Source organism: Pseudomonas sp. MT3, from assembly GCF_054720805.1.
This window is the reverse complement of sequence record NZ_JBTVPY010000014.1, coordinates 1-55633: the sequence shown is the minus strand read 5'-3', so window position 1 is coordinate 55633 and position 55633 is coordinate 1. Positions and strand designations below refer to the sequence as shown.

General features: G+C 61.3%; 54 protein-coding genes and 1 pseudogene (1 of these 55 cut by a window edge). 39 read left to right on the top strand and 16 right to left on the bottom strand.

Features of this window, described 5'->3' with window-relative positions; genetic code table 11:
* The 4 genes from ACYCAX_RS15950 to ACYCAX_RS15935 all read left to right on the top strand — a co-directional run.
* On the top strand, position 1 holds a 1-nt sliver of the coding sequence (locus ACYCAX_RS15950; protein ID WP_033970177.1) for an enoyl-CoA hydratase/isomerase family protein. The gene continues 818 nt to the left of window position 1, outside the view; only 1 of the gene's 819 nt is visible here; its start codon lies off the left edge, out of view; the stop codon is cut by the window's left edge — 1 of its three bases falls inside, at position 1.
* Positions 2-37: 36 nt separating this feature from the next.
* Positions 38-859 (top strand): SDR family NAD(P)-dependent oxidoreductase, encoded by an 822-nt coding sequence (locus ACYCAX_RS15945; RefSeq protein ID WP_033970178.1) that lies wholly within the window; start codon positions 38-40, stop codon positions 857-859.
* Positions 860-906: 47 nt separating this feature from the next.
* The gene (locus ACYCAX_RS15940) at positions 907-1110 is read left to right on the top strand and encodes a hypothetical protein (protein ID WP_152904803.1); all 204 of its coding nucleotides are present in this window, start codon (positions 907-909) and stop codon (positions 1108-1110) included.
* A gap of 129 nt (positions 1111-1239) precedes the next feature.
* Entirely contained in the window at positions 1240-2853 is a 1614-nt protein-coding gene (locus tag ACYCAX_RS15935; RefSeq protein WP_049311166.1) for a phytoene desaturase family protein, read from the top strand.
* Positions 2854-2886: 33 nt separating this feature from the next.
* Here the strand turns inward: ACYCAX_RS15935 and ACYCAX_RS15930 are convergent, their stop codons facing one another.
* Positions 2887-3540, bottom strand: a complete 654-nt coding sequence (locus tag ACYCAX_RS15930; protein ID WP_033970184.1) for a TetR/AcrR family transcriptional regulator — start codon at positions 3538-3540, stop codon at positions 2887-2889.
* Positions 3541-3805: 265 nt separating this feature from the next.
* Between ACYCAX_RS15930 and ACYCAX_RS15925 the strand changes: the two genes are divergently transcribed.
* The 5 genes from ACYCAX_RS15925 to ACYCAX_RS15905 all read left to right on the top strand — a co-directional run bounded on the left by ACYCAX_RS15925 (position 3806) and on the right by ACYCAX_RS15905 (position 8811).
* A complete protein-coding gene (locus ACYCAX_RS15925; protein WP_033970185.1) occupies positions 3806-5086 on the top strand; it encodes a cytochrome P450 in 1281 nt (426 codons plus the stop codon).
* Between the two features lie 52 nt (positions 5087-5138).
* Positions 5139-6170, top strand: coding sequence for a hypothetical protein (locus ACYCAX_RS15920; protein ID WP_049311165.1), 1032 nt, complete (start codon positions 5139-5141; stop codon positions 6168-6170).
* Positions 6171-6279: 109 nt separating this feature from the next.
* Positions 6280-7068 (top strand): SDR family NAD(P)-dependent oxidoreductase, encoded by a 789-nt coding sequence (locus tag ACYCAX_RS15915; protein WP_043158254.1) that lies wholly within the window; start codon positions 6280-6282, stop codon positions 7066-7068.
* Between the two features lie 52 nt (positions 7069-7120).
* Positions 7121-8395, top strand: coding sequence for an MFS transporter (locus tag ACYCAX_RS15910; protein WP_049311164.1), 1275 nt, complete (start codon positions 7121-7123; stop codon positions 8393-8395).
* A gap of 65 nt (positions 8396-8460) precedes the next feature.
* Positions 8461-8811: a nuclear transport factor 2-like protein gene (locus tag ACYCAX_RS15905; protein ID WP_033970191.1), complete on the top strand. Its 351-nt coding sequence runs from the start codon at positions 8461-8463 to the stop codon at positions 8809-8811.
* Positions 8812-8864: 53 nt separating this feature from the next.
* Here ACYCAX_RS15905 and ACYCAX_RS15900 read toward each other — a convergent pair whose 3' ends face one another.
* From ACYCAX_RS15900 to ACYCAX_RS15855, 10 genes are all read right to left on the bottom strand, one after another.
* The gene (locus ACYCAX_RS15900) at positions 8865-9104 is read right to left on the bottom strand and encodes a hypothetical protein (protein WP_049311163.1); all 240 of its coding nucleotides are present in this window, start codon (positions 9102-9104) and stop codon (positions 8865-8867) included.
* 26 nt (positions 9105-9130) lie between these two features.
* Positions 9131-10714 carry a phytoene desaturase family protein gene (locus tag ACYCAX_RS15895; protein ID WP_049311162.1) on the bottom strand — a complete coding sequence of 528 codons (1584 nt, stop codon included), beginning with the start codon at positions 10712-10714 and terminating at the stop codon, positions 9131-9133.
* 44 nt (positions 10715-10758) lie between these two features.
* Complete coding sequence (locus tag ACYCAX_RS15890; RefSeq protein ID WP_043158259.1) at positions 10759-11679, bottom strand: VOC family protein; 921 nt, start codon at positions 11677-11679, stop codon at positions 10759-10761.
* 69 nt (positions 11680-11748) lie between these two features.
* Positions 11749-13056 carry an amidohydrolase family protein gene (locus ACYCAX_RS15885; protein ID WP_033970199.1) on the bottom strand — a complete coding sequence of 436 codons (1308 nt, stop codon included), beginning with the start codon at positions 13054-13056 and terminating at the stop codon, positions 11749-11751.
* A gap of 52 nt (positions 13057-13108) precedes the next feature.
* Complete coding sequence (locus ACYCAX_RS15880) at positions 13109-13684, bottom strand: 3-phenylpropionate/cinnamic acid dioxygenase subunit beta (RefSeq protein WP_004350362.1); 576 nt, start codon at positions 13682-13684, stop codon at positions 13109-13111.
* 74 nt (positions 13685-13758) lie between these two features.
* Complete coding sequence (locus tag ACYCAX_RS15875) at positions 13759-15156, bottom strand: aromatic ring-hydroxylating dioxygenase subunit alpha (protein WP_049311545.1); 1398 nt, start codon at positions 15154-15156, stop codon at positions 13759-13761.
* 310 nt (positions 15157-15466) lie between these two features.
* On the bottom strand, positions 15467-16642 hold the full coding sequence (locus ACYCAX_RS15870; RefSeq protein ID WP_049311546.1) for an MFS transporter: 1176 nt from the start codon (positions 16640-16642) through the stop codon (positions 15467-15469).
* Positions 16643-16752: 110 nt separating this feature from the next.
* Positions 16753-17988: an NAD(P)/FAD-dependent oxidoreductase gene (locus ACYCAX_RS15865; RefSeq protein ID WP_033970203.1), complete on the bottom strand. Its 1236-nt coding sequence runs from the start codon at positions 17986-17988 to the stop codon at positions 16753-16755.
* 13 nt (positions 17989-18001) lie between these two features.
* Entirely contained in the window at positions 18002-18322 is a 321-nt protein-coding gene (locus ACYCAX_RS15860; protein ID WP_033970204.1) for a 2Fe-2S iron-sulfur cluster-binding protein, read from the bottom strand.
* 23 nt (positions 18323-18345) lie between these two features.
* Entirely contained in the window at positions 18346-19614 is a 1269-nt protein-coding gene (locus tag ACYCAX_RS15855) for an MFS transporter (RefSeq protein ID WP_033970205.1), read from the bottom strand.
* 66 nt (positions 19615-19680) lie between these two features.
* On the opposite strand from ACYCAX_RS15855, the pseudogene ACYCAX_RS15850 reads away from it, so the two are divergent.
* From ACYCAX_RS15850 to ACYCAX_RS15815, 8 genes and pseudogenes are all read left to right on the top strand, one after another.
* A pseudogene (locus ACYCAX_RS15850) lies at positions 19681-20511 on the top strand (hypothetical protein); the annotation flags it as partial.
* The gene (locus tag ACYCAX_RS15845) at positions 20509-21453 is read left to right on the top strand and encodes a methyl-accepting chemotaxis protein (protein WP_405045855.1); all 945 of its coding nucleotides are present in this window, start codon (positions 20509-20511) and stop codon (positions 21451-21453) included. The pseudogene ACYCAX_RS15850 and the gene ACYCAX_RS15845, both read left to right, overlap by 3 nt.
* 207 nt (positions 21454-21660) lie before the next feature.
* Complete coding sequence (locus tag ACYCAX_RS15840) at positions 21661-21891, top strand: ferredoxin (RefSeq protein ID WP_033970208.1); 231 nt, start codon at positions 21661-21663, stop codon at positions 21889-21891.
* A gap of 44 nt (positions 21892-21935) precedes the next feature.
* A complete protein-coding gene (locus ACYCAX_RS15835; protein WP_033970209.1) occupies positions 21936-22697 on the top strand; it encodes an SDR family NAD(P)-dependent oxidoreductase in 762 nt (253 codons plus the stop codon).
* A 48-nt stretch (positions 22698-22745) separates the two neighbouring features.
* Positions 22746-23690 (top strand): VOC family protein, encoded by a 945-nt coding sequence (locus tag ACYCAX_RS15830; protein WP_033970210.1) that lies wholly within the window; start codon positions 22746-22748, stop codon positions 23688-23690.
* A gap of 2 nt (positions 23691-23692) precedes the next feature.
* The gene (locus ACYCAX_RS15825) at positions 23693-24577 is read left to right on the top strand and encodes a fumarylacetoacetate hydrolase family protein (RefSeq protein ID WP_049311101.1); all 885 of its coding nucleotides are present in this window, start codon (positions 23693-23695) and stop codon (positions 24575-24577) included.
* Entirely contained in the window at positions 24574-26196 is a 1623-nt protein-coding gene (locus ACYCAX_RS15820; RefSeq protein ID WP_049311102.1) for an MFS transporter, read from the top strand. The genes ACYCAX_RS15825 and ACYCAX_RS15820 overlap by 4 nt, the downstream gene beginning before the upstream one ends.
* 79 nt (positions 26197-26275) lie before the next feature.
* Positions 26276-27067, top strand: a complete 792-nt coding sequence (locus ACYCAX_RS15815) for an IclR family transcriptional regulator (RefSeq protein WP_033970213.1) — start codon at positions 26276-26278, stop codon at positions 27065-27067.
* 19 nt (positions 27068-27086) lie between these two features.
* Here ACYCAX_RS15815 and ACYCAX_RS15810 read toward each other — a convergent pair whose 3' ends face one another.
* Together ACYCAX_RS15810 and ACYCAX_RS15805 are read right to left on the bottom strand one after the other, a co-directional pair.
* Positions 27087-28277, bottom strand: coding sequence for a thiolase family protein (locus ACYCAX_RS15810; protein ID WP_049311103.1), 1191 nt, complete (start codon positions 28275-28277; stop codon positions 27087-27089).
* Positions 28277-28675, bottom strand: coding sequence for a Zn-ribbon domain-containing OB-fold protein (locus ACYCAX_RS15805; RefSeq protein ID WP_049311104.1), 399 nt, complete (start codon positions 28673-28675; stop codon positions 28277-28279). Before ACYCAX_RS15805 ends, ACYCAX_RS15810 begins: the two co-directional genes overlap by 1 nt.
* A gap of 137 nt (positions 28676-28812) precedes the next feature.
* Between ACYCAX_RS15805 and ACYCAX_RS15800 the strand changes: the two genes are divergently transcribed.
* The 4 genes from ACYCAX_RS15800 to ACYCAX_RS15785 all read left to right on the top strand — a co-directional run bounded on the left by ACYCAX_RS15800 (position 28813) and on the right by ACYCAX_RS15785 (position 32719).
* On the top strand, positions 28813-29514 hold the full coding sequence (locus tag ACYCAX_RS15800) for an SDR family NAD(P)-dependent oxidoreductase (protein WP_033970216.1): 702 nt from the start codon (positions 28813-28815) through the stop codon (positions 29512-29514).
* A gap of 43 nt (positions 29515-29557) precedes the next feature.
* Positions 29558-30559 (top strand): fumarylacetoacetate hydrolase family protein, encoded by a 1002-nt coding sequence (locus tag ACYCAX_RS15795; RefSeq protein ID WP_033970217.1) that lies wholly within the window; start codon positions 29558-29560, stop codon positions 30557-30559.
* Between the two features lie 138 nt (positions 30560-30697).
* Positions 30698-32098, top strand: coding sequence for an aromatic ring-hydroxylating dioxygenase subunit alpha (locus ACYCAX_RS15790; protein ID WP_033970218.1), 1401 nt, complete (start codon positions 30698-30700; stop codon positions 32096-32098).
* A 45-nt stretch (positions 32099-32143) separates the two neighbouring features.
* Positions 32144-32719, top strand: a complete 576-nt coding sequence (locus ACYCAX_RS15785) for an aromatic-ring-hydroxylating dioxygenase subunit beta (protein WP_033970220.1) — start codon at positions 32144-32146, stop codon at positions 32717-32719.
* Between the two features lie 240 nt (positions 32720-32959).
* Here ACYCAX_RS15785 and ACYCAX_RS15780 read toward each other — a convergent pair whose 3' ends face one another.
* Positions 32960-33700, bottom strand: a complete 741-nt coding sequence (locus tag ACYCAX_RS15780) for a DUF2889 domain-containing protein (protein WP_049311105.1) — start codon at positions 33698-33700, stop codon at positions 32960-32962.
* Positions 33701-33806: 106 nt separating this feature from the next.
* Here ACYCAX_RS15780 and ACYCAX_RS15775 point away from each other — a divergent pair, with 106 nt between their 5' ends.
* Positions 33807-34607, top strand: a complete 801-nt coding sequence (locus ACYCAX_RS15775) for an SDR family NAD(P)-dependent oxidoreductase (protein ID WP_049311106.1) — start codon at positions 33807-33809, stop codon at positions 34605-34607.
* 149 nt (positions 34608-34756) lie between these two features.
* On the opposite strand, the gene ACYCAX_RS15770 is transcribed toward ACYCAX_RS15775, so the two are convergent.
* Positions 34757-36388, bottom strand: coding sequence for an ATP-dependent acyl-CoA ligase (locus ACYCAX_RS15770; protein ID WP_033970230.1), 1632 nt, complete (start codon positions 36386-36388; stop codon positions 34757-34759).
* 178 nt (positions 36389-36566) lie between these two features.
* Between ACYCAX_RS15770 and ACYCAX_RS15765 the strand changes: the two genes are divergently transcribed.
* From ACYCAX_RS15765 to ACYCAX_RS15700, 14 genes are all read left to right on the top strand, one after another.
* Positions 36567-37298, top strand: coding sequence for a TetR/AcrR family transcriptional regulator (locus ACYCAX_RS15765; protein WP_043158290.1), 732 nt, complete (start codon positions 36567-36569; stop codon positions 37296-37298).
* 378 nt (positions 37299-37676) lie between these two features.
* Positions 37677-38753: an amidohydrolase family protein gene (locus ACYCAX_RS15760; protein ID WP_033970234.1), complete on the top strand. Its 1077-nt coding sequence runs from the start codon at positions 37677-37679 to the stop codon at positions 38751-38753.
* On the top strand, positions 38753-39607 hold the full coding sequence (locus tag ACYCAX_RS15755) for a fumarylacetoacetate hydrolase family protein (protein WP_033970236.1): 855 nt from the start codon (positions 38753-38755) through the stop codon (positions 39605-39607). Before ACYCAX_RS15760 ends, ACYCAX_RS15755 begins: the two co-directional genes overlap by 1 nt.
* Before the next feature lie 14 nt (positions 39608-39621).
* Positions 39622-40527: a 3-hydroxyacyl-CoA dehydrogenase gene (locus ACYCAX_RS15750; RefSeq protein ID WP_033970238.1), complete on the top strand. Its 906-nt coding sequence runs from the start codon at positions 39622-39624 to the stop codon at positions 40525-40527.
* Positions 40524-41699 (top strand): thiolase family protein, encoded by a 1176-nt coding sequence (locus ACYCAX_RS15745; protein ID WP_033970239.1) that lies wholly within the window; start codon positions 40524-40526, stop codon positions 41697-41699. Before ACYCAX_RS15750 ends, ACYCAX_RS15745 begins: the two co-directional genes overlap by 4 nt.
* 22 nt (positions 41700-41721) lie before the next feature.
* Positions 41722-42225 carry a carboxymuconolactone decarboxylase family protein gene (locus tag ACYCAX_RS15740; protein WP_049311107.1) on the top strand — a complete coding sequence of 168 codons (504 nt, stop codon included), beginning with the start codon at positions 41722-41724 and terminating at the stop codon, positions 42223-42225.
* A gap of 162 nt (positions 42226-42387) precedes the next feature.
* Positions 42388-43662 (top strand): cytochrome P450, encoded by a 1275-nt coding sequence (locus ACYCAX_RS15735; protein WP_049311108.1) that lies wholly within the window; start codon positions 42388-42390, stop codon positions 43660-43662.
* A gap of 149 nt (positions 43663-43811) precedes the next feature.
* Positions 43812-45119: an amidohydrolase family protein gene (locus tag ACYCAX_RS15730; RefSeq protein ID WP_058187947.1), complete on the top strand. Its 1308-nt coding sequence runs from the start codon at positions 43812-43814 to the stop codon at positions 45117-45119.
* Between the two features lie 99 nt (positions 45120-45218).
* On the top strand, positions 45219-46367 hold the full coding sequence (locus tag ACYCAX_RS15725; protein ID WP_033970243.1) for an acyl-CoA dehydrogenase family protein: 1149 nt from the start codon (positions 45219-45221) through the stop codon (positions 46365-46367).
* A 2-nt stretch (positions 46368-46369) separates the two neighbouring features.
* Entirely contained in the window at positions 46370-47428 is a 1059-nt protein-coding gene (locus ACYCAX_RS15720) for an acyl-CoA dehydrogenase family protein (protein ID WP_460248373.1), read from the top strand.
* Between the two features lie 7 nt (positions 47429-47435).
* Positions 47436-48236, top strand: coding sequence for a crotonase/enoyl-CoA hydratase family protein (locus tag ACYCAX_RS15715; protein ID WP_033970248.1), 801 nt, complete (start codon positions 47436-47438; stop codon positions 48234-48236).
* Positions 48237-48264: 28 nt separating this feature from the next.
* Entirely contained in the window at positions 48265-49389 is a 1125-nt protein-coding gene (locus tag ACYCAX_RS15710) for an acyl-CoA dehydrogenase family protein (RefSeq protein ID WP_033970251.1), read from the top strand.
* A gap of 18 nt (positions 49390-49407) precedes the next feature.
* Entirely contained in the window at positions 49408-50283 is an 876-nt protein-coding gene (locus ACYCAX_RS15705; protein ID WP_231278067.1) for a cache domain-containing protein, read from the top strand.
* 86 nt (positions 50284-50369) lie between these two features.
* The gene (locus ACYCAX_RS15700; RefSeq protein ID WP_049311139.1) at positions 50370-51290 is read left to right on the top strand and encodes a DMT family transporter; all 921 of its coding nucleotides are present in this window, start codon (positions 50370-50372) and stop codon (positions 51288-51290) included.
* A gap of 28 nt (positions 51291-51318) precedes the next feature.
* Here ACYCAX_RS15700 and ACYCAX_RS15695 read toward each other — a convergent pair whose 3' ends face one another.
* Positions 51319-52326 carry an amidohydrolase family protein gene (locus ACYCAX_RS15695; protein ID WP_033970253.1) on the bottom strand — a complete coding sequence of 336 codons (1008 nt, stop codon included), beginning with the start codon at positions 52324-52326 and terminating at the stop codon, positions 51319-51321.
* 157 nt (positions 52327-52483) lie between these two features.
* Between ACYCAX_RS15695 and ACYCAX_RS15690 the strand changes: the two genes are divergently transcribed.
* The 3 genes from ACYCAX_RS15690 (at position 52484) to ACYCAX_RS15680 (ending at position 55148) form a co-directional block, all read left to right on the top strand.
* Positions 52484-53323, top strand: a complete 840-nt coding sequence (locus ACYCAX_RS15690) for an oxidoreductase (protein WP_049311138.1) — start codon at positions 52484-52486, stop codon at positions 53321-53323.
* 96 nt (positions 53324-53419) lie between these two features.
* A complete protein-coding gene (locus tag ACYCAX_RS15685; RefSeq protein WP_049311137.1) occupies positions 53420-54211 on the top strand; it encodes a hypothetical protein in 792 nt (263 codons plus the stop codon).
* A 385-nt stretch (positions 54212-54596) separates the two neighbouring features.
* Positions 54597-55148, top strand: coding sequence for a hypothetical protein (locus ACYCAX_RS15680; RefSeq protein WP_049311136.1), 552 nt, complete (start codon positions 54597-54599; stop codon positions 55146-55148).
* Positions 55149-55633: the final 485 nt, after the last annotated feature.

The following is a 55633-nucleotide window of genomic DNA, read 5'->3' as shown; positions in this document are numbered from 1 at the left end:
ACGGGAACGAGTTGAAAGTGGGGTGGAGAACAAGGTCATGACCACTATGGGAAAACTGTCTGGACGTGTTGCGATTGTCACCGGCGCCGGTGGCGGACTGGGGGCCGAATGCGCGCGGGTATTAGCCTCCCATGGTGCCTCTGTCGCCTTAGTCGACATCAATGGAGAGGCTGCTGTGGAAGTGGCGGCTTCCTTGCGATCTTCTGGTCACGAGGCGTTGGGCATCCGTACCGATGTTTCGTCGGAAGAGGATGTCCACGCCATGGTTGGCCAGGTCAAAGACCATTTCGGTCGCATTGACGTGCTGCATAACAATGCTGCGGTGCTCAATGCCGAGCAGCGGCAGCGCGATTGCGACCTGGCGAATCTCGACATGGGCGCTTTCGACCGGGCCATCGCTGTCAACCTGCGTGGAGCGGTGCTATGTACCAAACACGTCGTCCCGGTGATGTTGGAGCAAGCTGGCGGCTCGATTATTTTCGCCACCTCTGGTCTGGGGGTGCAGGGAGATATGTCGCTGACTGGTTACGCCACCTCCAAGGCGGCGTTGCTGATGCTGCCCAAACTGGTTGCCGCGCAGTACGGCAAGCAAGGGATTCGCGGCAACGCTGTGCAGATTGGTCTTGCGCCGCAGCACCCATTGCCTGAGGCCCTGCTGGAAATCATGCGTGACAACCACTGCACGCCCGAGTTGGGTACCCCACGGCAAATCGCGGACGTGGTGGCTTTCCTCGCCTCCGACGAATCGTCGTTCATCACTGGCAGTACCCTGGTGGCCGATGGCGGCTTCAGTAGCCACACTCCGTCACTAGTCGCGATGCGTAAACTGTTCGCCCAGATGGGCCGCAATAGCATGTAGGCGAAGCCGGGCCGGTAGAGCCGGCTAGGTCCTGCACCCAGGAGCTGATGCTCACTCCGCAGCGATCCGAATGGACCTGGGTGAGCATGTCAGTGTCTGGAGAGACCAAGCGTATCTCTTCGGTCGTTGCGATTTCATCGGCCATTCCCTTTAAAACTTTATTCGTGGTCACCGAGGGTGATGCCGGCGAGAGCTGTGTCGTGCGTCGCAGGGAACGCTGGGGAGTTGTTTTACTGCCGGTAAAACGATGAACAACCGCTGCCAAGAGGTTGTTGCTAGCGTTGCCTTCCTGCTGAAGGGCAGGGCCCTAGCTTTCTGGCAAGCGGTAAAGCGTCCCAGCGAGAGATTGTCAGGCCGCCTGGCGCTTACTCACAACAGCAATGAACAAGAACAATCAAACCATGAAAAATGACAACACGGATTTCGATGTAATTATCGTGGGTGGTGGCACCAACGGTCTGTCGGCTGGTTGCTATCTAGGGATGGATGGCAAGAAGGTGCTGGTGCTCGAAGCGCTGGACAAGGTCGGCGGCATGGCTTCATCGGGCTACCTGATCCCCGAGGCGCCACAGCACCTGGTGCACCCCTGCGCCATGGACATGATGTCCATGCGCGTGCATGCCCACGTACCCCGTGAGCTGGAACTCGAACGGCACGGTTTCAAGTCGATCGAGCTGTCGCCGGGCTACGTTTACCTGCACCCGGATGGCACCTCGCTGGTGTTCTGGCGTGATCGCCAGCAGACCGCTGCGGAAATTCGCCGTTACAGTCCCAGAGATGCCGAGGCGTTCCTCGAATTCATGAAGGTCATCGACCTGTTTCTCGACATCGCCCTGCCGATGATGCGAGTCGATCCGGCACGCACCAACCTGATGGCCAAGCTGAAGATGGTGGGAACCGCACTCAAGCGGCGCAAGCACAAGCCCGAGCTGATGGCGCTGATGACCGGTTCCGCGCACCAGGCCGCGCGCGAGCGCTTCGAGCATCCGGTGACCATCTCCGCGATGTGCGCGCTGACCGGCCTGGCGGGTGACATCAGTGCCGACGGCGGCGGCATCTACTATGCCTTGCTGGGGTTCCTCCATCGCTTCGGCGTCGGCCGGGTCATCGGTGGCATGCAGCAGCTCAGCAATGCCATGCGTGCGCGCCTGGAAGAACTGGGCGGCCAGGTCATGACCTCGGCCCGCGTCGAAGAAATCCTTGCCAGTCAGGGCAAGGTTCGCGGCGTCCGGCTGGCCGACGGGCGTGAATTCACGGCGCGCGCGGTCATTGCCGGTTGTCACCCCAAAGTGGCGCTGGAGATGGTCAGCGCCGGTGAAATGCCGAGAAACCTGCTGACCCGTATCGCCCTGGCGCCGGCCAACGCCAGGGGCTCGGGGCCGCTCAAGGTCGACCTAGCGCTCGACGGGCAGATCTCCGTGCCGCGCTTCGAGGCGGCCAGGGGTGACGGCGTCGATTTGCGCAAAGCCTGCCTGATGATCGGCACGGAAGAGGCGGTGCTGGAGAACTTCGCCGCCAGCGCCCGTGGCGAAGTACCGCGCCTACCGTACATCACCATGGTTGCGCCCAACTCGGTGGATCCCTCGCAGTCGCCGCCGGGCCAGGACGTGCTCTACATCTATCCGCCGGTGATGCCGGTCGCCCCGCGCGAAGGCTGGGACGCGCTCAGGGAGCGGGTGGCCGATCAGGTGGTCGAGCAGTTGTCCGAATACGTGGAGGGCATCCAGGGGCATGTGATCGGTCGCTGGATCGAGGCGGCGCCGGATTTCACCGCTCGCCTGAACACGGTGAACGGTTGCGTGGTGCATATCGATACCACGTCCATGCGTTCCAGCGCCATGCGCCCGGCCTACGGGCTGGGTGGCGACACGCTGCCGATCGAAGGGCTGTACCTGGGCAGTGCCGGCATTCACCCGGGCGGCGGCGTCAACGGCATGGCTGGGCGGCTGGCGGCCGGCCGGGTGAAGCGCTACCTGGCGAAAGCAGGTAAGTAACAGCTGGCATCGAATGGAGCGACCGCTGCGGCCTCAGTCGCTGTGGTCGTTCTGGTTCTGCCCAATGCTCGCCAGGATGAAATCCACCGAGTACTGGCGCCAGGTGCTCATCCCTTCTTCCGAGACAGTGTCCAGGCCGGCCAATGCCGACATCGAATAGCGGTTGGTGAACCAGCCGGTGGTCACCAGCGCGGCGGTGGCGAGAAACAGCCGGGGGTTGATGTCGGTCTTGAAGTCACCGGCCACGGCGCCGCGGCGCAGGATGCCGTCGAGCTTGTCGATCAGCGTCGGCGTCAGTTCGAGGAAGCGGTTGCGCGGCGTCTGGTGGGTATCGTGGTAGTGGATGCCTTCCAGGGCCAGGGCGCCGAGCAGCGGGTCATGACGGTACTGGTCGAAGAAGTGGTTGAGCATCGCGCGCATGGCTTGCCTGGGAGGCAGCGAGTCGACATCCAGTGCCACCAGCTCGGACATGACCCGTTCGGAGCATTCGTCCAGCACGGCGACGAACAGTCCCTCCTTGGAACCGTAGTAGTGATAGATCAGTTGCTTGGTGATCCCCGCTTCGCGGGCAAGCTCCTCCATACGTACGCCGGCGAGGCCCTTGTCAGCGAACTCCAGGCGTGCGGCCTCGATCAGGCGGCGGAGTGTGTTGCGTTTTCCTGGTTCGTTCTGCTCGGCAGGGTTCACCCTTTTCTCCTTATCACGACAATGGTCGATGCACTTCGTTTGACCCTGGGTAAAACGAATCGGGCCGCAGAAAAAAGGCAGCCCGTTAGTATCCCAGATCGGTGTCTCCGAAAGGATACCTTTACTTGCGGTTGGGCGAGCGAACCGGCGTGTTTCCAAATGAAAACCGCAACGGGGCACGCGCTTCCGCCAGCCTGATGGCCGGTCTGCGTACCGGCGTCACTCGACTTCCGACAACAACAATTCCACAGAGTGGTTGAATCCGATGAGTACCAGCACCGCCTCCGCCCTAGACCTCAAGAATAACTACACCGCCGTTTCCGAGACCTACCGTGGCACCGATCTGGACATCCATGAGGTGTGCCGCGAGCAGCTCCTGAAGTCACCGATCTACGAGGGCGACTTCATCACCCAGTTCGGCGTACCGACCAACGCCGGTATCCAGCAGGGAACTCGGCCGACCTTCGCCCTGTTCAAGTACCAGGACGTGATGGCCGTGCTGCGCGACGGCAACACCTACACCAGCGGGTTCATTGCCGAAGGCCTCGGCGCCTTCTTCGACGGCCTGGTGATCCTGGCCATGGACGGCGAGGCGCACCGTAAGGTGCGCGCGCTGCTGCAACCGGCCTTCATGCCCGAGAGCGTGAACAAGTGGCGCGGGCAGATCGACGAGGCGATCCGCGAGGAATACCTAAAGCCGCTGGTGCCGCAGAAGAAAGCCGACCTGATGGAGTTCGGCCTGGAACTGCCGATTCGCATCATGTACGCGCTGATGGGCTTCCCCACCGATGACCCCTCCAAGTACAAGCAATACGCCGCCTGGGCGCTGGCCATGGTCGGGGGCAACCAGATCGACCCGGCGAAGATGGCCGAGGCGCGCAAGCAGGCCGGTATCGCGGTCAAGGGCCTGTACGACGCCATCCAGGGCGTGGTGGTGCAACGCCGCGCCGAGGGCAGCCATGGCGATGACGTGGTTGGCCGCCTGCTGCGTGCCGAATACGAAGGGCGGACCCTGGACGACCATGAAGTCATCACCTTCACCCGTTCGCTGCTGCCCGCCGCCGGTGAAACCACCACACGCATGTTCGGCTCGGTGATGGCCATGCTACTCACCACCCCGGGCCTGTTGGAGCGGGTCAAGGCTGATCGCTCGCTGATTCCCAAGCTGATGGACGAAACCACCCGCTACGAGCCGGTGGCCACCTTCAAGGTGCGCGAGACAGCCAAGGACGTCGAGTTCCATGGCGTGAAGATTCCCAAGGGCTCCTTCGTGCAGTGCATGGTGGTATCTGCCAACCGTGATCCGGATGCCTTCGAGAACCCCGATGTGTTTGACATCGACCGCAAGCTCAAGCCGTCCTTCGGCTTCGGTTTCGGCCCGCATATGTGCATCGGCCAGTTTATCGCCAAGGTCGAGATCAATTGCTCGATCAACGCCATCCTCGACCTGTTCCCCAATATCCGCCTGGATCCGTCGCAGCCCGCGCCCGTCATCGAGGGCGCGCAGCTGCGCGGCGTTTCCACGCTCCCGGTGATCTGGGACTGAACCCGGTCACGCCTCGCGAACCTTTCGACAACAACGACAAGAGACGAATGCCATGAGAACGTTCAAGACGATTCCCGAGCGCGGCGACTTCGGTTTCCAGCAACTGGTCGGCCCACACAAGGTGACCGGCGCGGCGATGGCCGGCAGCCGTGGCTTTTTCGGTCTGCGCCTGAGCAAAAGCTCGCCATTCGGTTCGGTGCGCGACGAGGACGGCAACATCTATTCCTTCGTGCGCTCGCTGATGGCCCCGGGCGGTACGCCCAACCCGACCAAGTTCTACTACCTGAACAACCATGTGGATGGCGTCAACCTGCGCATGGACCACGAGAAGATGGCCCGCCAGGCGCTGACGCCACTACCGGTACAGACCCTGGAAGGCGACACGGTGCGCTGGACCAACCTGCCCGGCGAAGCGGGTAACGGCTGGGAAATCACCGCCAACAGCGAGCGCCTGACCTGGCGCGAAGATGGCCTGTTCCAGCTGGAAGGCCGCCTGCTTGGCCCGGGCCTGCAGTGGTATTTGCCCGGCGTGGAGTGGGGCACCTTCTACGTCTCGCAGCTGTGGGAGCTGTCCGGTGTCTGCGAGGGACGGCCGGTGAGGGGCGCGATGGCGCTCGACCAGTTCTACATGGCCGAGGGGGGCGCGATCCACTTCCAGAAGGATCTGGTGGTCAACAACAACAAGCACGTGATCTGGTGGTCGTTCGCCAACCTGTACGAGGACGGTAGCTGGGAGGCAGGCTCCTTCATGGTCGGCCATGATCACCTGGGTTATGCGATCTTCAGCAACGACAAGGGCGAAGTGCGCGTGACCACCGATATCGAGGGGCAGACCAGACACAAGGACGGCAGCTACTTCCTGGAGTCGGCGCGGATCGTCATCGAGGGAGAGGAAGAGTGGGAATTCCTGCCCGACCCCAGGGGCGAGATGATCGACTTCGTTGGCGGCTTCCCCGTCACCGCGCAACAGGAAGGGCGCTGGCAACGGGTCGGCGACACCCGCAAGCCTTCGCACTGGCTGGCCTGGGGCGAGTCGGATCGGCGCAACGGCTCGGCGCGCAACGTGCCGGGCGCCGATATCTGATCCGGCTTGAGCCGACGCCCGCGGTTCGTTGACCGCGGGCGCGAACCATTCCGGACAGGGGCGACCCGAGCAAGAACAATCCTGAACAAGAACAATAAGGAACCAGGTGATGAGATTCGACAAAAAGGTGGTATTGGTCACCGGCGCCGGACGTGGCATGGGCCGCGCAATCGCCCTGGCCTACGCCCGCGAAGGTGCCAGGGTCGTGGTGTCGGCACGTACGCCACGGCATGGCGAGGAAACCATTGCGCAGATCACCGCGCTGGGCGGTGAGGCCCATCTGGTCGGCGGCGATATCGCCGATCGTGCGGCAGTCGGGGCGATGGTCGACGGTGCCATCGAGGCTTTTGGGGCACTGGATATCCTGGTGCACTGCGCCGCCGATACGGCCTCTGGGCTGATCGCCGAGATGGCGGACGAGACCTTCGATCATCTGGTGCGCAGCAATATCCAGTCGCTGTTCTGGCTGGCCAAGGATGCCGCGCCCCACCTGTCCAGGGCCCAGGACAAGGGCCGGATGATCTTCATCTCCTCCGGCGAGGCCAATCGCAAATACACGCCGACGCTGATCCCCTACAGTTCCAGCAAGGCGTTCATGAATGCCTTCGCCCGTGGGTTGGCGGTGGAGTTCGGTGCGCTGAACATCCTGGTCAATGTGATCGAGCCGGGGCTGATCGGCACCGACCATATGCTCGAAACCCTGGGGGAGGAACTGCCGCATCGACTGGCCGAGCGCTTCCCCGTGCCACGCCTGGGACAGTCGGCCGATATTGCCGCCGCCTCACTATTCCTGACTTCCAGCGAGGCTTCCTATATCACCGGCACTTCGTTGCTGGTCGACGGTGGCGCCACCATGGTGGCGATGCCCAAGGTCGAAGAAATCCTCAAGGGGCATTGAGCCCGATCCGTACGGCCCGACTGACACGGCGGTCCGAGATAGGAGTCCTCATATGTCCGATACATCCAGTTCGCCCCAGCGGGCGGCCATCGACCTCACCGAGTTCAAGCGCGGCTGGCGCATCCTGCTGCTTGGCCTCGTCGGTATCTGCACCAGTATCAGCGCGGGTCTGCTCTACGGCTTCGGCACCCTGGTGATTCCCCTCGAACAGGCTTTTGGCTGGAGCCGGGGTGAACTGCAGGCGTCGATTACCTTCCTGTTCGCCGGCGTGGCGATCTCTACCCAACTGGTCGGCCCGCTGTACCGCCGTTTCGGCCTGCGCCGGGTGGCGATCATGTCGATCGTGATGCAGGTGATCGGCTATGCGGCGATCACCTGCATCGAGCATTCCATCGGCTGGTTGTACTTGGCGTTCTTCGCCATGCCGCTGGTTTGCGCGGGAACCATCGCCATTACCTGGACGCAACTGGTCAACCTGTGGTTCGAGCGCAACCGTGGCCTGGCCCTGGCGGTCATTCTTTGCGGTACCGGGCTGATGGCGGTGCTGCTGCCGCCACTGCTGGCCAGGCTGATCGCCCAGTTCGGCTGGCAGGCGGGTTTCTTCACCCTGGCCGCGCTGCCGCTGCTGTTCACCTTGCCGATGGCATTGCTGTGGATGCGCCTGCCGGGCGAACTGGAGCCGGCGTTGCCGGGGGGAAGCGAGACGGTAGCCCAGTTGGACGGTCTCAGCTTCAGCCAGGCGCTGCGCTCGCCGGTCTACTGGAGTTTCAACGTTGCCCTGATCCTCTCGGTGTGTCTGACCGTCGGCATGGTCACCAATATGGTGCCGATGTTGCAGGGCAAGGGGCTTTCCGCCCAAGTGGCGAGCCAGGTGTTCAGCAGTTTCGGCATTTCCATCATCGCCGGGCGCTTGCTGGTGGGGTATCTGCTGGATCGCTACTCGCCGATCCTGGTCGCGGTGATCAGTCTGGCACTGCCGGCCATAGGTTGTGCGATTTTCCTGTTCGGCGGCGTGCAAAGCATAGCGCTGCTGGTGCTCGCCACCCTGTGCATCGGCGTCAGCGCTGGAGCGGAGTTCGACCTGGCGGCGCTTCTCATGGCGCGTTATTTCGGCCTGCGCGAGTACGCGCGGATCTTCGGCCTGCACCTGGGGTTGATCACCATCGTCTCGGGGTTGATGCCGGTGTTCTTCGGCTACCTCTATGAGGCTTACGACGGTTATTTGGCAGTGCTGCTGTGCTGCCTGGCCTGTTCCATCATCGGCCCGTCGATCCTGCTCTGGCTACGGCCGGCAGCGGTGGTCACGGTCCAACAGCAGCACGCCTGAACACTGAACAGGTGTGTGAAAAGTCCGGCGGGCCAGATCCGCCCATGGCAACCGAGGAGAAATCAATGAGTGCGCAAGAAGCCATCGAGCATTTCCTGCATGGCCAGATCGAATGCTGGAACAACGGTGACAAGGAGGGGTTCTTCGAGCATTACCGGCGGATGTCGCCCGCCAGCCTGAGCATCGAGTACGTCGGCCGTGCCTTGCCGACCGATCCATGGCAGATCCTGGAAGGCATGTGGGAAAACCAGCAGCCGCGTTTTCGCATTGAGGTCAAGCAAACCATCATCAACGGCGAGGAAGCTGCCTGCCATCATCGCAACGCGTTGCGCGACGGCAGCGGCGGTATCGAGACCATCGAGCTGTACCGTTTCCAGGACGGCAGGCTGTGGGTGCGTTACTTCATCAAGACGTGAGGAGGCAATATGGGGCGCGACCTCGGTCGCGCCCCATTCGCACTGGATGAGCGTCAGCGTTTCACCCGGGTTGTCCTGCGCGTGGCCAGCCAACCCTGGAACAGGATCAGAGGCAAGCGCAGGATCCCGCCGATACCGAGCAGGCGGGCGGCCTGCCAGCAGTCTTGTGGGTGGACCAGGATGGTAGTGGTCATGGCGCCCATCACCTTGCCCTTGATGACCAGTCGTTGCTCATCGCGGGTGATGGACTTGATGTCCACCATCTCCACACCTTCCTTGCTGAACATCTTCATGCTGCGCTCGCTCCTGCAAGGGGTGGTCAGGCACCGACCAGTTCGTCGAAATCCAGGCCGGACTCTTCCAGCAGCACCCGTGCCACGTTGCGCCCGGAGGCGGCGGTGACACCGCCGCCGGGGTGGGTGCTGGCGCCAGCCAGGTACAGGCCGTCCACTGGCGACTTGTACTGGGCGTAGCCGGGGGCTGGGCGGTTACCGGCGATCTGCCAGGAGTAGGAGCCGAAGTGCAGAATATCGGCGCCGATCATGGCGTTGTTGTGGCGTTCGATGTCCAGCGGGGTCATCCACGAGAAGCCGAGGATGTTGTCGTCGTCCATGTTGGTGGTGAGCTTACGCAAGTCGTCGAGAAAAGCGTGGGCTACCTCTTCGCCGATCTCGTCCCAGCGCTGGGCGCCGCCCTTGAGGTGGTAGGGGCAGAAGGCATACATGTTGAGCACGTGCTTGCCTTCCGGGGCGCGGGTCTTGTCGTAGGTGTCCTGGGTCACGTAGGCGATGAAGTCGCGGCGCGGGATGCCGTATTCCAGGTCGCGGAAGGCGCGGGAGAATTCCTCGGGGTCGGAATGCGAGCGCTCCACCCAGAAGAAGTCGTCCACCGCTGGGCCGACCTTGTAGCGCGGTGCCTCGCGCAGCGCAACATGCATGTTGAACGGCTGGAAGCTGCTGTGCTTGAGGGTGCGGATGCGCTGCTCAAAGCCTTCGGGCAATTCGCAGCCGGGGACCATGGCGGGGAACACCTGTTTGGCGTGCAGGGTGGAGATCACGCCCTGGCGAGCGAGGATTTCCTCGCCGCTGTCGAGGATCACGCCGCTCGCCTTGCCGCCGTCGATCTTGAACTGTTTGATCGGCGCCTGGGTGCGTACCTCGCCGCCGTGGTGTTCCAGGCAGGCATGCAGGGCGTCGGCGAAGGCCCCGGAACCGCCGACCGGGATGCCCACGCCGTACCGGTGCATCAGCGGCAGGATGATGTAGAAGCCGAAACCGGTGCCGTTGTCGAACGGGTTCATCATCGCCTCGGAGGCGTAGCGGGCCAGGGCGATCTTGACCTTGTCGTTCTCGAACCATTCGCTGATGTAGTCCCAGGCGCTCATCGCCTGGGTGCGCATCAGTTCCTGGCCGACCTGGCTCTGTTCCATCATCAGCGCCTGGTGCGACGCGCTCGGCGGCGTGTTGAACATGCCCATGACCAGCATGTCGAGGTTCTGGAACACCTGGTGGTTGAAGCGGCGGTAGGCATCGGCGTCGCGCTCGGAAAACTTGGCGATGGCTTGGCAGGTGCGCTCCAGGTCGGTGTAGAACTCCAGGGTGCTGCCGTCGTCGTAGAAGATCGCGGTCATCTTGTCGGGGTTGATGTACTTCAGGCCGAACTTCGCCTTCAGCTCCAGTTCGTCGTTGCGCAGCAGCGGGTTAGCCTGCAGCAGGGTATGCGCCACCGAGCAGACGTCGTGCTTGAAGCCGGGAATGGTCAGCTCGCGGGTCATGACCCCGCCGCCGACCTTGTCGTTCTTCTCCACCACGCACACACTGCGCCCGGCCTTGGCCAGGTAGCAGGCGGCGACCAGGCCATTGTGGCCGCCGCCGGCGATGACGATGTCATAGATCTTGCTCATCTTTTTGTCCTTTTTCTGTCGATGTTGGTGCTGGATTCGCGTGTTCAGTCGTCGGGGTAGCGTTCCACGGGCATGACGCTCGGGCCAAGGATCGGGCCGACCCGTTCATGGCCCCAGACGCTCAGGTGCTCGGGGTTTAGCTCGAAGCCGTCGTGGTGCCAGGGCTGCAGTTCGTGGATGCACTCCACGGCGAACCCGGACGGGCTGAAGTGGTAGAAGGAAACGTGCGGGTCCTGGCTGTGCTGGCCGAGGGTCATCTGCATCGGCAGCGCGCGCTGGCGCACGATGTCGTAGGTTTCGCCGAGGTCGCGCAGGCTTTTGACGAACAGGCCGATATGCTGCACGCCCTTCATGCCGGGCGCATGGCCGAAGGCGATGTCATGGCTGGTCTTGTCGTTCAGCTTGGCGCGGAAGAAGCCGGTGCGGCCCTTGCCGGCGCCGGCGCCGTACCAGTGGAAGCCCATCAGCTCGATGAAGAAGGCTTCCAGGTCCGGGCCGTAGTCCGGCGTCATCAGGACGATATGGCCGACGCCGCGCTCGTCGGCGACGAAACCGCCGTGCGGGCGGCCGGGAACGAACGAGCGTGGCGTCCATTTCTGTCCGTAGAAGAGTTCGTGCTGGTAGCCCGCCGGGCAGCGGAAGCGCACCAGTTCGCGCACCCCGCGGATCTCGCGCAGAGCCGCGTCGCTGACTTCCAGGGCCACGCCGGCTGCGCGAAAGCGCGCCACGGCGGCGTCGAAGGCCTGCCGCCCGCGGGCCTCCCAGCCGATGTAGGCGATGCGGTCGGTGGGGCCGGGGTGAAAGGCGATGCGGTGCCGACGGTCGTCGCTGCGCAGGTACAGGGAGTCGGGGTCGCCCGCCGCGGCGTTGCCCAGGCCCAGGCCGAGCACCTGCGGTGCGTACTCGCGCCAGGCGTCCAGGTTCGGGCTTTCGAAGCCCAGGTAGCCAATGCCGATGATGTCCATGCTGGCCTCTTGTGATTGTCTTGAGCCGCCCCCTCCCGGCCTTTGCCCGGGAGGGGGCCATGGCCTTGCCTACAGCGCGGTTTGGGCGTCCGCCTGGGCGAACATCGCGTTGATGTCGCCGGAGGTCACCGGCTTGCCTTTCTCACGCTTGGGCGCCGCACCGCCCATGCCCAGTGCGGGCTCGATATTGACGTGCGTGGCCTGGGCGCGCAGGGCGCCGACCGTGCAGTTGTCGCGGCCGAGCAGGGCGAACGGGTCGTAGGAGAACTCGCGCATGGCGTTGAGGTGGGTGACCTTGTGGATGGTCTCCTTGGGCAGCTTGCGCAGGCTTTCCCAGGCCACCTCCGGCGAATTCGGCCAGGTGCAGTCGGAGTGCGGGTAGTCGCATTCCCAGGTGACCATGTCCTCGCCCACGTCCGGCAGGTTGCGCAGGCCGAAATCGTCCTCGATGAAGCAGGTGATGATGTGCTTGCGGAAGATGTCGCTGGGCTTCTTGCCGCCGAAGTCGGCGTTGGTCCAGGCGTGGTGGTGGCGATGAGTGAAATCAGCGCGCTCCAGCAGGTAGGGGATCCAGCCGATGCCGCCTTCGGAGAGGGCCATGCGCAGGTCGGGGAACTTCTTCCACATCGGCGCCCAGATCCAATCGGCCGCCGAGTTGGCGATGGAGATCGGCATGGAGGTGATCCAGGCATCGATCGGCGACAGCTCGGAGGCGTGCTCGGCCTTGATGCCGGTGCCGATGTGGCAGCAGATCACCACCTTGTTGTCGGCGCAGGCTTTCCACAGCGGGTCCCAGTAGTCGCTGTGGATCGACGGGAAGCCGTGCAGCGCCGGGTTGTCGGACAGCGACAGGGCATGCACGCCTTGCTTAGCCAGACGTGCAACCTCTGCAGCAGCGGCCTGCATGTCCCACCAAGGTACTAGCATCAGTGGAATGAAGCGTCCCGGGGCGGCGTTGCACCAGTCATGCAGGTGCCAGTCGTTGTAGGCCTGGATCGCCGCCAGGGACACGGCGCGATCCGCATGTACCTGGAAGCGCTGGCCGGCGAAGCCGGGGAAGGTCGGGAAGCAGATCGAGCCAAGGATGCCGTTGGCGCTCATGTCGTCGACGCGGGCCTTTATGTCCCAGGTGCCGCGGCGCATGTGCTCGTAGCCCAGCGGCTCCATGCCGTACTCTTCCTTGGGCCGGCCGACTACGGAATTGAGACCCATGTAGCCGGTGGCCTGGCCTTCGAATACCCAGACGTCGCGACCGCCGTGCTGCTCGACGCGCGGCTGGCGGCCCTTGAAGCGTGCCGGCATGTGGCGGTCGAAGGCGCCGGCCGGTTCGATGGCGTGGTCATCCACGCTGACGAGGATCATGTCTTCGAGTTGCATTGTCGTTCTCCGTGGTTGGCCGCAGCAGTGGCCTTTACCCCTGTCGGGTCGATCAAAGGAAAATGCCGAGGTTCGGGGTGCCGATCACCGCCTGGTCCAGCAGGATTTCGCGCCGCGCCAGTTTCAGCTGGCCGTTCTCGCGGCGCAGGATGTCGTGGCGTTCGCAGGGGATCAGGTCGAAGTCGTCGAAGTCGAAGCGGCTGCGGGTCACCAGCAGGTAGCTCAGCACCTTGTATTCGTCGGCCTTGTCGGTGCCGAACACGCGGACGTTGCTGACCAGGCGCCGGGTGCGCGAGGGCGGGTCCTCACCCCAGGCGCTGCGGGTGTCGGTGATGCGCATGATGCGCACCATCAGCGAGCCATGGCTCTCGTGCAGGTGCTGGACGTTGCGCACCACGGTCTGCTGTTGCTGGCGATTGGGACGGGTGAGGCGCAGTGGGGCGTTGTACTCGATATCCAGGGTCAGGGTTTCGCTCCACTGCTTGAGTTGCAGGGTGTCCAGCAGCTCCGCCTCGTCGTAGAGGAAGTCGACGATTTCGCTGTGCAGCGGGCTGCCGCTGGCGATGCGCTTGCTGCGGTCGGTCGGCGGAAGGGGCGTGGGCGCGAGCAGGGTCTGTAAGTCGTTCATGGCGATCTCCGTGAGGCTGTGCGTGCCGTCGGCCGCGCTACGCAGCCGGGCAGGGTGTACGAGGGGCAGGGTGGTCAGGCCGTCATCAGCGCGTGCCAGTATTTCCACCATTGCCACTGGGTATCGTCCTTGGTGAAGCCCTCGCCGACATGACCGGGGCCGGGCCAGTCGGCAGGCTTGGCGTCGTCCTCGTACAAGGCCTGATACTTGAGGGTGATGGCCTCGCTCATCGCTCCCTTGGCCGCTAGGGTCATGTGTGGCCAGGTATCGGAGTCATCCTGCTCGACCATGCCGGAGGTGCCGAGCAACTGGATCGACTGGCGCAGCATGCGCGCCTTGATTTCCGGCGGGGTGTCCTTCTCGGCGAGGATCCAGTTGACGAATTCCAGCTTGTCCGGCCCCTTGGGGATATAGGCGTGCAGGGCCATGGCGCCGAGCACGGTGCCGTCCGGCTGCGGCAGGTAGATGAATTCGAACAGGCCATTGGGGAAGAAGTTGCCCACCTGTGGCGGCCGCCAGCTCATGACGTGCAACTGCTCCGGGCTGAAGCGCTTGAGCAGCTCGGGGACCATTTCCCGGGTGATGCCCGGTGGCGGCAGCAGGGTGAGTTTTTCCTCGGCACTCATGGTGGACGGGTCGCGCCCGGTGAGGCGCTGGATCTTGCGGTCCAGTTCGATGCAGCGCATGGTGTGGCCGTGTTCGGTCCAGACTTCAACGCCGTACATTTCCGGGCTGAGGTCGCCGCCCTTGCCTTCGGCATCCGGCTTCTTTGCATAGGGACCGACCTCGCCCAGCCAGCGGTGCAGGGTCAGGGTGTGGAAGCCGTCCGAGGCGGATTGCTCGCATGCAGTCTTCCAGTTGGCACGGATGATGAAGCGCTGCGGCGGGCCGAGCACTTCCATACCGGCGGTGGTGCGGCACCATAGGGTGTCGAAATACCACTTGGCATCGCCGAGGAAGTCCTCGAAGGACGGGCCGTTGACGTTCCAGGTGGCGAAGATCAGGCCGCCATAGACGGACACGCGGGCCTTGTGCAGGCCGAGTTCGGCCTTCGTGCGCATCTTGCCGTGCATGCATTCCTTCTCCACCGGCGCGGCGATGAAGTCGCCGTTGGGGCGGAATGTCCAGCCATGGTAGATGCACACATGGGCGGCGGCATTGCCGCCGTCGACGGTGGAGATCTTCATGCCACGGTGCGGGCAGACGTTAAGCGAGACGTGGATCTGCTCGTCGCTGGAGCGGGCGACGATCACCGAGTCGGAGCCCATGTCGCGGACGATGAAGTCGCCCTTGTTCGGAATCTCTGTCTCGTGGCCGAGGAAGACCCAGGTCCTGGCGAAGATTTTCTTCATCTCCAGGGCATAAAGCTCGGGGTCGGACAGCGTCCGCATCTTCACTTCATGTTTTTCCAGATCAATCAGGTCCGAAATCCTCGTGCCGTCGCTCAGTGCCGGGTTGGTAGTACTGGTCATAGTCGGTCTTCGCTCTTGTTGTTTTATATGAACAAAAAATAGATTTATGTTCATTTGCGAGCCGATTATCTGCCCCGTGGAGGGCTTCTGAATTGATCTGGGTCAACGGCTGCTCAGGGCTGAAAACCACCGGTCAGGCACGTTGCTACTCCGCTGGATAGCCTTGCAGGTCTTTGGAGTCGGGCTTATGGAGGCGTGTGCGGCAGATTCGCCGACGGCCGGGGCGCTGGCTGCAGAATGCAGGTTTCGATTTTTATGGGCAGTATTATTTAAATTGTTCAGTTAGTTTTCGGCCGCCAGCGTCCACGCTTCACCGGCCGGAGCGCTGGCGCAGGCACAGCACCAGGGTAAGGCCGAGGGTCGAGAGCAGGGCCGAGCAGAAGAAAATCCATGACAGGCCGAAATGCGCGGCCACCAGGCCCATCAGTGGGCCGGCCAGCCCTACGGCCAGGTCGAAGAACAGCGACAGCGTGCTCAGGGCCGAATTGCGGTTGTTCTCCGGCGTGCGCGCTAGGGTTTCCACCCCCAGCCCCGGATAGACCCAGGACACGCCCAGACCGGTCAGCGCCGAGCCGAGGATCGCCACCAGGGGCGTAGGCGCCAGCCACACGAGTAGCAGCCCCAGGGTTTGTACCATCAGGCAGAACGTGACCACCCGGTAGCCGCCGAAGCGCGGTAGTGCATTGGGCGACGCCAGCCGGGCACAGATGAAGGCGATGCCGAAGGCGCTCAGGCAATAGGCCGCGTTGTTCCAGTCCTGACTGTCGAAGTACAGGGCGACGAAGGCGGTCAGGCTTCCGAAGCCCACCGAACTGCAGGCGACGGCCAGGCCGTTGGGCAGCACCGCGAGGAACACGCTGTGGAACGGCAGGCGTATGCCCGGCAGCAACGGTGCCGGCGGTCGGCTCCGGGCGAACAGCAGGGGCAGCAAGCCGAGCAGGGTGATGCCGAAGCCGATGCCGGCGAGCCCCAACTGGTCCCGTACCAGAACGCCGAGCGGCGCGCCGAGGGCGGTTCCGCCGTAGGCGGCGATGCCATTCCAGGACATCACCTGTGCGGTGCGCGACGTACCATGCAGGCCGATGGCCCAAGTGCAGCAGGGCGTGGAGATCAGCGCCGAAGAGATGCCCTGGAGGATGCGCCCGGTGATCAGCAGCGCCAGGCCGACACCCAGGGGCAGCGGCAGGATGATCGCCAGGGCCGTCAGCAGGCCGCTGCCGGTCAGCACGGCCAGTCCGGTCATGACCGTGCGCTTGGCGCCATGGGTGTCGGCAAGCAGGCCGGCCAGTGGGCGCGACAGCAGGGTCGTCAGGTATTGCGTGCCGATCACCAGGCCAACCATGGCGCTGCTGAATCCCAGGGTATTCAGGACATGGCCGGGCAACACGGCCAGGGGGAGTCCGTTGGCGATGTAGGAGGCGAAATTGAAGCAGACGATCGAAACGATCGACAGGCCGGTGGGAAGCGATTGGCTGCGGGCGTTCATCAGGTGTCGCCTTGAGCGGACGGGAGTGCGGACAGGCCCGGTCGCAGGAAGCGGGATTGGCCGTGGCGCTGGTTGACGCCGCGCCCGGCGGTGGGCGCGGCGGTGGTCGTTCAGTCGCGGTTGGCGGCTTCCCAGGCCTTGAGCTCGAAGCCTTCGGCGGCGGCCTCGGCGGCGCTCAGCTGCGGCGGGCGGGAGAGAATCTTGCGCGCGGCCATGTGGTCGCCCGGTCGGTTGCAAGACTCCACCGCGACCAACTGGTCGTCACGGAAGCACAGTACCGAGAGCTGCTGGGTTTCCGGCGAGCCGAGGATGACGGTGCTGTCGTAGCCGGTGGAGAGCCCGGCGATCTGCAGCTTGAGGTTGCCCTGGTCGGTCCAGAACCAGGGCAACGCACTGTACGGGGCCGGCTTGCCGAGCAGCCGAGCGGCCACATTGCGTGCCTGGTCGGCGGCGTTCTGCACGGATTCCAGGCGAGTCGGTTGCTCGCCGTTCTGCAGGCAGGGGAAGCAGGCGACGTCGCCGAGAGCGGAGATGTGCGGATCGGAGGTCAGCAGATTGGCGTCCACGCGGATGCCGTTCTCGATGGCCAGACCCGCCTCGCTGGCCAATTGGGTGTTGGGAATCACGCCGATGCCGAAAACTACCAGGTCGGCTGGCAGTCTGCGTCCGTCTGAGGTCTCGACGCCGCTGACCTTGCCATCCTTGCCGTCGATGCGGGTCAGGCCCTGGCGGAAGTCGAACTTTACGCCCCAGGACTCATGCGCCTGGCGGAACAGTTGGGACATCTCCGTCGAAACAGCGCGCGCCATCGGCCGATCGCCAAGCTCCAGCACGTGCACGCTGGCGCCGAGTTCGGCGGCTACCGCAGCGAATTCCAGGCCGATGAAGCCGGCGCCGACTACGACCACACTGCTGGCTGCCTTGGCCAGGGGGGCGAGGGCGTCGGCATCCTGTTTGGTCTTGACGCCGTAAACGCCCTGCAGCTCGGCGCCGGGCACCGGCAGTGGGCGGTTGTGCGCACCGGTTGCCAGCACCAGGTGATCGTAGGCGACCGCCTCGCCGGATGCGAACAGCACGCGACGGTTCTGTCGGTCGATGGCAGTGGCCTGGTCGTGGCGCAGGTCTATGCGTTGCTTGACGAAGAAATCGGCGGGGCGGAACAGCAGGGCATTCTCGGTGATCTTGCCGAGCAGGTAGGCCTTGGACAGCGGCGGGCGCTGGTACGGCAGGCCCGGCTCATCGCCGATCAGGGTGATGGTGCCGTCATACCCTTCTTGTCGCAGCGAGGCGGCAACCTGGAAACCGGCCTGTCCGGCGCCGACGATGACTACTGAGGCGAGTGACATGGAAACCTCTTCTTCAGAATTGCGACGCGGGCAGGCGCAGCACCATGCCGTCGAGCTCTTCGCTGATGAATACCTGGCAGGTCAGGCGGCTGTTGTCGCGGCGCTCGACGGCGCAATCGAGCATGTCGTTCTCGGTGCTGTCCATCGGTGGCAGACGTTCCAGCCAGGTTTCGTCTACGTAGGCATGGCAGGTGGCGCAGGCGCAGGCGCCGCCACAATCGGCGGGGATGCCGGGCACGGAGGCAAAGGTGGCGGCCTGCATGGCCGATTGGCCAACGTCTGCGTTGACCTGGTGTTCGGTACCGTTGTGTTCGATGAACGTCAGTGTGGGCATGGTGTTCTCCTGGAATGTTCGGATCAGGGATGGGCCGCGAGCGGTGTTGCGACAAAGCGCGGAACGCGGCCGAGAGTCAGCAAGAGCAGGGGACCGACCAGGCTGCAGGCCAGGGTGTAGGTCAGCATGGCCGAGTAGGAGTCGGTGCGGCTGAGCAGGAAGGCGAACAGCAGCGGGGCAAGGGCAGAGGCCACGGTATTCAGGCCTTGATGCACGCCGAACAGCCGTCCGTACTCGCGTACACCGAAGTAGCGCGCGATCAGGAAGGCGGCGATGTCGAACTCGGCGCCGGCGCCGAAGCCGACCAGGATCGCCGCCAGCAGCAATGGTGTGAACTCGACGGTGCCGCTGAGGTAGATCAGGCAGCCGATGGCTGGCAGGGCCAGGCTGACGGCGGATACCAGCGGCGGCCACATGCGATCGATCAGGTAGCCGATGAGCAGACGGCCGAAGATCAGGGCGATGCCGAAGCCGCTGAAGATCAGGTTGGCATCGCTGGCTGATAGGCCCTTGCTCTGCAGCATCGGCACGGTGCTGGTGACCATGCCGACGATCGACGAGATCACCAGGCCCAGAGCCAGGTTGCAGGTCCAGAATTTCCTCGAGCGCATTCCTTCGCGAAAGCTCATGCCGGGCAGGTCCAGCAGTTCCCTGGCATGCCCCTGGCTGCTTTGCGTCGTGCTGGCGGAGAGCCTGAACCACAGCAGGGTCAGCGGCAGCAGGACCAGCAGATTGAGCAGGGCGAGGATGACGAAGGCCGCGCGCCAGTCCCATTGTTCGATGCCCCAGGACAGCAGGCGCGGGACGACCGCCGCGGTCAAGCCGGTACCGGACAGGCCGATAGCTAGGGCCAGCCCGCGATTGCGGTCGTACCAGAGGCTGAGCAACTGGGTCCAGGTTACCGCCAGCGCCCCCATGCCGATCAAAGGCAGGACAGCGAAAGCTAGGTATAGCGACCAGATCGATCCGTTCAACTGAGTGGTAGCTAGGTAGCCCAGAGACAGCAGGGTCAGCGAGATGACTGTCACCCGCTTCATGCCGTAGCGCAAGTTGAACCAGCCAACCAGTTGCAGCGAGATTACCGCGCCACCGAAGAGGAAAGTTATCGCCGCCTGAAGGTCGCTCTTGTTCCACCCGAATGCCGCTTCCAGCGGTACTACCAGGGTACCGAACCCATAGAGCAGGGCAGCATTGATGCTGACAGCAACCCCAACCACGGATAGCAGCAGGATACGCCATCCCCGTTTGAACTCGGTGAAGTCGATAGCCGCTTCGTTTCGGGCGGTAGACATGCTTTGGCGTCCTTTATTGGTTTTGTAGGGCCGGGTCTCGAGCAGGTAAGGCTTTTGTTTGATGTTATGAACATAAATGTTAATACTGTGCAAATAGTATGGCGGGGCAGCGGGCCTGTCCAGCTATCTTCCATAACAACAAGAACGGTGAGTGCCATGATGTTTCTGAGAGGGCTGTCGATCGGCGCCAAGCTTCTCGTACTTCCAGGGTTGTTCGTCCTGTCGCTACTGATCGTGTCGGGGATGGCCTATCGGGGGCTGGTCAAGCAGCACGCCGTGATCGAGGAAATCGACCACCTGCGCTTCCATCAGTATCGCCAGGTCCTCGAAACCTCCTCGGCTTCGCAGGCGGCGATGGTGGGCGCCTATGCTGCGGTAGTGCGGATCCTCGAGTCGAATGGCTCGGCCTCCAGGGAGGAGCTCGAGTCCTATCTCGAGGATATGCAAGACAGTATCGATGACTTGCAGGCAGGGATGGGCAAACTGGCTCAGGAGACCCGCCTGGGCGACGAGGAGAAAGCGCTCTATCGAGCCGTGGAAGATCAGGCTGGAGTGGTCGGCGAAAGCTTGTCTGACTTCAAACGCACGGCCGTTGATGATCAGTTGCAGGCGGCGGCGTTGCTGGGGCGAATACGTGCCGAATACAACGGTTTGCAGGGGCAGTTCAACCGCTTGCTGGGGGTGCAGGCGGAGTTGACCTCCAATGCCTTCGTCGAGGCTGGCGACTTGCAGCGGCAGTTGTCCAGGATGCTGATTGTTGTCCTCGTTGCAGCTAGCGTTCTGGCCCTGTTTGTCAGTCTGCTGTTGCGTCGACAGATTGTTCGAGCCATTCGGGAAATTGAGCAGGCTTCCGTGAGGTTGCGCGATGGCGACCTGACCATCCGTGTGCGAGTAATGGGGCGTGACGAGATAGCCCATACTGCGCAGGCTTTCAACGAGCTGATTGACAGCTTTCAGCAGGCAATGCGGCAGGTCACCAACGTGGCAGTGTCAGTTGGTGCCTCAGCGGAACAGTTGGTGGATGCCTCCGCACAGGTGGCTGAGAGCTCCACTGCGCAGGTCGATGCTGTGGGCGCGGTATCGCTGACTATCGGGCAGATGAGTGACGGTATAGCGACTATTTCCAGTCATGCGGAAAACTTGCGCAGTTCGGCGGAGGCGAGCCTGCATGGGGCGGAGAATGGTCATCTGGCGCTGTCACGCTTGCTCGAGAAGATCGACAGCGTGCGTCACGCGTTCTCAGAGATACGCGGATCGGTAGGCGACTTCGTGGAAAGCACCGCGGCCATCACTGCGAGCATTACTCAGGTCAAGGGCCTGTCGGCACAAACAAACCTGCTGGCCCTCAATGCGGCTATCGAAGCTGCGCGCGCCGGCGAAAGTGGACGTGGATTCAGCGTGGTGGCGGACGAGGTACGCAGCCTGGCGCAACGTTCCGCCGTGGCGGCCAACTCGATCAACGAGCTGACCTCGAAGCTGGAGGGGCAGTCTGAAGTGGTGGACGAAGCCTTGCGCGCTGGCACTGTGGCGCTGGAGGACAGCAGCAGGCTGCTGGCTGACCTGGAGTCCACGTTACAGCAGGCTGCGGAATTGGTGGGGGATTCCACTCGTGGGGTTGAACAGATTGCCGATGCGGTCCGCGTGCAGAACGCCGGTGGACGGAACGTGGCTCTGAATGTCGAGCGCATTGCGCGCATGGCGGGAGAGGGGGATGCAATTGCCCATAGTGTCTCCAGTGCCGTTATTTCTCTACGAGGACTCTCCGAGGAGTTGACCCTGGCGGTAGGTCGCTTCCGCTTTCAAGGAGAGACGGAGGCGGTCGACTGCATCTTGGTTTGATCTTGTGCGGGAGCAGCGATTGTGTTTGCCCTTCTGTTGCCGACGGATCGGCGGCAATTGGCCGGTTTTGGCGGTCTGGGGGATCGGTCGCAGCTATTCGAGGCGAGATGGCTTTGGTTTTCTTGGGGGTGAAACGGGCATTTGTTTACAAAATTGAGAAAAGTGTTCATTATTTTTACGTCTGCCTGGATGGATAAGGAGAATAAGATGAGTTCCGACAAGGCCCGATTCGAGGTTGTGGTCGAGCGCAGCCGCTGCTGTGGCTACGGTCTCTGCGCTGCGATCTGTCCCAGCATCTATAAGCTGGATGCCGATGGCTTAGTTTACGTCGATAACAAGGCTGTTCCCGTCGAGCTGGAGGACGAGGCGCGAGAGGGCGCCGAAGCTTGTCCGGCCGAAGCCATCTGGCTCGAAGAGATCAAGCCCGAGGGGCGATAGCGGTAGCCGATCCGAGAAAATCAGAATAAGAAATGGAGCATGTAATGACTGGGCGTCTTGAAGGTAAAGTCGCGCTGATCACCGGAACTGGCGGTGGCCAGGGTAGGGCGGCGGCGCTGCGCTTCGCCCGCGAGGGCGCTATTGTCGTGGGCTGCGACTTTAATGGTGCAGCGCACGAGGAAACCGCCACTCTGCTAAGCGCTCAGGGACTTCGTTTGCATGGTCGAGCGTCCGTCGACCTCGGTGACCATGAGCAGGCCAGGGCTTGGGTCGAGGCGGCCGTCGTTGAGCATGGTGGCATCGATATCTTGTACAACAATGCATCGGCGGCTCGCTTCGGCAAGGTCAATGAACTGTCTGTCGAGGATTGGCATTACACCATTCGCAACGAGATCGACCTGCTGTTCTATACCACCAAGTACGCCTGGAACCATCTGGCCGAGCGGCGCGGAGTCATTATCAATGTTTCTTCCACAGCAGCCTGGGGCGGCTCCAAGGTCGCGGGAATTTCCGCGCATGCCGCAGCGAAGGGAGCGGTGGTGTCCTTTACTCGGCAACTTGCTGTCGAAGGGGCTCCCCTGGGGATTCGCGCCGTTAGTCTAAGTCCGGGCTTCATCGCTACCCCGGGAACCTCGGAGTTCCTGGAGAATCCGGTGGCGCGAGCGGCGCTTCTCGATGGTGTCCTGATGGATCGTCCTGGCGAGCCGGAGGAAGTGGTCGCCCTGGCGTTGTTCCTGGCATCCGGCGAGGCTTCCTTCGTAACCGGGTCTGATTTCGTCATCGATGGTGGTCTGCTGGCTATCTAGCTAGGCACAACAGTTCCTCCCAAGACATTCGAACAAGAAGGTGAAGGCATGGATATCATCGGCATCGGTTACATGGGGTTCGAGACCGCGAACCTTGACGCCTGGCGCGAATATGGCCCGCAGGTCATGGGCTTCGGCGTTGGCAAGTCGCCGGACAGCGATCTGGAGTCGTTATATTTCAGGATCGACGACCGGCGGCACCGCTTTGCCTTTCATCCCGGCAAGGTGGATCGCCTTGCCTATATCGGTTGGGAGGCGGTTGGACGCATGGCCTTCGAGGCCGGTCTGAGGAAGCTCGAGGCTGCGGGAGTTGAGTTCGTCCGTGGCGATACGGCGTTTTGCGAGCTGCGTGGGGTGCGTGAAGTAGTACGTTTCCGCGATCCGGTGGGTTACCAGTACGAGCTGTTCTACGGACAGAAGTGGACGCCGCGCTCTTTCATTCCCGGTCGACCGCATACCGGTTTCCTGGCCGATGAACGTGGTGCTGGACACGTAGTGGTGATCACCCCGGAATACACCCCGGAGCTAGAGCGCTTCCTGCTTGATGTGATGGGCTTCCACTGGTACGGAGCCGGCGCCGGCAAGGGCCGAACCGGCTTCTTCCGCGCCAAGCTGAACGACAAGACCAGCCATGACATTGCCTACGGCCACGGTCCAGGGCGCATGGGGGTGCAGCATGTCGGTCTGTTCGTGCGCAATGTGCGGGATGTGGGGGAAACCTACGATATCGTGCGCAAGCGTGAACTGCCGATGATGATGACTCTTGGCCAGCACAGCCAGGATCCGCATCTGTCCTTCTACCACTTCACCCCCTCCGGCTTTGCCTTCGAGACCATAGCCGAGATTGAGCCGTGGCAGGGCGATCCCTATGAGCTCAACCCCGAGACTCTGAGTCTATGGGGTCATGAGATGGTTGGTCCGATCCTTGGGCCGAGCGTGCGTACCCCCGAGGAAGTGCTGGACGCTGAGTACCTAGCCGGCAAGAAGCGCTGAGCTTGCGCCTGGCTAGGGTGGAGGTGGGCGGTGAGGTATTCTGGGGGTTGCTCGATCCGGATCTGCAGCACCTTCGTCGTGTTCGCGAGCCATTCGCTGCTTGGGCGCAGGCGATCGGCCAGGGGGGCTGGATCAACCTAGGACTCGATGATGAACGCCTTGCGCTGTCGGCGTGCCGTCTGCTGCCGCCCTTGGAACCGGGGGCGCGTGTTTTTGGCGTGGGCTTGAACTATCGTAGCCATCTTGAGCGTCTTGGCAGTTCGCCTCCGGCTCATCCACTGGCCTACTTGAAGCCGGATTCCGCGCTGGTGGGGGCGTACGACGAAATAGCCTATCCGGCCCTGACCGGACAGCTCGACTATGAGGTCGAGTTGGTCGCTGTGGTTGCCCGGCCGCTAGGCGAGGAGGCGCAGGCCAGCGCTTGCCTGCTCGGCTACACGGTCGGCAATGACATCAGTGCGCGGGATGCGGGGAGGCGTATCGGTCGCCTCGACCTGCTAACCCAGAAATCCATGGATCGCACTACACCGATCGGTCCCTGGATCGTCACTCTCGACGAATTAGGCGGCATCGGACAGCCTGAGTTGGAGATGGGGCTGGAGGTCAACGGTGAGCCGCGCCAGAGGGACAATACTCGGCAGATGATCTTCCCGGTGGACGAATTGCTCAATTACCTCGATGCGCGTATCAGCTTGCGGCCGGGCGACCTGGTGTTCACCGGCTCGACTCACGGTGTGGGCCTGGAGGACGGTCGCTTCCTCGCGTCGGGGGATTTGGTCGAGGCGCGTATCGGCGGGATCGGCGAGCTGCGCAACCGGGTTGGCCGCCAGCGTAGACTGCCTGCTGCGCGAAGTGCTGGGCGGCTGGGCAGGCCCGACGGCGAATGAGTATGGACAGGCAGGCCAACGTTGCTTTGGCAGGGGCGGAACACTCTTCGTTCTGGGCGCCCTTGCGTCATGGGCTGTTCGTCAGCCTTTGGCTAGCCTGCGCGCTTGCCAACCTAGCGATCTGGATGCAGACCGTGGGGGCAGCTTGGATCATGACCCAGCTATCGGCATCACCCCTGATGGTTTCCCTGGTGCAGACAGCCATTACTCTGCCTGTCTTCCTGTTCGGTTTGCCGGGCGGGGTGCTCGCTGACCGCATGGATCCGCGCCGTCTGTTGCTTCTCACCCAGGCGGTCATCTTGGTGGCGGCCGCAGCGCTCTGCCTGCTGGATTGGGTGGGACTGCTGGGGGCCTGGTCGCTGCTGCTGTTCACGTTCCTGCTGGGGGGCGGCAGCGCCTTGGGTATGGCGGCCTGGATGGTGACTGTGGTCGGAGTCATCCCGCGTGAGCAGGTGCCGGCGGCGGTCGCTCTCAATGGTATTTCCATCAATGCCACTCGGGCCCTGGGGCCGGCTCTGGCCGGCCTACTGATCGTCTGGTGGACCAGTGCCGCAGTATTTCTGGTCATCGCACTGTGCATGGCTGCAGTGCTCGTATTCATCTACCGTCTGCCGGCTCGCGTCCATGCCGACGGCTTACCACCTGAAACCTTAGCCGGCGGCATGCGCAGCGGCCTGCGCTACATCCGCCACTCGACGGTTCTGTCTAGCGCGCTCAGGCAGGTATTCGTGTTCACCAGTTGCGCCAGCGCGCTATGGGCGCTGATGCCGCTGGTAGCCAAGGAGGAGTTGCACATGGACGCGGGTGGCTATGGACTGCTGATGGCGTTTATGGGGACTGGCGCGGTCCTTGCTGCGCTCGGCCTGACCAGCGTCTATCGGCGTTTTGCTCTGCGACGGTTGATCGATATCGGGGCCCTCGCCTTTGCCGTGGCGACCCTGGCGGCGGCGCTGTCGCGCAGCCAGGTGGTGATCTGCGCCACGCTTCTGCTGGCCGGCATGGGCTGGATGGCGGTGAACGCGACCATCTCCACCGTGGTACAGACTTATGCTGCGAACTGGGTGCGAGCACGTGTCGCCTCGGTATACCTCCTGGTGCTGATGGGCTCGATGGCCCTTGGTGGTGCCCTGTGGGGGGCTATCACGCAATACCTGGGCTTGCAGCAAAGTCTGCTGCTATCGGCATCGAGCATCTTCCTGGGCTTGTTCCTGACTCGTAGCGGGGCCATCGAGATGGGCCGCGAAGCTGACTTTGCCGATGCCCTGCAGACGGATAAGCCGATGCTGGTCGCTGAGGGCGTCGACCACGGCGACGGGCCGGTGTGCATTGAGGTCGGCTACCAGGTGGATGCTGCCGGACGTGAGGCGTTCCTGCGTGTGGTTTATGGCGTCGGCCAGACGCGACGGCGTAATGGTGCGCGGAATTGGCGCTTGTACCGTGATCTAGAGGAGCCCAACCGCTACGTAGAGCGCTTCATCGTCGAGTCGTGGCTGGATTACCTGCGGCAGTGCGGGCGCATGACCCGGGGGGACGTGGCGCAGGCAGTACTGCTTTCGCCTTTTCGCGAGGACCGATCGATCCGACGCTATATCAATCAAGCACCGGTAGAGGGTGTCTAGAAATCTCTATATTAAATTTGCTGGCCGATAGTGTTCTCGTTATAGAATTTATCGGCTGAAAATAATAGAGAACGCTCCTATGGAAAGCCCAGAGTTCACGGAAGCAGGCAGTAGTCGCAAGGGTGCCAGCGTCACGGTGAAACCGGTCGCTAACGCGATTCGCATTCTCCGCCATTTGAGTCAGAGCGGGGCGCCGGAGCGTTCGGTGGACATCGCCCGGCGCCTGTCGATCAACCCCAGCACCTGCTTCAATATCTTGCGTACCTTGTTCATGGAAGATGTGATCGATTTCAACCCGATGTCCAAGCGCTATTCGGCCGGCCTGGGGCTGGCCCGCCTGGTTGGGCAACTGGTTACCCAAGGGCAGCGTGTGCAATTGGTTAAGCCGCTGCTACAGGAATTCGCAGCGCGCATGCAGGTAACCATCACCCTTTGGCGGCGCATGGGGGCGGATCGCATAGTCATCGTCAGCTCGGCGGCCAGTCCTGCCGATGTGCGCATCGACATGGCCGAGGGGCAGCGCTTTCCGATGCTGATGGGCGCCAGCGGTCGGCTGTTCTCGACCCAGTTGGACCTGGACACGCCGGCATTCGAGGATATCTACCATCGGATACGCTGGGCGCGTCCCTTGCCAATCGAGATCTATCGCGAGGAGGTTCACCTAGCCGCGGAACGGGGTTGGGCAGTGGACGATGGGTATTTCTCGGTTGGTATCCAGGCAGTCGCTGCGCCAGTGTATTCCCCTGAGGGCACTATCGATTTCACTGTCTCCGCCGTGATGTTCCGCGGCCAGCGAGACGACGAGGGGGTTGGCGAACTGGCTGCCGAGCTGATCGAGTTCTGTGCCGAACTGGCGGGTATTCTGTTCTGATCTCTTGCTGGTGGCCGTGTCAGTCACGGGCCAGCAGCAGGCTGCCGCCCAATGGGCCGCCGCCGGCGGCCACCACAGAGAGTGAATGCGGAGCAGTCTGGCGTCCTCGTGCGCGTCCCCATAACTGCAGACATGCTTCGTGGACATAGCCTAGGCCGTGGGTGCGTCCTCCGGACAGTTGGCCACCGTTGGTATTGAGTGGCAGCTCGCCGTCCAGGGCGATCCTCCCTCCGCCTTCAACAAAGGCGCCGCTTTGTCCCACCGGGCACAGACCCAGGGCTTCCAGCCAGATCATGGTGAGGATCGAAAAGCCGTCGTAGAGTTGAGCCGAGCCGACATCAACCGGCGTGTAGTCGGTGCGCGACCACATCATCCGGGCAACGTCGAAGGCTGCCATCTCAGTCAGGGAGATCTGGTCCCAGGACCACGGCTGGTTCAGTGCGGCACCGATGGCCTCTATGCGAATCGGAGTATTGCGCGTGTCCCGTGCGGCATCGCGGCGCGACAGGACGATGGCGGTGGAGGCATCGCAATGCACATCACAGTCGTACATGCGTAGGGGCGTGGAGATCATCCGCGATTGCAAATAGTCGTCCATCGTCATCGGTGTGCGGTAGATGGCCTTAGGATTGCGCGCAGCATTGCGCCGGCAGGTCAACGCGATCTGCGCGAGCTGTTCGGGGCGCGTGCCATAGTCGTGGAAATGGCGCTGCGCGTAGAGGGCCATCAGGTTGATGCCGGACATGATATTGAAGGGCGTCAGCCATTGCCAGGCGTAGCTGCTATCACGTCCCTGGGTCTTGTTGGTCAGCGCTCCCGCCTGCTTGTTGTGCTGGCGCGCCGAAGCCTCGGTGATGGTACGGAAAACCAGGACGTGGCGGCAAAGACCGGCGGCGATGGCCATCGTTCCGTTGATCACCCCGGCCAATGGGCCGGGCCCCTCGTAGCCGGCGCCGAACCAGTTGACGTTCAACCCCAAGGCGCTTTTCAGGGCGCTGGGACCGACCGGCGAGAAGGGATCGCCATTGTTGTTGTCGCCCGGCCAGCAGGCGACGCCGTCGATCTCATGGCGCTCCAGGCCAGCATCGGCAATGGCTTCCAGGCAGGCATCAAGGGTCAGGCGCATGGCCGACTTGCTGGAAGGTCGGGCCACCTCGGACTGACCGATGCCAGTGATGGCGACCTCTTTTTCGTAGCGATGAGGGAGCATCATTGATCCTTCTCGAACAGAGGGAGCCAGACATCCTCGACGTGGAGGAAGCTGACCCGTACAGGCATGTCGATCCGCACTTGGAGCGGGTCCATCCCAATTACATTGCTGACGAAACGCAGGCCCTGCTGCTCGACCAGCTCGATGATGGCGACGGCGTAGGGCACTTCCAGGTCAGCGACCCAAGGCTGGTAGTTGAGGGTGTAGCTCAGCACCTTGCCTTTTCCTGATACCTCACGAGGTGCGACGTCCAGGCTCGCGCAGCGGGGGCAGATTGGCCCGGGCGGGTGGAAATAGTGCGTGCAGCCATGACAGTGGTGGATCAACAGTCGACCGTGCTCGCCGCCTTGCCAGAAGGCGCGGTTATCAGCGTTGAGGGCGGGCAGTTTTCTGATCATTCGCGGAACCTGAGAGCACTGGTTTGGATGTATGCGTGCTAATAATTGCACATATTTTTTAAAAGTGTCATATATTTGTGCGGGGCTATGCGCTAGCCATATAGCTCGCCATCTAACAACAAGAGGATCCTTTTGCCATGTCCCGGCCTTTGCAAGACAAGACAATCATCGTCACCGGCGGCTTCGGTGCCCTCGGCGGGGCCGTGGGCCGCCTGCTGCTGGAGCGCGGTGCGCAGGTTGCTCTGCTCGATCGCACCGAAGTTCCAGCTAGTCTGGGCGATGTTTCTGGGGTTCTGCCCTTGGGCGGCGTCGACCTAACCTCTGCCGAGTCGGCGCGGTTTGCTGTGGCCCGGGTGGTGGAGCGCTTCGGACATCTCGACGGCCTAGTCAACGTCGCTGGCGGGTTCGCCTGGGAATCATTCGAGGATGGTGCTTTGGATACTTGGGATCGCCTGTATCAGATCAACCTTCGTACGGCTCTAGTCAGCAGCCAGGCTGCGCTGCCCTATTTGCTTGCTGCCGCATCCGGACGCATCGTCAACATTGGTGCTCTAGCATCCCTGAAGGCGGGCCCGGGCATGGGCGCGTATGCCGCCTCTAAATCCGGAGTGGCACGCCTCACTGAGGCGCTGGCTGAAGAGTTAAAAGACCGTGGGGTCACCGTCAATGCTGTACTGCCAAGCATCATCGACACCCCAGCGAATCGCGCAGCCATGCCGGACGCCGATGCCAGTCGTTGGGTAACGCCGGGAGCTTTGGCCAGAGTGATTGCGTTCCTGCTCTCGGACGACGCCACACCTATCACGGGTGCCTGCCTGCCCGTATCTGGTCGGGTATGACGCCCGTGACCTTCTGCTGCTCTTCGACTGGAGTACAAAAGTCATGAGATTGGTAACCTTTACCGACGGCAACAGGGTCGCACGTGCCGGTGCCTTGCTGGAGCACGACCAGATCGTCCTGGACCTACAGGCCGCCTGCCAGGTCCGGTATGGAAATGAGCGTCCCGAGTTGGCCAGCGTGCTGGCGCTGGTCGAGGCCGGGGAGGAGGGGTTGGCTCTTGCCCGTTCGATGGTGGAGCTGGTTCCTGCAAGAGCTGTGCGTGCCCGGGCGGCGGTGAAGCTGCACGCACCGATTCAGCCGCCGCCGCAAATGCGCGACTGCTCCTGTTTCGAGCTACACCTGCGGCAGAGCTTTGCCGCAGCACGCCGGGCTCGCGCGCTGCGGACGCCAGACCCTGAGGCTACGCTCAAAGCGATGAATGCACGTGCCGACGAGCGCGTCATCGAAACCTTCAACCGCCAACCCATCTACTACAAATGCAACCGCTTCGCGGTCATCGGTACTGACGACGAATTCCAATGGCCGAGTTTCAGCAAGGCACTCGACTTCGAGCTGGAGTTCGGCTGCTACATCGGCAAGCGTGGTAAGGACATCAGTCGCGATGCAGCTCGCTCGCACATCGTCGGCTACACCATCTTCAACGATATGAGCGCCCGCGACGCCCAGGCTGCGGAGATGCCCGGCATGCTTGGCCCAGCCAAGAGCAAGGACTTCGATACGGCGAACATCATGGGGCCATGCCTGGTGACGGCTGATGAGTTGGGCGACCCCTACGATCTGGAAATGGTCGCGAAGGTGAACGGCGAGGAGTGGGGGCGTGGCAACACTCGTGATATGCGCTGGTCCTTCGAGGACGTCATCGCCCATGTGTCGCGTTCGGAAACGCTCTATCCCGGGGAGTTCCTCGGCTCCGGCACGGTCGGCAACGGCTGTGGCCTGGAGCAATTGCGCTATCTGAATCCTGGCGATCTGGTCGAACTGGCTGTGGAGGGAATTGGTGTGCTGCGCACCCGGGTGGGGTGCGCGGAGCAAAGGGGGGGCTGATGTGTCTCAAGCCGCAGCTCTGTTGGCACGTCATATCCCAGTATTTTGTCTTGCGCTTTATATGTACATTTTTATTAAAAGTGTCTTATATTCTGCCGAGGCTTTTATTCGCCGTAGTGCCCTGATCAGGAGGCAATCATGCTAACAAGAACAAGTCCTGTATTGTCCGACGGAACCAAGGTTTCCGACCTTATCTTCCCCGATACCCGCGAAGTCCAGATGCGCGTGTTGTCGGACCGCGAGATCTACGAGTTGGAGATGGAGAAGATCTTCGGCAAGATCTGGGTGTTCCTCGGCCATGAGTCCGAGATTCCCAACTCCGGCGACTTTGTTGTGCGCGACATGGGTTCCGACTCGGTGATTGTCGCCCGTGGCAAGGAGGGAGAGGTTTATGTAAACCTCAACGTCTGTCCCCACCGCGGCATGCGCATCAGCACTGCCGACTGCGGCAACACGCAAATCCACAAGTGCATCTATCACGGCTGGGCGTTCCGTCCCAACGGTGACTTCATCGGCTCGCCGGTGGAGCGCGAATGTATGCATGGCAAGATCTTGCCAAAGGAGGCGCTTGGCCTGAAGAAGGCTCGGGTCACGCTCTATGGTGGGCTGATCTTCGCCACTTGGAACATCGACGGCCCCTCCTTCGATGAGTTCCTCGGCGACGCCAAGTGGTATTACGACATGCTGTTCTGCCGTTCTGACAAGGGCATGGAAGTGCTCGGTCCGCCGCAGCGCTTCATTGTCAACGCCAACTGGAAGACCGCTGGTGAGCAGTCCGCCGCCGATGGCTTCCATACACTGACCCTGCACCGCTGGCTGGGCGAGGTCGGTAACTATGCGAAGAAAGGCGACGGTGAAGGTGAAGGCGCCGACCTCAGTCCAGAGATGATCGGGGTAGAGGTCAGTTCGCCGCACGGCCATGCTCTTCGCTGCATTGACCTGGCCCGCAAAATAAAACGCCTTACCGGTCTCGATCCTGCGGAACTGTCGGTACAGGAGAAGCTGAACGCCTTGCCGCCGGCCGGGATGACGCGTGAGATGGTTGAGCAACTGGCGCGCAATCTCAGCGAGGAGCAGCTCAAGGTACTGACCAGCATGCCGCCGCAGGTCGGGGGAATGTTCCCGAACATACTGTTCGGGTTCGTCTATATCCCGCAGCCGGATGGATCGGTGGTTGGTTCCATGACCATGCACGCCTATGTGCCTCAGGGGCCCGACAAGCTCGAGTTCGTCAACTGGATCTTCGCCGAGAAGGACGCGCCGGCAGAACTGCGCGAGAAGATGCTCAAGCAGACTATCCAGCTATTCGGTACCTCCGGGATGGTCGAGCAGGATGACTCCGACACTTGGCCGCACATGACCCTGGCTGCCAAGGGCGCGATGGGCCGCCAGATGACCCTCAAGTACCAAGCCTGCTATGAGACCGGCGCGCCTGCGGGCTGGCCAGGGCCGGGCATCGTCAACGAGGGCTTCACCAAGGACGACACCCAGTGGCATTGGTGGTTGTACTGGCATGAACTGATGACGGCGGAGGGCTGATCGTCGCGTCGTTCCAGGCAAAACCACACATTTCAGGAGTTACCCATGGCCCAAGTACAAGAGCGCGGTGTCGATCAGATCCAGCCGGGATCGCCCGTCGGCATCAAGCGCGTCTCGGTAGGTTCGGATATCTACAACCAGGTGGTGACCTTCCTCTATGAGGAGGCGACCTTGTTGGATCAGATTCGTCTGCAGGAGTGGGGCGCACGCTTGGCCCCAGACCTCGTCTATACCGTACCGCTTCGCCACACCCGCCTGCAGTCGGAGTTGTCCACCACCATCGTGCGTACCGTGCAGCATTACCATGACGACTACCGCTCGATCATGGGGCGAATTCTGCGGCTGTCCGGCAAGAGTGCGTGGGCGGAGGATCCGCCCTCGCGCACCCGACGTCTGGTGACCAACGTCTTCGTCGAGGAGACCGAAAAGTCCAACGAATTCGTGGTGACCAGCTACTTACTGTTAACCCGCAATCGCTTCAAGGACCACCATGTCGACATCATAAGTGGTGAGCGCCGGGATGTGTTGCGTGTGACCGATGAGGGTTTCAAGCTGGCGCGCCGTGAGGTCATTCTTGACCAGGCCGTGTTGGGCACGCCGAACCTCGCAGTGTTCCTCTGACGCCCCTAACCTGGCGCTCCATTCTTTGAAGGGGCGCTCAATGCTGTTGTGAACCTCGGTGCCGGAGCGAGTTATCCCGGTGCCGGGGTTCTTTTATGTTGGCCCTGTCTTTGTGGGGCAGACTGACGTTTTCGGAGTGCACGTTATCTGCCGAAGCCGGCGTCACGTTGTGTCGGAGTTTTGTTGCGTCCGGTTGGCTTATCCCTTCTCCTGAGGGGAAAGGGGGGAGTGGCCGGCTGGTTACTCTCCGGCTAGCCAGTCTTGGTCGCCCGAGCATAGACGTGCTGCCGTGTCGCTGAAATCCCACGTTGAACCCTTGATCCGCAGGGCCTGCGCAGCCCGTGCCGGCTGCTGGCTAAAGCAGAGACTGGTGCTGGATGCATGGACCTGGGAGTCTAATGGATGCTGACGGCCAAGTGAGATCTGGGTACACCGGCGTAGCAGCAGCGCAGCTTCCGCATCCTCTTCGGGAAGGTGGCTAAGGGCCCAGCGAGCCATTCCTTTGCGCAGGTTTACCCCACAGTAGGGCGCTGGCCCTTGGATGATCGAGCCTCGTACGTCCCAGCTCAGCAGGAGCCTGCCATCACGAAGCAGTACCGGTGTCGTGTGTTCGTCGACGCGGTCCGGTACCTGGACATCGTAGCATCGGCGGAGCGTTCCACGGGCCGCGTTGGCGATGGCTAGGCCGGCAAGGTCTAGCAGGTGTGTGCATTGATGCTGGGCATCGGTCTGCCGGGTCACTGAATGGGCGATATGGCTGAGTGGCATGCCTATCAGTTGTTCCAACTGGCCGGACGCTTGTGGGCAGGCGGAGTAGGGGTAGCGCACGGCCTCCCCGCCGATCTCGCGTACCATGCCGTCACTATGGCGTAGCCAGACGCGGAAGTGATGGAAATCGTCCTCAAGAGCGGCCCGTACCTCTCGTGTTGCATCCTGTGGCGTAGAGACGATTTCCACTCGGCGGCGGAACATGTTGGTCATCGTTTTTTCCTTGCGTTGGTTTCCGCAGGTGCCTGGTCTTGCGGATTGAAGTATATTTGAACAGTATACTTAAAAGTGTTCATCTAAAAACAAGAAGGAATTCATTATGAAGCTATTGCACGAGCAGATAGCGCTGGTGACTGGAGCTGGTGGCGGTATTGGCCGCGGCGTGGCATTGAGCTTTGCCAAGGCCGGCGCCGCGGTCGTGATAGCCGAGCTGGACGAAGCCTCTGGCAAGGCTGTGGAAGACGAGTTGCTGGCGCTTGGCGCACGCGCGGTTTTCATCAAGACCGACGTGACCAGCAAGGTGGATATCGAGGCGGCTATCCGGGTGACAGTGGAGCGTTTCGGAGGGCTGGACATTCTGGTCAACAACGCGTTCGCCCCCACGCCCAATGTGCTGCTGGAGGAGAAGACCGACGAGATGCTAGCTCGGACCCTCGACTCCACCTTGTGGGCCGCTTGGTGGTCGATGAAGGCTGCGCTGCCGCACATGCGCGCGCGCGGCGGCGGCAAGATCATCAACTTTTACTCCATCGACACCGAGGTCGGTGCCTGGTTGCATGGTGACTACAACGCAGCGAAGGCGGGGGTCGTCGGCTTGACCCGCAGTGCGGCCTCGGAATGGGGACGCTTCAACATTCGTGTGAATGCCATCGCGCCTACTGCCATGGGGGCGACCTTCCATAAGCTGGCGGCGGAGAACCCAGGGTTTGCCGAACGTTCCGCCGCCCTGCGCCCGCTAGGGCGTTGCGGGGAGCCGGAGGAAGACATTGGGCCAGTCGTGGTGTTTCTGGCTTCTGAGATGTCGCGCTTCGTCACCGGCGAGACTCTCCATGTCGATGGCGGGCTGCACCTCCCCGGCTACAATTCCCGACCGGCCACCGTACCTGTGCGCGAGTACTGACGGAGGTATCGAGCGCGGCTAATGCCGCCGCGCTTTTTTCTGTAACACGGCGGCGAGGTCACTCAGGGTGAGCTGCAAGCCGGTGCTGTCGAGTGGATGGATAGCGAGCCCCGGCCAGCCCAAAAGCAAGGCCGGGGCTGCAGGGTGGGTCAGCGCTTGGCAACCTTGATCTCAGTGTCTTCCAGGTCCCAGGTGTCGGCTGTCTTGCCTTCTTCGCGCAGCTCATACTTCAGCACGCGCCCCTGCGGATTCTTCGGCAGGTTGGTGCGGAACTCAATATAGCGGGGCAGGGCGTAGTAGGGGACCGATTCGACAGCCCAGTTGAACAGCTCTTCCGGAGTCAAGCAGGCCCCTTCATGTAGCACTGCGGTCACCTTGACGTCGTCCTCGCCTTTGTCGGACGGCACGGCATGCACGGCAACCTCGGCCAGGGCCGGGTGCACAGCAAAGGCGGCTTCCATCTCGAAGCTGGAGATATTTTCACCACGGCGGCGCAGGTAATCCTTCTTGCGATCGACGAAATAGAAGAAGCCTTCGTCGTCGAACTTACCGATGTCGCCGGTGTGGAACCACATGTTGCGCATTAGCTTCAGGGTATCTTCGGGGCGATTCCAGTAGCCTTGGAACATGATATCTGGGCGCAATGGGCGGACGACGATTTCGCCGGGAGTGTTGGCGGGCAGCTCTTGATCATTGTCATCGACGATCCGCACGTCGAAGTCTGGGATGCGCTTGCCGGACGAGCCGGGCGCTGCGTATTCGCCAGCGGCCAGAGAGGTGACTACGCAAGCCTCGGTGAGGCCGTAGCCGTTTCCGCCGACCAGTTTGCTGCCGAAGCGTTCGCGCCAGATTTTCTTGGTTTCCTCGGTATAGGGGTTGCCGCGGGCAGTATGGATCTGACCATGGCAGCGCCTCATCGCTTCGTTGTCAGGGGCGTGAGCTAGCAGACCACCCATTCCGCCGAGGATAGAGGCAATAGTAGCGCCGGAACGTTCGACTTCCTGCCAGAAATTGGAGACCGAGAAGCGCGGCAGGATCGCTGCCCGCGCACCAACCAGGATGCTGGCGATGATGCTGACGCACAAGGCGTTCATGTGGAACAGCGGCAGGGGCGTGATGGTAACGTCGTTTTCGTTGGCCGGACCGGCTCGCAGCTGCAGGCGCGCCAGGTTGCACATGAAGTTGTAACTGATCATGCAGCCTTTTGAGGGGCCGGTGGTGCCAGAGGTATAGATCAGACAAGCCAAGTCGGAAGGTTCCGGCTTGACGCTTAGAGGTGTGTCGTCATTGCCACGGTGTTCATCCAAAGCGGCGATAGGAATGCGGCAGTCCTTCGGAGCAATGAAGTCACCCCGGCAGAGAATCCGGGTGACGTTAGTGAGCTGCTCGGCCAGCGAAGTGATGCGTGGCAGGTAGTCCGCTTCGCAGATGACCAGATGGGTTCCGGTGTCAGCTATCTGGTGACGGAGGAACTCGCCTTTGAGCGCGGTGTTTATCGGAACGCTAACTGCACGCAGCTTGTTGATCGCCAGCCAGCACACGACTGCGTCGATGTTGTTATCCAGCATTGTCAGCACGGTCTCGCCTGGTCGTACGCCGAGGTTCGAGAGTGCGTGGGCCATGCGCGTGGAAATCGAGTCGACTTCAGAATATGTGTATAACTTTCCGCTGAAATCCAGTAGGACTCGGTCTGGATGCTTCGCTGCCGCTCGTTCAAGCGCTGCGATGACAGTGTCTCGTTCCCCCATGGACCAGGTGTCCGGATGGCCTGTGCCGTTCATGTCTCGATCTCCTTGGAGCCTGTCCTGGTGCGGGCAGGCGATTTTATTTTGAAGAGAGAATGCCATTCTAGATTCAAATTTTACAGATGTCTCCAGTTAAAATTTGGACAGATTTTGCTAATAATGCCTATATCTTGTGCTAGGATTGCGCTCATTTATCCCATGAGAATCCTTGTCAATGACTTCGAAAGCCACCAGATCGAGCAAGGGCGCGAGTGACAAGCCCGTCAGAAAGAAGGCCAGTCCGGCGGAGAAACCTGCTGCCGTAACGAAAAGGCCTGTTCAGAAAAACGGTGTTGCCTCGTCGGCGAATGGCAAAGTAAGACCCAACAAGCGCTCCGAGGAGACCGTTACGAATATCCTGTCTGCCACCGAGGAGGTGGTGCTGCGTTCCGGTGCAGATCGGATATCGATCCTGGATGTTTGCCAGGTGGCTGGGGTGTCCCGGGGGACGTTCTATCGCTACTTCTCCTCCCAAGAAGACTTGCTGGATACCTTCTCTCGTCACAAGCGGGACAGCTTCCATGAGTCGCTGGCATTGGCGCTGGGGGATATTGCCGACCCCGACGCGCGTTTGAATGCGCTGATTGTCTACCTGGATAATTACCTTGAGCAGAGCCGCGCCCGACGTCTGCTTGTGGTGGCGCCCGACTACGCCCTGGGTTTCTTCCGACGGATATTCCATGATTCCATCGTGCGCTTTCAGGACCTGCTTGGGATCGTGTTCGATGAGTGGGATGCCCGGCTAGGCATCAAGATCGACAGGGAGCTGGTCTGCGAAATGATCATTCGCTATGTCCTGAGCGAGGTGCTCGTGCCTGAAGGGGTTAGTCGCCGTCTCCTGCCGGTACGTGTGCGGAAGCTCATCGTTGCCTTGACTGTCGGTTCCACCTCGCGCTCTCGCCGCTGATCGACCTTGCAGTCACCCTCTGCTAGGGGGAGGGGCTGGCCCCTTCCCTTCCCTTCCCCGTCCTCTCTGCTTTAGCCCCCGCTCTCGCTCAGTCGCATCCTTCCTATTCGATCCTGTCTTCCTCACCTTTTTCCTTTCCCATCCCTCCTAGAGCCGTTCTGTCACCGCTTGACTCGAAGGGGGCGGGGTAGGGGTTGTGTATTGTGATCTTAAAAATAAATTGAACAGATTTTTGATTTATGATCAATTTAAAATTATGCTTCGCCATGAAAGCGGGCCTGACGCGCATGTTGAGTGATGTGTACCCGGCTAGATCGGTTACATCACGAGCGTTGCGCTACACAAACATAAAAAATGCCACCCTGAGGTATCCAGATTATGCTCATCGATCTTCACGCCCATGCGCCGCATCCCGATTACTACGACCAACATCCCTACTGGGGGCCGGCCTTCGAGTTGCAATCCGATGGCGACATCAAGCTGCGAGTGGGTGACTGGATACTGACCCTGGGGGCTCCGGAGCGTAAGAAGGCCCTGCGCGAGGCGCATGCCCGTGGCGAAACGCTGAACGTGGCGGAATACATGGCGAAATGGCGTGATCCGAGCCATCGCCTCGCTGCGATGGATGCGGCGGGTCAGGCTGCTCAGGTGCTCTCGGTGCCGAGCCACTGCTACATGTACTGGGCGGAAGCCGAGTTCGCCGTGCCCTTTGCTCGCCGGGTCAATGATGCGCTGGCAAGTTACTGCTCCGCCGCGCCCAATCGCTTGATGTTCTGGGCCCACGCGCCACTGAATGTACCGCTCGAAGCGGCCAAGGAAATCCGTCGTGCCTGCACTGAACTGGGCGCCAAGGGCCTGGTTGCCGGTGGCTCTAACTTTGGCGGACTGGAATACGACTCACCCGAGCTAGATCCCGTGTGGGAGACGCTGTGCGACCTCGACCTGCCGATTTTCGTGCACGGCTACAACCAGTCCGTGACCTGGGGTAAGGACGCCAATACCGATCGCTATGAGACAACCGCGATCGTCGGTATGAACTATGACGAAACCAAGTGCTTCTGGTACCTGATCAATGGTGGTGTGCTGGATCGCTTCCCGAACCTGAAAGTCTACATCACCCATGGTGGTGGCTTCGTGCCCTATCAGTTGGGGCGCATGGCGCAGACCAATCCCAACCTCGACGTCTATCACAACAAGAAGCCATTCCTGGATTATCTGTCCAATTTCTATTTCGACGTGGAGTTGCACGAGCTCCCCATGCGTCAGGCCATGCTGGACGTAATTGGTGCTGATCGTGTGGTGTACGGCTCCAACTTCGGCGGTAGTGATGCGGTGCGCCATGACCTGACGGATGGGCTGCGTCTGTCCGACGAAGATCTGCAGAAGATCCGCTGGAAAAACGCCTGCGATCTCCTGCACCTGGATCCGACCAAAGTGGGCAAGGTGGGTGCCTGATGAAGCTGGCGCGCTGTTCCTATTTCCAGACGGGGCCCTTCTGGGCTGTCGTCGACCCTGAGCGCGACGAGGTTCATGCCATCGATGGGGAATTTTCCCAGTGGGCCCCTGCATTGGCCAGGGGGGCAGGTATCAGTGCCCTGCGCCTTTCCGGACCGTCGCTACCGCTGTCTAAGATGTGCCTGCTACCTCCGATAGAGCCGGTCAACCGGGTGGTGGTGGCGGGTGCAAACTATGCCAAGCACCTGGCTGACGACTTCGGTCTCGCCAGCCCTTCACAGCCAGTGGCCTTCCTCAAGGCCTACGGTGCGCTGATCGGCGCTAAAGACCCGATTCGCTATCCACCTTTGACCGAGGAGCTAGACCACGAGGTCGAATTGGTGGCAGTGATCGGTAGTTCGGAGATAGACCTCGATGACCCGCTGGCCAGCGTTCTGGGCTACACCGTTGGTAACGACGTCAGCGCACGGGACCTGCAGCGCAGTGGTCCGGCGGGTATCGGCATGGACCTGTTTGCGGCCAAGAGTCAGGACTGTACTACCGGGCTTGGGCCCTGGATCGTCACCAAGGACGAATTTCCAGCCGGCTCGCCTGAGCTGCGCCTAATCCTCAAGGTCAACGGCGAGATTCGACAAGACGGCTCAACTGCAGAGATGACCTGGGATGTTGGTCAACTGATTCGTTTTGTCCAGCAGCGATCCAGATTCGCCTGCGGTGACGTGCTGTTCACCGGTTCGCCGGCCGGTGTCGGCATGGGAACTGGCCGATTCCTCAATCCCGGTGATGTCGTCGAGGCAACCATCGAGGGCATAGGCACATTGCGCAACGTAGTGGGCAAGAAGTCCCGCGACTGAATCGAGAGCGAAGCATGAGCACTGATAAACAAGAAAAGATCGTGGTGGTGGGGGCTGGTCTGATGGGGACCGGTATTGCGCATGGGTTCGCCAGTTCTGGCTATCCCACCGTGCTGGTGGATACCAACCCTGAGTCGTTGTCCCGCGCCAGGGGCAATATCGGCAAGATCCTCGAGGATGGTGTATCTCTCGGCAAAGTCTCTGCTGAGTCGGCGCAAACATCCTTCGCGCGCCTGTCCACCAGTGGCGACTTGGCCGAGGCCGCGCAGGGGGCCGATTGGCTGGTGGAAACGGTTTCCGAGCGACTGGACGTGAAGAGGGCAGTGGTTGCCCAGGCCGAGCCGCTGCTCGCCCCCGGCGCAATCATCGCCACCAATACCTCGGCGCTGAGTGTGACCGAGATCGCTGCCACCCTAGCCTGCCCCGAGCGGGTCATCGGCATGCATTTCTTCAATCCGGTGCACAAGATGAAGCTGGTGGAGCTGGTTCGCGGTCTGGCGACCAGTGACGAGACGCTGGTGCGTACTCGTGGGCTGTGCGATGCCATTGGCAAGACCTCGATCGTTGTCAACGAGTCACCCGGACTGACCACTAGCCGGATGTCCGCATTGCTCGGCAACGAGGCGATGTACATGCTCCAGGAGGGCACGGCCAGTGCTGAGGATATCGACACGGCTCTGCGTCTGGGCTTCAACCACCCCATGGGGCCTTTAGAGCTGGGCGACCTGACCGGCTGGGATACCCGATTGTCTGTCTTGCGCTACCTGCATCAGACCTTGGGAGAGAAGTTCCGGCCCTGCCCGCTGATTATCAAGATGGTCGCCGCCGGGCGCTTCGGCCGCAAGACCGGGCATGGCGTCTATCGCTATGAGGATGGCAAGCGCGTACCGGGCTCCGGTCTCAAGGCGAGCGCACTATGAAAGACATCGTGATTGTCGATGCAGTGCGTACTCCGATTGGCCGTTTCCGCGGCGGCCTGGCCGGTGTGCGTGCCGACCACCTGGGAGCGCTGGTGATTGGCAAACTGCTGGAGCGCGTAGGTCTGTCGCCAACGCAGGTTGATGACGTGATACTCGGCTGCGTCACCCAGATCGGCGAACAGTCGGCCAACATTGCCCGAACCGCGTTGCTTGGTGCCGGCTGGCCGGTGGATATCCCTGGACTGACCATCGACCGCAAGTGCGGGTCGGGCGAGGTGGCGGTGCATGTCGCTGCTGGCGCCATCGTCGCCGGGGCCGTTGATATCGTGGTTGCCGGCGGTGCGGAGAACATGAGCCGTGTACCGATGGGGAGCAACCGCGAGATTCACGGCGAAGCATTTGGTTGGATGGCCGCCGAGCGTTATGAGCTGACCAGTCAGGGTGAGGCCGCCGAGCGTATTGCTGAGAGGTGGTCGCTCAGCCGTGACGAGTTGGACGACTACGCCTTCGTCAGCCATAGCCGGGCGGCCGCTGCGGCTGATTCCGGACATTTCGCCAATGAAATCGTAGAAGTGCCGGTCGAGGGTTTGCGCGAGCATGGGTTTAGCGAACCTGCAGCACCACTGCGGGCGGACGAGACCATTCGTCGTGACACGTCGCGGGCTAAGTTGTCGACTTTGAAGACCAGTTTCCGCCCCGAGGGCGGCCGCATCACCGCCGGAAACTCCTCACAGATTTCCGATGGTGCGGCAGCACTGCTGCTGATGTCGGCGGAAACTGCTCAGCGTCTGGGATTGAAGCCTCGGGCGCGGATTCGTGCATTCACCACGGTGGGGTCCGATCCGACACTGATGCTCACTGGCCCGATCGCAGCTACGTACAAGGTGCTGCAGAAAGCTGGCCTGGGAATTCGTGATATCAATTTGTTCGAGGTCAACGAGGCATTCGCTTCGGTACCGCTGGCCTGGATGCATGAAACTGGCGTCTCGCACGAGCGCCTCAATGTCAACGGTGGGGCCATCGCCCTGGGCCACCCGCTTGGCGCCAGTGGCGCACGGCTGATGACCACGCTGCTCAACGAGTTGGAGCGGCGTGATGCCCGTTATGGGCTGCAGGCGATTTGCTGTGCCGGAGGCATGGGGACCGCGACCATCATCGAGCGCCTTGGCTGAACAGATGGAGAGGGCTGCAGACATGGCGCGAATTTCCACGGTACCGCTAGAGGATATGCCGGCCGAGCTGCTCGAGGCGATCGTGCGGGGGCAGGAAACCCGCATGCTCAGTTCGACAAGGCCGATTCAGGTCTGGGCGCATCGCCCTGGTCTGGCCCTGGCCTGGCTGGAACTGATGGCCGGCTTCTATCGGGACAGCTTGCTGGGCGAGCGCTTGCGCGAGCTGTTGCGGCTGAAGATCGCCAGTATCACCACCTGTCAGGCGTGCCAGTTGGCGCGCAAGTCCGATGAGGTCAGCGAGGACGACATTGCCTGCTTGGCGATCGACAGCGAGCGCTTCAGTCCTGCGGAGCGGGCCGCTCTGCGTTTTGCCGAACTGTTTGCCGGTGACTACATGGCCATCGACGACGGGCACTACGCGCGAATGTCTGAATTCTTCAGCCCGGCTCAGGTGACGGAAATCAATCTCTATTGTGCCCTGATGCTGGCCGGTGGGCGTATGACTTACGTCCAGCAGGCTTACTGAGTGCGTCTCTCAAACGCCTGGGCTGGACATTTCTTTTCTTGATTTCGGACAAAATGTAAAAAATCGTTCAGATTTTTGCGTGGCGTGCCTAATATGCCCGATACGGCGTGTCTCTCGCAGGACCACGCATACCGGCTACATACAACAAGAAAGGAGATGTCCATGTCCGCCCCGATCCAGAGCAACTTGGAGCAAGTCTTCGCCAATGTCGCGAGCAACTACCGAGGTGCCGATATCGATCTGCACGCGGTATATCGTGAGATGCGCGAGAAATCCCCGGTTCTCCCAGAGAACTTCATGGCGCGCCTTGGCGTTCCATCGATTGCCGGACTTGATCCTGACCGTCCGGTATTCACGCTGTTCAAGTACGACGATGTCATGGCTGTGATGCGCGACGCCACGAACTTCACCAGTGGCTTCATCGCCGAAGGGCTAGGGGCGTTCTTCGATGGCCTGATTCTCACCGCTATGGATGGAGGTGCGCACAAGAACATCCGCAGCCTGTTGCAGCCGGTGTTTATGCCCGAGACGGTAAATCGCTGGAAGGAAACCAAGATCGACCGGGTCATCCGCGATGAGTACCTGAAGCCCATGGTCGCCAGCAAGCGTGCGGACCTCATGGAGTTCGCCCTGTACTTCCCCATTCGCGTGATCTACTCGCTGATCGGCTTCCCCGAGGACCGCCCTGAGGAGATCGAGCAGTATGCTGCCTGGGCGCTGGCTATCCTGGCTGGCCCGCAGGTTGACCCCGAGAAGGCTGCTGCCGCACGCGGCGCGGCGATGGAGGCCGCCCAGGCTCTATACGACGTGGTCAAGGTGGTCGTGGCGCAACGTCGTGCCGAAGGCGCTGCGGGCGATGATCTGATCAGCCGCCTGATTCGGGCCGAGTACGAGGGGCGCTCGCTTGATGATCATGAGATCACCACTTTTGTCCGTTCGCTGCTACCGGCGGCCAGCGAGACGACCACTCGCACCTTCGGCACCTTGATGACTCTGCTGCTGGAGCGGCCGGAGTTGCTCGCGCGTATTCGCGAGGACCGCAGCTTGGTCCCCAGGACCATCGACGAAGCGGTGCGCTACGAACCGGTAGCCACCTTCAAGGTGCGCCAGGCGGCCAAGGATGTCGAAATTCGCGGTGTGGCCATTCCCAAGGGGGCCATGGTCTCGTGCATTGTCACCTCTGCCAACCGCGATGAGGATGCGTTCGAGCGGGCCGATAGTTTCGACATCGACCGCAAGGCCAAACCGTCATTCGGCTTCGGCTTCGGTCCGCATATGTGTATTGGCCAGTTCGTCGCCAAGACGGAAATCAACTGTGCGCTCAATGCTGTCCTCGACCTGATGCCGAACATTCGTCTCGATGTCGACAAACCGGCTCCGCAAATTATCGGAGCGCAATTGCGTGGCCCCCATCACCTGCATGTGATCTGGGATTGAGGCATGCGCCCAGCGCTTTGCGGGGCGCGCCATGGTGCTCCTGGCAGAGGAGTTAATTGAACATTTTTAAATAAAGTGTTTAATTTATTTCGGGCGTGCACTATGATCAGGGGCACATCAGGAACCCGTAAGCCAAGGGGAAAACAACAATGAAGATTGAAGATCTGATTCTCGTCAGCGTTGATGACCACGCGATCGAGCCGCCGAATGCCTTTGCACGCCACATGCCGGCCCGCTTCAAGGGGCGCGAGCCCCACGTCGTCAAGCGCGGAGAGCGCGATGTGTGGGTCTTCGAGGAGCAGGCCACCGGTTACATGGGGCTCAATTCGGTGGTAGGCCGGCCCAAGGAGGAGTACGGCATGGAGCCGCTGGGCTATGAGCAGATGCGTCGCGGCACCTGGAATATCAGGGACCGTGTGGACGACATGAATGCCAATGGCGTACTCGGTTCGCTCTGCTTCCCGACCTTCCCCGGCTTCGCCGGCCAGCGCTTCCAGGTACATGCGGACCGTGACGTGTCCCTGGCGGCCATTCAGGCTTACAACGACTGGCACCTGCATGACTGGTGCAACGCCGCCCCGGGACGCTTCATTCCTCTGATGCTAGTACCTTGGTGGGACATGCAGGCCGCTGCTGCAGAGGTTGCACGTCTGGCTAAGCAAGGCGTGCATGCCCTGTCGCTGTCGGACAATCCCGCGATTCATGGTTACCCGTCGATCCACAGCGACTACTGGGATCCGCTGTGGAAAGCCTGTTCTGACTACAACGTAGTGATCTGTTGTCACATTGGCACGGGCGTCAAGGCAGAGCACGCTTCCGACTTGTCTCCGATCGATGCCTGGATCACCTCAATGCCGATCTCCATCGCCAACTCGGCGGCCGATTGGATTTGGGCGCCGATGTGGAAAAAATTCCCGAAGCTGCGCATGGCTCTTTCTGAGGGCAGTATCGGCTGGATCCCTTACCTGCTGGAGCGCGCTGATTTCACTCATCGCCATCACAACGCCTGGACCAACTCCAACTTCGGCGGGCAGATGCCCAGCGACATCTTTAAGAAGCATTTCATCACCTGCTTCATCGAGGATAACTTCGGGCTGCAGAACCTGAAGTTCATGAATGAAGAGATGGTCACTTGGGAAAGCGACTACCCGCACTCCGACTGCACCTGGCCGAACTCGCCGGAAACGGCCTGGGAGGGCCTGAGACACTTGCCCAAGGAGACCATCGACAAGGTCACTCACCTCAACGCCATGCGCGAGTTCTCCTACGACCCGTTCGCGATCCTTGGTCGCGACAACTGCACGGTCGGTGCCCTGCGCGCCCAAGCTGCGCACGTGAAGACCGAGCCGGCTCTGGGTCTCGGCGGCGCCGACCACGGACGTGCCGACGGAAAACCTGTCACTTCCGGCGATATTAATGCGATGTTCGCTAAGGCAGACGCTGGCACCGCTCTCTGATAAGGCACCTGCCAGCCCTCTTCCCTGTGTCGGAAGAGGGCTGGCAGGTTTCGGATCACCTTTCCGTGATTGGCCTTGTGCCCCATTTCGAGAGTTCGCATGTCTATCGCTCAATTCACTTACAGCAAGATTCCCCTTGAGGCGGAGTCGCTCCGTCACGAGGTGCGGGCATTTCTCCAAGACCGTCTTGGCGATTATCCACCGACTGCTATGGCGCAATCCTGGATGGGTTTTGACGCGAGGTTCAGTCGCCAACTCGGCGCCCAGGGGTGGGTCGGTATGGCGTTGCCCAGGCGCTATGGCGGCAGTGAAGCCGGCCCTTTCTCGCGCTACGTGATCATCGAAGAGTTGTTGGCAGCCGGCGCGCCGGTATCGGCACACTGGATTGCCGATCGGCAGAGCGGCCCGCTGATAAATCGTTTCGGGAGTGAGGCGCAGAAAGAGTATTACCTGCCGCCGATCTGCCGCGGCGAAAGCTACTTCTGTATTGGCATGAGCGAGCCGAACTCCGGCTCCGACCTGGCGTCGATCAAGACCTCAGCTCGCCGCAATGACGGCGGTTGGCTGCTCAACGGGCAGAAGGTGTGGACCACAAACGCCCAGCACTCGCATTTCATGATTGCACTGGTGCGCACCGGCGAGAAACAGGCGGCGCGCCATGAGGGCATGTCGCAGTTCATCGTCGATCTGAGTCTACCGGGGGTCACCGTCCGTCCTATCCGCGACCTGGCCGGTGGCGAGCATTTCAACGAGGTGTTCTTCGACAACGTTCAGCTCGATGCGGATGCGCTGATCGGTACCGAAGGCAAGGGCTGGGAGCAGGTCACCGCCGAACTGGCTTTCGAGCGTAGCGGTCCGGAACGCTTCCTCAGTTGCATGGCCTTGCTTACAACACTGGTCGATGCGCTGGGTCATAGCCCGGATGCCCTGCAGTGCCGCGAGATCGGTCGCCTCACGGCTAAGTTACTGACCTTGCGCAACATGTCGCTGGCAGTCACTGCGCAACTGGCTGCCGGCGAGCATCCGACCTGGGCTGCTTCCTGCGTCAAGGATCTGGGAAATCTATTTGAGCAGGAACTGCCCGAGGTTGCCCAACTCCTGCTCGAGGCCGAACCTCGCCTGGTTGGCGGTAGCGAGCATGCCCGGGTTCTGGCCTATCTGATGCAGATGGCGCCTTCCTTCTCTCTGCGCGGCGGTACCCGCGAAATCCTGCGCGGCATCATCGCGCGCGGCCTGGGGTTGCGATAACTATGCGAGAACTATTCGAATCAACCATCGAGCGCCTTTTCGGCAACTTAGCCACGCCGGAATACGTGCTCGGCTGCGAGGGTGGTGTGTGGCCGGCCGAACTCTGGAGCGTCCTGAAGGACTCCGGTTTCAGCCTGGCTGCCGTACCCGAAGCCCTGGGTGGTGCCGAGGCGGGGTGGGCTGATCTCTATGTGCTGGCACGTGCCGCCGGCCGTTTTGCTGCACCAATCCCCCTAGGGGAAGCGCTACTTGCCAACTGGCTGCTTGGCAAGGCCGGGCTCGAGGGGCGTGGTGATGTCCTCAGCTTTGCCGCCAGCGCCCAGCTCAGCCTACGGGGCGACAAGGTGGATGGCCTTGTGCATGACGTGCCTTGGGGCCGGCATACCGATGCCGTGGTGGCCATTGCTGATGCCGCCGATGGCCCACGTGTGGTCCTGTTGGATCGTACCGCGGCGGTCGCACAGTTCCTGGCCCTGAATGTGGCTGGCGAGCCGCGCGATGGTTTGCGCTTCAGTTCGGCTCCGGTGCTTGCCAGCGCGCCACTGCCCACGGGAATGTCAGGTGATGTCCTGCTACTGGGGGGAGCGCTGCTGCGTTCCGCGCAAATCGCTGGGGCCTTGCGAGCGCTGCTGGAAATGACCTCCGGCTACGCTTGCGAACGCCACCAATTCGGCCGTCCGATCGGTGCCTTTCAGGCTATCCAGCAACAGCTCGCGGTATTAGCTGAGCAGGCGGCGGCCGCTGGTGTCGCAGCGGAGGCCGCCTTCGTCGAGTCGGACAGCGCTTTGGCCGCCCTCAGTATTGCTGTTGCGAAGGTCAGTACCGCCGAGGCCGCCAGCGTCGGCGCCGGTATCGCCCATTCCGTGCACGGTGCCATCGGCTTTACCCAAGAGTACTCGCTGCACCTGTTGTCTCGTCGCCTGTGGGCCTGGCGTAGCGAGTTCGGCTCGGCCAGTCTGTGGAGTCAGCGTATCGGTCAACTGGCCTGCGCCGCTGGCGGCCAAGGCTACTGGCCGTTGCTTACAGGGCACGCAGCCCAAGCACTACCTGAACTCGGGTGACTACAGCATGAATCCCTTTCTGCAGATCGAGCGGGACGGCGCTATCGTCACCGTACGCATGAACCACCCGGAAACCCGCAACGCGCTGACCTCGCCGGAGCAAATCCAAGAGTTCGTCGACCTTTGCGCCGAACTGCGTCGGGATCACTCGGTGCGGGTCATGGTGCTTACCGGCAATGGCAGCGCCTTCTGCGCCGGTGGCAATGTCAAGGACATGCGCAGTCGCGAGGGGATATTCGCCGGGTCCCCTTACGAACTGCGTAATACCTATCGTGATGGTATCCAGCGCATCCCGCTGGCGTTGTACGAACTGGATGTCCCGGTGATTGCCGCCATCAACGGCCCGGCGATAGGTGCTGGACTAGACCTGGCTTGCATGTGCGATGTCCGACTGGCGTCGACCACGGCACTGTTCGCGGAAAGTTTCGTCCGACTGGGGATTGTCCCGGGCGATGGGGGGGCCTGGTTGCTGCCACGCATCATCGGCATCCCCAAGGCAAGTCTGATGGCCTTCACCGGTGACACCATCAATGCCGCCAAGGCGTTGGAGTGGGGGTTAGTGGAACAGGTCTGCACCCACGAGGCGCTCCAGGCCGAGGCTCTGTCGCTTGCACAGCGCATCGCTGGCAATCCGGGGCATGCGCTGCGTCTGTGCAAGCGGTTGCTGCGAGAGGGCCAGCACCTGCGCCTCGATTCGCTGCTGGAGCTGTCCGCCGCATACCAGTCGCTGGCCCACCACACGGAAGACCACCGGGAAGCGGTCTCCGCCTTCTTGGACAAGCGCAAGCCGGATTATCTGGACCGTTGAGAAGACCGACTGAATTGGAGTGATAGTTATGCGTGGTGTTTTTCGTGAAGACCATAACTTGTTCCGCGAGCAGGCGCGACGTTTCGTCGATCGCGAGATCGTGCCTCATCTGCATGAGTGGGAAAAGAATGGCATCGTGCCCAAGGATGTCTGGCTGAAAGCGGGCGAGACCGGGCTGCTGTGCTCCACGGTGCCGGAAGAATATGGCGGCTCCGGTGGCGATTTCGGCCACTCCGCAGTGATGATCGAAGAGTTGGCCAGGGCCAATGCGACTGCCGTGGGTTTCACCACTCACTCGGAGATAGTCGCACCCTACATCGTCGCCTATGGCAGCGAAGAGCAGAAGCAGAAGTGGCTGCCACGGATGGTCAGTGGCGAGCTGATTGGCGTGATCGCCATGAGCGAACCGGGCATCGGCAGCGACCTACGCTCGATGCGCACACTGGCACGCCGCGATGGCGGAGACTACATCGTTTCTGGACAGAAGACCTTCATCACCAATGGTGGTAATGCCGGACTGGTAGTCACTGCCACCAAGCTCGACCCGGCGGCCAAGGAACTGACCTTGATCTGTATCGAGGAAGAGCGCAAGGGCTTCTCCAAGGGGCGCTTGCTGGAGAAGATTGGCCTCAAGGGGCAAGATACCGCCGAGCTGTTCTTTGACGAGGTGCGGGTGCCGGCTAGCAACCGCCTGGGCGAGGAGGGGCAGGGATTCAAGTATCTGACCCACCAGTTGGCCTGGGAGCGTCTGATCATCGCCATCCGTGCGGCGCAGTCGATCCATACCCTGCTGGAAGAAACCATCGAATACACCCGCGATCGTAAGGTATTTGGAAAGCCGGTACTGGATTTCCAGAACACCCGTTTCAAGCTCGCCGAGGCCAAGGCGCAGGCGACCATGCTGCGGGTTTTCGTCGACGACTGCCTGGCCAAGGTGATGCGTGGTGAACTACCGGCGGATGTCGCCGCCATGGCCAAGTTGCTCGGTTCGGAGATGCAGGGCAAGTTGCTCGACGAGTTCCTCCAGTTGCACGGTGGCTACGGCTTCATGAGCGAATACAAGGTCAGCCGCGCCTGGGTGGATGCACGGGTTGCACGCATCTATGGCGGCACCTCTGAAATCATGAAGGAAATCATTGGACGTACCCTGTGATCGGAGGGCTTCGCGCCAATGACCTCCAAGTTGTCTATCTTTCGCCATGTCTTGCTACTGCTGCTCGGTATGCTTTACCTGTCCAGCGCCCTGGCCCAGGACGAAGGAAATTATGCGGCGGAGGCCACGCAGGCCAATCGTCTGTTGGAACGGGCTGTTGCCTACTACCGGGCAAAGGGGGAGGCTGCTTTTGCGGCCTTCAGTCGTCAGGGAGAGTTCATCGATGGCCAGCTCTATGTCTATGTCGTCGACACTAGTGGCGTGATGTTGGCCAGCGGCGGGCCGTCGGCGAACCTGGTGGGGCGCAATATCGGTGGCGTGCTCGACGCTGAATTGAACAAGTCCTTCAAGGCTGCGTTGGCGTTGCCAGAGGATGGTGAAACCCATACCGCCGACTACCACTGGGTGAACTGGGTTGATGGCAAGGCCGAGCGCAAACGAGTGTTTTTCAGGCGCGTTGGTGAGCGGATCTTCGCGGTTGGCTATTACATGCCTCGCTCCAGCAAGCAGGAGGCTATCCAACTGTTAGCGCGCGCGAGTGCCGCGATGGCAGCCAACCCCGCGAAGGTGATCGAGCAGGTCAACAGCCTGGACGTGGAGTTTATCCGTGATGACCTGTATGTATTCATCGTCGATCTGGATACTTTGAAGTTCAGCGCCCACGGTTACAACCTGCGCCTGGTTGGCACTCAATTCCGTGCCTTGCAGTCCGCCGACCAAAAGCGGATCGGTATACAGATGCTCGAGGCACTGAAGAAGGGCGGTGGATATGCAGAGGTGAGCTATCTGTGGCGCAACCCTGCGAACAGCCGCCTTGAGCAGAAGAACACCCTGCTTCGCCAGGTAGGGCGATATGCCGTGGCGGTCGGCTATTACGTACGCCCTGAGACCTGAAGGGCATTGTCGTACGCGAAGCGGGGAGCCTGTCTGGATGTGCGCTGGTTTCCAGTGACGCCCGGGTTCGTTAGGACGGATGACTCATGATCTATCTGCTCCCCATTCTAGCGTCGCTGATCTGGGCCGGTAGCACGGTAGTCAATCGACTGGCCGTCGGTGCTATCGAGCCGGCGGCCATTTCCTTCTATCGCTGGCTCCTAGCGCTCATCGTGCTTAGTCCCTGGCTGCTGCCCAGGGTCTGGAAGCAGCGGCGGTTGATCCGCCGGCACTTCTGGCAGCTTTTTGCCCTTGGAGTGCTGGGTATGGCTCTGTATCAGTCGCTGGCCTATTTCGCCGCGCATAAGGTTTCTGCCACCTCGATGGGCCTTATTCTGGGCACCATGCCGTTGCTGACCACACTGCTGGCATTACCGTTGATGGGGGTACGGCCGACGCGTACTGTCTGGCTCGGTTGTCTGGTTTCATTCTGCGGGCTCGCCCTGCTTATCAGTGCCGGACGGCCGAGTCGGCTGTGGCGAGAAGGCATGGGCTTGGGCGAGTTCCTCATGCTCATGGCGTCGCTGTCCTATGCGGTCTACTGCCTGCTGCTCAAGCGCTGGCGATTGCCGATAGCGACTTGGGAATCACTCTATGTGCAGGTTTTCTGTGGCTTGATCGTGTTGCTACCAGCGTTCCTGCTGACCCCTTCGGTACAACTGACAGCACGCAACTTGCCGTTGGTGGCTTATGCCGGTTTGTTCGCGTCGGCGCTGGCGCCTGGGCTTTGGAACCATGCGCTTGGGGAGATTGGAGCGGAGAAAATTGCGGTGTTCATGAACCTCACGCCATTGTTCACCGGCTTGCTGGCAGTGCTACTGATGGGCGAGGAACTGCATGGCTATCACGCTATTGGTGGCGGCCTGATTCTGTTTGGCATCGCTGTGGTGCAGGGACTCGTACCGATGTCGCGCAGTGGGACCAGGAACGGTACGGGAGGTACGGGACCCAGGTGCTCCAACACCTGAGCCCGCCTCGGGATGATCAGCGGCTGGCCTAGGGTTCCAGTTTGAGCAAACGGATCGCATTGCCACTGCGAATCTTCTCCCGGTCATCTTCGCTCAAGCCCAGGTTCTCGGTGAGGTCGCCATGGGCATAGGCTCCCCCGAAGTTAGTGCCGTAGACCAGCCGATCCACACCGACGACCTCCACCACGCCACGGCGCAGGCCTGGCGCATGAACGTCGAGGTCAAAGTAGAAGTTGTCCAGGTAGTCCATCAATGGCCTGCGGTTGCGGGCGTCCGGTGCCATGGCCTGATTCAGTTCGCTGAGGCGGCCGAGCTGAAACACCGCCATACCGCCAGCATGGGTGATGTAAGCCTTGAGCTTGGGAAACGCATCCAGCGCACCACCGCAGATCAGGTACCAGAAGAACAGCGTTTCATCGACGCAGTCACCAACGATCGAGGTGGTCTCGAACTTGTCGTCGGTGTGCTTCTCGCCCCAGTAGATGGACTGGTTGAAGCCGTGCACCATGATAGGCACATCCAACTGCTCGATTTTCTCCCAGACCGGAAACAGGCGTTCGTCATGGGTCTCGATACCATTGAAATTGGTACCGCCGACACAGACCCCCTTGGCGCCTAGGTGCTGGACAGCGCGCTCGATCTCCCTTGTCGCTGTTTCCGGTTCGGCCAGGTTTGCATGGCACCAGAAGTCGAAATGCTGCGGATCCCGACGGCAATAGGTGGCCATCTCGTCATTGCATATGCGTGCGTATTCGCTCCCGAACTCACCTGCCCAGTACATGAATGCATGAGAGGGTGCAGAGACTACCAGTTTGTCTACGCCGCGCTCGGCCATCAGACGCCGGCGGCTTTCATGGGTCATGCGAGCTAGTAAGTTGGCTTCTGCTTCCTCGTCGCTTTGCGCTTTGGACGGCTGCTTGGTGCCCAGGGAAAAGTGACCGACGGTGAAGCCTGTGGTCTTCATGAAGGGACCCCAGAACTCATGGCGGTTCAGCATTCCCTTTGTCACGAGGTGAGCATGGATATCGATCAGCACGGTGTAGTCCTCAGGGGGAGTTGCAAGGCAGTGACACGGTTTTATGAAATCTTATTTGAACATAAATGTAAAATTTGTTCATATGATTTCCAGGCAATCATCAAGCCAGCCTTCGACATTGGCTGGCCCAGCAATCCATCGAGCCCGGAGAACAACAATGAGGAAGACTTGGTTCGTCACGGGGGCCACTCGTGGTCTCGGCGAGGCCATTGCCAGAGCAGCGCTGGAGGCAGGTGACAATGTCGTTGCGACAGGACGCCATCTGACTCGTCTCGAGCGGGCGTTCGAGCCCTTTGCCGAGCGTGTACTGGCTCTGCAATTAGATGTCACCGAAGCTGGCCAGGCGGCGACCGTGGTTGAGGCAGCAGTACAACGTTTCGGGCGTATTGATGTTGTCGTGAATAATGCGGGATATGGCCAACTGGGTCCCTTCGAGGAGAACGACGCCGGAGCTGCAGAGCGGCAGTTCGCAACCAATGTCTTCGGTCTGTTCCATGTCTGCCGTGCAGTGCTGCCAACGTTGCGCCGACAGCGTAGTGGACACATCTTCAATGTTTCCTCCATTGCTGGTGTGACCGGCATGGCTGGTGCGGCGCTGTATTGTTCGGCGAAGTTCGCTGTGGAGGGGTTTTCCGAATCCCTTGCCCAAGAAGTGGCGCAGTTCGGCATTCGCGTAACCCTGGTCGAGCCAGGCGCCTTTCGTACCGACTTTCTCGATGGCAGTTCGGCTGCTTTGGGCAGCATCAGCCTGGAGGACTATGCTGAGCTCAGTCGTCGTATCAAGGCGTCGTCGGCGGCTAACAATCACCAACAGAATGGTGATCCCGCCAAGCTAGGTGCGATGCTTGTGAGACTGGCCGGTGAAGAGCATCCGCCGCTGCGCTACCTGGCCGGTTCCGATGCCCTGCAGGTAATGACAGGAAAACTGGCGGCGTTGAGTCGCGAAGTGGAGCAGTGGCGCGATTGGTCGGCATTCACCGACGGAAATTTCAGCTGAGCCTAGGGAAATCGTTGAGGGTAGGTTCAGCTCTGCCTGGGGCCGGACATTGCCATTGGGTCGAAGGCATCACAGGATTTGTGAAGGAACTTCTACTTGAATCGCGATAACAAGAAAGACAATCGGTTTCAGAGTTACCTGTTGATATTGATGCTGCTGGCTTGTGCCAGGGGAGAGGCTCTGGGAGCACAGGACCGACAGGCGTTGCATGAGATGCGTACTCTGGCGATCCGGGCAGCTGTCAATGCGCTGCTCTACTACAACCTCAATGGCTCCCCCTATGAGGCAGAGAACATCGAGGTCTCCACCCGTGCAATGGGACGCTTGCACGAAATGGCCACGCAAGTGGGGGATGCGTCTCTAATTGAGCAGGTACGCCGGTTTGACAATGCGGTTGTCGAACTGAAGCACCTGCCACAAAGCGTCGCTGACGCTCGCAAGGTTCAGGCAGCTTATTCCCGTTGGTTGCCCGCTGTCGTTGAGGGGTATTCCAACCTGGAAAGGTCACTGACCGAGCACTACGACGCTGCTCCTGATCCGGGGCAAGTGCAAGACGGACTGCACGAGCTCAGTCAGAATATCGGGCAGATGTTGATCTCCTACCAACTGGCGTCCTTTCCGAACTTCGGCGGCGACGTCTGGATTCTCGACGATCAAGCTCTCGTCTCGCTGGATGGCAGTATCGAACGGCACTTTGCTGAGTTATCCGCGCGCGGCCACGATCTGTCCACGACTCTGAACGCTCCACTGAGTGACTACCATTTCGTGCGTCCGCGCCTTCTAGAGTCGTCTGGGCACTGGGCGCCGAATGCGGTAGAACGGTACCTGATGAAAGCGATGACCGCCCTTGATGATGAAGTGCGGCGCTTGGGGACGACGCCCAGATAATTCGCGCGTGTAGTTGCTTGGTCCTTAGAAGCCGGAAATTATCCTACGGGGGACTGTAATCATGTTTGCGCATTTGAGTGAGGGCACCAATGACCTGGTAAATGCGCGCCTTCTACAATCGCTGTTCGCCATCCACATGCGACGTTGAAATCATGCAAAGGCGAACTCCCCCGCCCGGAACAAGCTTTGCTTCTCGGAAGTATTCGCTGAGAAACGTGTGTCGATGGACTGGCACGGATTGGTCCTGAACTGCGTGCTGAGTAATCTGATGGTGGCGTAATGCCTTACCCCACGATACCATCGCACCCAGCCTGGTTCGGAGTCGCTCAGGCCTCATTCGGTAATCCGGCGTCCGCTCAATATATTTCAAGGAACAGACAGCAGCATGGAAAGCTGGGGTAGGGGAAAAACCCGATGGGTCGACTATTACGCTTCATTCGAAACCGTCGTTAGTGATTCCGAGGCCCCCGGTGATCTCGCCACCGTGGTCATTGACGCTATACCCAAATCCGCCGCCACAGCCCTCAAAACGCTCGAGCGCGAAAGGGTTGTCGAAGATCTGGATCATCACTTCCCAGTTTTCCTGCTGACGGCCACTCTGGAGTCGGAGCGAGCCGAGGCCTTGGTGGACAGTCCCGGCTGGCTCGAACTGTCGATTGGAACCGATCGCTTTGGCGAAGAAGACAGTTTCGAAGCCTCGGCGATTTCCTTCGAAGGGGATGAAGACGGTGCTCGAACGTCATTTTGGGTGAAGGTAAAATCCACTTCGGTGGCGAAGCGCAATTTGAATGCGCTCGCAGCGCTCGCTGAGTTGCCGGCCGTTGCCGACGCTAACGCTTCGAGCCTGGTCGTCTTCGACTGTGGAGGAAAAATTCGCGGCGTAGCTGTCTACGATGTGGGGCAGGCAGAACTTCTGCGCCTTGGTAGACGCGTTTGAGCATCCCGTTGTTTTCTTCGATCTCGGTTGGCCGCTGTCCTTTAATGGTAAGTCTCGCCGTCTGCCCGGGCCGTTCAATCCCTTTATTCCAGCTCGCCGAGGCAGCGGTCCCAGCCAGTCATTCTGTCTCATCTCGATTGGGACCACTGGGGATTTGCGTTCCACTCCGGACGAGCTCTGTTTGACCCACAGCGTTGCCATTGGCGCTCAGTCGTCAAGTACAAGGATGAGGCCCTTCGCAGGCCCTGGCTGATGCGGCGTCCGCGGTGTCACCGACACAAACTTGGCCCAAGTCACATCCACTTCGTTTTGACGCTGAGCCGCACCACCCTTTCCGACGGCAGCCCCGCTCTGACTTTTTGGCCGGCCAAACGAGCCAGGCTGGACTTCACCCACTACACCGTCGTACGTTGCAGCCCGTCGCAACGGCGCGAGTCCAGCGTAAGCGTCCAGCCAAGTCACCTTCCGAACTCCAGCATTAAGGG

Bases quoted from the DNA above. Each gene is read 5' to 3' on its own strand.
- ACYCAX_RS15945 (WP_033970178.1), top strand. From the start codon at position 38: ATGACCACTATGGGAAAACTGTCTGGACGTGTTGCGATTGTCACCGGC.
- ACYCAX_RS15940 (WP_152904803.1), top strand. From the start codon at position 907: ATGCTCACTCCGCAGCGATCCGAATGGACCTGGGTGAGCATGTCAGTG.
- ACYCAX_RS15935 (WP_049311166.1), top strand. From the start codon at position 1,240: ATGAACAAGAACAATCAAACCATGAAAAATGACAACACGGATTTCGAT.
- ACYCAX_RS15925 (WP_033970185.1), top strand. From the start codon at position 3,806: ATGAGTACCAGCACCGCCTCCGCCCTAGACCTCAAGAATAACTACACC.
- ACYCAX_RS15920 (WP_049311165.1), top strand. From the start codon at position 5,139: ATGAGAACGTTCAAGACGATTCCCGAGCGCGGCGACTTCGGTTTCCAG.
- ACYCAX_RS15915 (WP_043158254.1), top strand. From the start codon at position 6,280: ATGAGATTCGACAAAAAGGTGGTATTGGTCACCGGCGCCGGACGTGGC.
- ACYCAX_RS15910 (WP_049311164.1), top strand. From the start codon at position 7,121: ATGTCCGATACATCCAGTTCGCCCCAGCGGGCGGCCATCGACCTCACC.
- ACYCAX_RS15905 (WP_033970191.1), top strand. From the start codon at position 8,461: ATGAGTGCGCAAGAAGCCATCGAGCATTTCCTGCATGGCCAGATCGAA.
- ACYCAX_RS15900 (WP_049311163.1), bottom strand. From the start codon at position 9,104: ATGAAGATGTTCAGCAAGGAAGGTGTGGAGATGGTGGACATCAAGTCC.
- ACYCAX_RS15895 (WP_049311162.1), bottom strand. From the start codon at position 10,714: ATGAGCAAGATCTATGACATCGTCATCGCCGGCGGCGGCCACAATGGC.
- ACYCAX_RS15890 (WP_043158259.1), bottom strand. From the start codon at position 11,679: ATGGACATCATCGGCATTGGCTACCTGGGCTTCGAAAGCCCGAACCTG.
- ACYCAX_RS15885 (WP_033970199.1), bottom strand. From the start codon at position 13,056: ATGCAACTCGAAGACATGATCCTCGTCAGCGTGGATGACCACGCCATC.
- ACYCAX_RS15880 (WP_004350362.1), bottom strand. From the start codon at position 13,684: ATGAACGACTTACAGACCCTGCTCGCGCCCACGCCCCTTCCGCCGACC.
- ACYCAX_RS15875 (WP_049311545.1), bottom strand. From the start codon at position 15,156: ATGACCAGTACTACCAACCCGGCACTGAGCGACGGCACGAGGATTTCG.
- ACYCAX_RS15870 (WP_049311546.1), bottom strand. From the start codon at position 16,642: ATGAACGCCCGCAGCCAATCGCTTCCCACCGGCCTGTCGATCGTTTCG.
- ACYCAX_RS15865 (WP_033970203.1), bottom strand. From the start codon at position 17,988: ATGTCACTCGCCTCAGTAGTCATCGTCGGCGCCGGACAGGCCGGTTTC.
- ACYCAX_RS15860 (WP_033970204.1), bottom strand. From the start codon at position 18,322: ATGCCCACACTGACGTTCATCGAACACAACGGTACCGAACACCAGGTC.
- ACYCAX_RS15855 (WP_033970205.1), bottom strand. From the start codon at position 19,614: ATGTCTACCGCCCGAAACGAAGCGGCTATCGACTTCACCGAGTTCAAA.
- ACYCAX_RS15845 (WP_405045855.1), top strand. From the start codon at position 20,509: ATGGGGCGTGACGAGATAGCCCATACTGCGCAGGCTTTCAACGAGCTG.
- ACYCAX_RS15840 (WP_033970208.1), top strand. From the start codon at position 21,661: ATGAGTTCCGACAAGGCCCGATTCGAGGTTGTGGTCGAGCGCAGCCGC.
- ACYCAX_RS15835 (WP_033970209.1), top strand. From the start codon at position 21,936: ATGACTGGGCGTCTTGAAGGTAAAGTCGCGCTGATCACCGGAACTGGC.
- ACYCAX_RS15830 (WP_033970210.1), top strand. From the start codon at position 22,746: ATGGATATCATCGGCATCGGTTACATGGGGTTCGAGACCGCGAACCTT.
- ACYCAX_RS15820 (WP_049311102.1), top strand. From the start codon at position 24,574: ATGAGTATGGACAGGCAGGCCAACGTTGCTTTGGCAGGGGCGGAACAC.
- ACYCAX_RS15815 (WP_033970213.1), top strand. From the start codon at position 26,276: ATGGAAAGCCCAGAGTTCACGGAAGCAGGCAGTAGTCGCAAGGGTGCC.
- ACYCAX_RS15810 (WP_049311103.1), bottom strand. From the start codon at position 28,277: ATGCTCCCTCATCGCTACGAAAAAGAGGTCGCCATCACTGGCATCGGT.
- ACYCAX_RS15805 (WP_049311104.1), bottom strand. From the start codon at position 28,675: ATGATCAGAAAACTGCCCGCCCTCAACGCTGATAACCGCGCCTTCTGG.
- ACYCAX_RS15800 (WP_033970216.1), top strand. From the start codon at position 28,813: ATGTCCCGGCCTTTGCAAGACAAGACAATCATCGTCACCGGCGGCTTC.
- ACYCAX_RS15795 (WP_033970217.1), top strand. From the start codon at position 29,558: ATGAGATTGGTAACCTTTACCGACGGCAACAGGGTCGCACGTGCCGGT.
- ACYCAX_RS15790 (WP_033970218.1), top strand. From the start codon at position 30,698: ATGCTAACAAGAACAAGTCCTGTATTGTCCGACGGAACCAAGGTTTCC.
- ACYCAX_RS15785 (WP_033970220.1), top strand. From the start codon at position 32,144: ATGGCCCAAGTACAAGAGCGCGGTGTCGATCAGATCCAGCCGGGATCG.
- ACYCAX_RS15780 (WP_049311105.1), bottom strand. From the start codon at position 33,700: ATGACCAACATGTTCCGCCGCCGAGTGGAAATCGTCTCTACGCCACAG.
- ACYCAX_RS15775 (WP_049311106.1), top strand. From the start codon at position 33,807: ATGAAGCTATTGCACGAGCAGATAGCGCTGGTGACTGGAGCTGGTGGC.
- ACYCAX_RS15770 (WP_033970230.1), bottom strand. From the start codon at position 36,388: ATGAACGGCACAGGCCATCCGGACACCTGGTCCATGGGGGAACGAGAC.
- ACYCAX_RS15765 (WP_043158290.1), top strand. From the start codon at position 36,567: ATGACTTCGAAAGCCACCAGATCGAGCAAGGGCGCGAGTGACAAGCCC.
- ACYCAX_RS15760 (WP_033970234.1), top strand. From the start codon at position 37,677: ATGCTCATCGATCTTCACGCCCATGCGCCGCATCCCGATTACTACGAC.
- ACYCAX_RS15755 (WP_033970236.1), top strand. From the start codon at position 38,753: ATGAAGCTGGCGCGCTGTTCCTATTTCCAGACGGGGCCCTTCTGGGCT.
- ACYCAX_RS15750 (WP_033970238.1), top strand. From the start codon at position 39,622: ATGAGCACTGATAAACAAGAAAAGATCGTGGTGGTGGGGGCTGGTCTG.
- ACYCAX_RS15745 (WP_033970239.1), top strand. From the start codon at position 40,524: ATGAAAGACATCGTGATTGTCGATGCAGTGCGTACTCCGATTGGCCGT.
- ACYCAX_RS15740 (WP_049311107.1), top strand. From the start codon at position 41,722: ATGGCGCGAATTTCCACGGTACCGCTAGAGGATATGCCGGCCGAGCTG.
- ACYCAX_RS15735 (WP_049311108.1), top strand. From the start codon at position 42,388: ATGTCCGCCCCGATCCAGAGCAACTTGGAGCAAGTCTTCGCCAATGTC.
- ACYCAX_RS15730 (WP_058187947.1), top strand. From the start codon at position 43,812: ATGAAGATTGAAGATCTGATTCTCGTCAGCGTTGATGACCACGCGATC.
- ACYCAX_RS15725 (WP_033970243.1), top strand. From the start codon at position 45,219: ATGTCTATCGCTCAATTCACTTACAGCAAGATTCCCCTTGAGGCGGAG.
- ACYCAX_RS15720 (WP_460248373.1), top strand. From the start codon at position 46,370: ATGCGAGAACTATTCGAATCAACCATCGAGCGCCTTTTCGGCAACTTA.
- ACYCAX_RS15715 (WP_033970248.1), top strand. From the start codon at position 47,436: ATGAATCCCTTTCTGCAGATCGAGCGGGACGGCGCTATCGTCACCGTA.
- ACYCAX_RS15710 (WP_033970251.1), top strand. From the start codon at position 48,265: ATGCGTGGTGTTTTTCGTGAAGACCATAACTTGTTCCGCGAGCAGGCG.
- ACYCAX_RS15705 (WP_231278067.1), top strand. From the start codon at position 49,408: ATGACCTCCAAGTTGTCTATCTTTCGCCATGTCTTGCTACTGCTGCTC.
- ACYCAX_RS15700 (WP_049311139.1), top strand. From the start codon at position 50,370: ATGATCTATCTGCTCCCCATTCTAGCGTCGCTGATCTGGGCCGGTAGC.
- ACYCAX_RS15690 (WP_049311138.1), top strand. From the start codon at position 52,484: ATGAGGAAGACTTGGTTCGTCACGGGGGCCACTCGTGGTCTCGGCGAG.
- ACYCAX_RS15680 (WP_049311136.1), top strand. From the start codon at position 54,597: ATGGAAAGCTGGGGTAGGGGAAAAACCCGATGGGTCGACTATTACGCT.